The following is a 56915-nucleotide window of genomic DNA, read 5'->3' on the forward strand; positions in this document are numbered from 1 at the left end:
CCTCCATCACCATCCGTAACCCCCACCCACACATCCCGCCCCCACCCGCCTTTGCTCTGCTTACCTCGGGCCGAAGCACGCAAAAGCCGTGGTAGAGGCCGCGCGAGCCCGAGCGGCCGCACAGGTAAGCAGAGCAAAGGTGGGCGAGCGGAGGGGAGGCGAACCAGGAGAAGATGTGACCTTGAGTGACGAAAAGCGGCGTGATCGGTCACGGTAAATGGGTGCGCAATCGGTCACGCCGACGGGTGCGGATATGGGCTGGGCGGGGTCACCGCGGCCTTGGGGGCAGGGCGGTGAGTGCGGTGGGGCGGGAGCCGGGCCTCGACGGCGGCCTGATCGGTCGGCGCGTCGAAGGGCACAGCGCGGTGGAAAGCGGGTGGCAGACCGCGGAACTGGCGATGGGGTACGGCCAGGCGAGGGCGGGCGGCCAGGCGAGCGAGGCCGGCCGTGGAGCGAGGGGGCGCACGGAGCGGAAGGGCGCTCGTGGAACAGAGAGGTGCCCGTGGAGCGGAGGCGGCGCCGGGGAACGAGGGGTGTTCAGGGGGTGGTGAAGCCGAGGGCGAGGCCGGGGCGGCGGGTGCGGAGGCGGGCGGCGGCGGTGTCGGCGTTGCGGGTGAGGCGGGTGGTCTCGGTGGCGAGGGCGGTGGCGCCGTCGTCGGTGAGGCGGTAGTAGCGGCGGGGGCGTCCGTCGACGGTCTCCTCGCGGTCGATCTCGACCAGGCCCTCGGCGGCGAGGCGGTCCAGGGCGGCGTAGAGGGTGCCTGCCTGGAGCGTGACGGATGCGTCGGAGAGGGCGGTGACCTCGCGGATGATTCCGTAGCCGTGACGTGCCTGGTCGACCAGTGCGGTCAGGATCCAGAAGGTCGGTTCCCGCATTGCCTTCGCCATACGGCAAATATAAAGATTATCTGAGTATGGGGACAAGTCCTGGCGGGACTTGTCCCCATATCCGTGCTGCTCAGTAGCGCCGGCGCAGGAGGGCGGCGGCCTCGACGGCCCAGTAGGTCAGGATCATCTGGGCGCCGGCGCGGTGGATCGAGGTCAGCGTCTCCAGGATCGCGGCCTCGCGGTTGATCCAGCCCTGCGCGGCGGCGGCCTCGACCATCGAGTACTCACCGCTGATCTGGTACGCGACGACGGGCACGTCCACGGCGTCCGCGACCCGGGTGAGCACGTCGAGGTAGGGCAGCGCGGGCTTGACCATGACCATGTCGGCGCCCTCGGCCACGTCCAGCGAGACCTCGCGCAGCGATTCCCGCAGGTTCGCGGGGTTCTGCTGGTAGGTGCGGCGGTCGCCCTCCAGCGCGGACTCGACGGCCTCGCGGAACGGGCCGAAGAACGAGGACGCGTACTTCACGGCGTAGGCGAGGATCGCGCGGTCGGCGTAGCCTGCCGCGTCCAGCGCCTTGCGGATGACGCCGACCTGGCCGTCCATCATCCCGGACGGGCCGAGCACGCCCGCGCCGGCCGCGGCCTGGGCCACGGCCATCTGCGCGTACGCCTCCAGGGTGGCGTCGTTGTCGACGGTGCCGTCCGCGGCCAGCACGCCGCAGTGCCCGTGCGAGGTGAACTCGTCCAGGCAGACGTCGCTCATGATGACCGTGGCGTCGCCGACCTCGGCGTGGACGTCGCGCAGCGCCACGTTGAGGATGCCGTCCGGGTCGATGCCGCCGGAGCCGGTCTCGTCCTTGCGCTCCGGCACGCCGAAGAGCATCACGCCGCCGACGCCGGCCTGCACGGCCTCGACCACGGCCTTGCGCAGCGAGTCGCGGGAGTGCTGGACCACGCCGGGCATCGACGTGATCGGTCGCGGCGCGGTGAGGCCCTCCTTCACGAACATCGGCAGGATCAGCTGGGCCGGCGCCACCCGGGTCTCCTCGACCAGCCGGCGCAGGGCCGGGGTACGACGGAGACGCCGGGGGCGGACGTCGGGGTAGGACATGGTCAGCCTTCCGTGGCTACGAGCGGACTACCGGAACCGGAGCGCGGTCGGGCCCTGGACCTTCGAGCCGCGGCGCTGCTTGGCCGGCATGGCGGCCAGCTTCTCGCGCAGCTCGACGGCGTACCCGGCGAGCGCCTCCACCAGGTCGGGAACGGAGGCGTGCGGCGGCTGGACGTCGACGCGCAGGCCGAACTCGGTCGCGGTCTCCGCGGTCTTCGGGCCGATGACCGCGACGACGGTGCGCTGGTGCGGCTTGCCGGCGATGCCGACCAGGTTCCGGACGGTGGAGGACGAGGTGAAGAGCACCGCGTCGAAGCCGCCGGACTTGATCGCGTCGCGGATGTCGGCGGGCGGCGGGGCGGCCCGGACGGTCCGGTACGCGGTCACGTCGTCGACCTCCCAGCCGCGCTCGACCAGGCCGGCCGCGAGCGTCTCGGTGGCGATGTCGGCGCGCGGCAGCAGGACGCGGCCCACCGGGTCGAGGATCTCGTCGTGCGGCGAGAACTCGGCCAGCAGTCCCTCGGAGGACTGCTCGCCGGCCGGGATCAGCTCGGGCTGGATGCCGAACGCGCGCACCGCCTCCGCGGTGGCCTCGCCGATGCACGCGATCTTGACGCCGCCGAAGTGGCGCGCGTCCAGGCCGTGCTCGCCGAACTTCTCCCAGACCGCGCGGACCGCGTTGACCGAGGTGAAGACGACCCAGGCGTACCGGCCGTCGACGAGGCCCTTGATCGCGCGCTCCATCTGGGCGGGCGTGCGCGGCGGCTCGACCGCGATGGTCGGCACCTCGCACGGGATCGCGCCGTAGGCCCGCAGCCGCGCGCTCATCACGCCGGCCTGCTCCTTGGTGCGCGGGACGAGGACCTTCCAGCCGTACAGCGGGCGGTTCTCCCACCAGCTGAGCTTGTCGCGCTCGGAGACGCCCTCGCCGAGCGTGAGCACGACGCGGCCGGTGAAGCCGAGCGCGGCCGCGACGAACGAGTCGACGGACGAGGTGGTGGTGTGCTGGGTGTCGCCGGTGCCGTCGCCGGTCACGCCGACCGGTGTGGTGCCGTCGACGCCGCCGGCGAGCAGGCCGTCGCGGACCGCGGCGAGGTCGCCCGCGTCGACCGCGAGCGAGATCGAGCCGCGGCCGAGCGCGGCGGCGAGCGCCTCGAAGTCGAGCGTGGTGACGTCGTCGACGTCGCCGGCGGTGCGCACGCCGGGCAGCGGCACGCCGGCGTAGGTGGCGACGCCGGCCGCCTGGCCGATGCCGGGCACGACCTCGAAGTGCGCGGCGGTACGCGCGACCGCCTGCACCGCCTCGACCACGGTCTCGTGGCCGAACGGGTCGCCCGCGACCAGGTGCACCGCGTGCAGTCCGGAGCGGGCGGCGGAGAGCAGCACCTTCGCCACGTCCCCGGGGGCGCCCTCGGCGGGCGTGAACTGGGCGTCCTCGCCGGCCTGCGCCTTCAAAACCTCGATCAGCGTGTCCGGGAGACCCCGGTCGTAGATCACCTGGTCCGCGTCGACGACGGCGTCGTGCGCACGACGGGTCAGCAGGCCTGGGTCACCGGGGCCGGCCCCGACGAACGCGATGTGGCCTACGGCTTTACGGGTGCGGGTCATTCAGTGCTCCCAGTTACATGTGCTTCCGCGGTCCGCGGTGAGGCATTCGGAGTCGTGCCATTCGGGGGCTGGGCGGGGTTCCGGGGCGCGGCCCCGGCCGGGCTCAGCGTGGCGGCCGACCAGAGTCCGGCGGCGCCCGCGTCCAGCAGGTCGGCGGCGAGCGCCTTGCCGATCTCGACGGCGTCGGCGGGCCGGCCGGTGCGGGACAGGCGTACGTCGTGCGCGCCGTCCGTGGCGATCACGGCGCCGCGCAGGTAGATCTCGTCGCCGTCGTCGCCCTCGGCGAGCTCCGCGTACGCGCCGACGGGTGCGCTGCAGCCCGCCTCCAGCGTGGCGAGCAGTGACCGCTCGGCCGCGACCACGGCGCGGGTGGCCGGGTCGTCGAGCGTGGCGAGCAGGTCGACCATGTCGCTGTCGTCGGCCCGGCACTCGACGGCGAGCGCGCCCTGGGCGGGCGCGGGCAGCATCAGCATCGGGTCGAGTGTCTCGGCGATCTCGCCGGTGCGGCCGAGGCGGGCCAGGCCGGCGCGGGCGAGGATGACCGCGTCCAGGTCCGCGTGCGGGCCGACGACCCGGGAGATCCGGGTGTCGATGTTGCCGCGGATCGGGATGACCTCGAACTGGAGGCCGAGCGCGTTGAGCTGGGCGATGCGGCGCAGCGCGCCGGTGCCGATCCGGGCTCCGGGGGGAAGCTCGGTCAGCCGCAGCCCGCCGCGGGCGATGAGCGCGTCGCGCGGGTCCTCACGGCGGGGTACGGCCGCGATGTGCAGTCCGGGCGCGGGCGCGGTCGGCAGGTCCTTGTAGCTGTGCACCGCGAAGTCGATGTCCTTGGCGGACAGCGCGTCGCGCAGTGCGGAGACGAACACGCCGACGCCGAGCGTCTGCACGGGCGCGGCGGAGGTGTCGCCGCTGGTGACGATGCGGACGAGCTCGACCGGGCGGCCGGTGGCCTCGGTGAGCGCGGTCGCGACGCGCTGGGACTGGGCGAGCGCGAGCGCGCTGCCCCGGGTGCCCAGGCGTAGCGGGACTCCCGTCGTGCCCTGGCGCTGGGAGATGGTCACGCTTCCCCTCCGATCTCGGGTACGGCGTTGGCGTGGGTCGCCTGCGGGATGTCCAGGTCGAAGAGCTCGCGCAGCAGTGCCGCGTACTGGTCTCCGCCGGGGGTCTGGGCGAGCTGCCGGACGCGGACCGTCGGCGAGTGCAGCAGCTGCTGGACGACGCGGTGCAGGGTGCGGGCGACGTCCGCGCGCTGCTCGTCGGTGAATTCGGGGCGGCGCTGGTTGAGGCGGCGCAGTTCCGCGGTGAGCACGTCGTCGGCGCGGCCGCGCAGGGCGGCGACGGTCGGCGCCACGTCCTTGCCGCGCAGCCAGCCGAGGAAGCTCTCGACCTCGCCGGCGACGATGTTCTCGACCGCGATGGTGTCCGCGGAGGCGGGGTGGTCGCGGCGGGACTCGGCGAGCCGGTCGATGTCGAGCACGACCACGCCGGGAAGGCCGGCCGCGTCCGGTGCGACGTCGCGGGGCAGCGCGAGGTCGAGCACGACCAGCGGGTCCCGGCCGGCGCGCGCGGCGGTGGCGTCGGCGAGCAGCTCGCGGGTGAGGACGGGCGACTGGGAGGCGGTGGCGGTGACGACGAGGTCGGCCTCGCGGAGCGCGCCGGCGATGTCCCGGTAGTCGACCGGGTGGGCGCCGTACGCCTCGGCGAGCCGTGCGGCCCGCTCGGTGTTGCGGTTGGTGACGTGCAGCGGGCCGATGCCGGCGCGGCTGAGCGTGGCGACGGAGAGCGCGCCCATCGCGCCCGCGCCGATGACCAGCGCGGGGCGGCCGTCGAGCCCGCCGGGCAGGTGTTCGGCGGCGACCTCGAGCGCGGCGGTGACGACGCTCTGGCCGGCCCGGTCGATGCCGGTCTCCGCGTGGGCGCGCTTGCCGACGCGCAGGCCCTGCTGCATCAGCTCGTGCAGCAGCCGGCCGGCGGTGTCCGCCTCGGTGGCGGAGTGGTAGGCGTCGCGGAGCTGGCCGAGGATCTGCGGCTCGCCGATGACCATGGAGTCGAGCCCGGCCGCGACCTTGAACGTGTGCTCGACGGCGTCGCCGTCGAAGTGCACGTAGAGGTGACTCGCCAGTTCCGCGGGGACGTCGAAGCCGGCCTGCGCGGCGAGCACGGCGCAGATGTCGCCGAGGCCGCCGTGGAACCCGGAGACTGCCGCGTAGATCTCCACCCGGTTGCAGGTGGAGAGCACGACGGCCTCGCCCACGTACGGCTGGGCGATCAGCCGTTGCAGCATGCCGGGCAGGTCCGCGGGCGCTGTCGCGAGCCGCTCCAGCACCGGGACCGGGCTGGTGCGGTACGAAGCGCCGACGACGAGGAGTTTCACGATCCGACCGCCTCCGCAGCGTCGGTGGAATGGTGTGTTCCCGTCCCGGTCAGGCCGCCGGGCAGGGCGGTGAGCGCGGCCGCGCCGGCCGCGTTCGACTTGCGGTGCTGGTGGAAGGAGAGGATCTGGAGCTCGATGGCCAGGTCCACCTTCCGCACGTCGACGCCCCCGGGGACGCTGAGCACGCAGGGGGCGAAGTTGAGGATGCCCGTGACGCCGGCGGCCACCAGGAGGTCCGCTACGCTCTGGGCGCCGTCCGCGGGTGTGGCGATGACGCCGATCGCGATCGGGTCCTCCGCGGCGACCAGCGGGAGTTCGTCGAGGTGGCGCACGATCAGGCCGTGGATGCGCTGGCCGACGATCTCGTCGTCGACGTCGAAGAGCGCGGCGATGCGGAAGCCGCGGCTGGCGAACCCGGCATATCCGGCGAGTGCGTGGCCGAGGTTTCCCAGTCCGACGAGCACGACGGAGCGCCGCTGGTTGAGGCCGAGCACGTACTCGATCTGGTCGACGAGCAGCGCCACGTCGTAGCCGACGCCGCGGGTGCCGTACGACCCGAGGTGCGAGAGGTCCTTGCGGAGCTTGGCGGAGTTGACGCCGGCCGCGGTGGCGAGTTCTTCGCTGGAGACGGTCTCGTGCCCCGCTTCCGCCAGGTTGTGTAACGCGCGGAGGTATTCCGGCAGTCGGGCGACCGTGGCCTCGGGGAGGTCGGGTAGCACTGGGACGGCTCCGGTGTGGCCGGGCGTGCCTGGCGGTGGGTGCTGGCTCATGTGACTCCGTGCCGACGTCGCGATCCTCGACCGATCCCGCGGATCAGTCGTTGTGGAAGCCCCTCGACACCCGCCGTTACCGGCTGCCCTGACGGGGCGTGTAGAGCTAACAATGTAGGCGCTTGTGAAGGCGTGCACAAATCGCGATCTTGACCCAAGCAGTGGACAACCGGCCGCCGTCCATGCTAGCGAATTCACCGGGCTTCGTCGGTTCACCGAAGCCCTCCGTCTCCACCGGGGCGCGCCCTGAGATCGGCCCCTCGCGTTCCCGGACATCAGTATGCGCCAAATGGCTTTTATGCTGCAAATAACGCGTAAGCGCACCATGGGGCGGTAGGGAGAGCCCTACTACGAAGAGGCTGGCGGACGGGATCGGATACGTTCCCGGTGAAGGCATAGCGTTTTCGCCATGACCACGCTCCCCGCCGAATCGGAGACCGCGTCGCCGACCCCGATGCGGCAATTGTTGATCGATTCCGGATACGTCCTGATCGGTCTCCCCCTCGGGCTGATCGGCTTCGTCCTGACGCTCGTCACCGTCACGCTCGGTGCCGGGCTGTCGGTGACCGTGATCGGGCTGCCGATCCTGGCGGGCGGCCTGCTGATCGCCCGCGGGCTGGCCGATCTGGAACGGCTGCGCATCCCGAGCGTGCTGCGCGCGGAGTACATCCGGCCGTCGTACCGGCGGGCGAAGGAGAACGGCGGGCTCTGGAGCAAGGTGTTCGCGCCGATCCTGGACGCCCAGTCCTGGCTCGACTTCGCGCACGCGCTGCTGATGCTGCCCATCTCGATCATCTCGTTCATGTTCACGCTGGTCTGGTGGTGCGGCGCGCTCGCCGGCATCACGTACTGGATGTGGGACTGGACGCTGCCCTACGAACCGGACAACACCGACCTGCCGGAGCTGCTCGGCCTGCCGGACACCAGCGGCTCGCGGATCGCGGTCTACACCGCGCTCGGCATCTTCTTCGTGGTCACGCTGCCGCTGGTGGTCCGCGGGGCCGCGCTGCTCAGCGCCACCACCGGGCGGGCGCTGCTCAACAGCGTGGCGGTGATCCAGACCCGGATCACCACGCTGGAGGGGCAGCGGCGGGCCGCGGTCTCGGCGGAGGCGCACGCGCTGCGCCGGCTGGAGCGGGACATCCACGACGGCCCGCAGCAGCGCCTGGTCCGGCTGGCCATGGACCTGGGCCGCGCGCAGCAGCAGCTGGAGACGGACCCGGCGGCCGCGAAGGCCACGCTCGACGAGGCGCTGGTGCACACCGTGGACACGCTCAACGAGCTGCGCGCGCTGTCGCGGGGCATCGCGCCGCCGGTGCTCGCGGACCGGGGGCTGCCGAGCGCGCTCGCCGCGCTGGCCGGGCGCTCGTCCGTACCCGTGGAGCTGGCAGTTGATCCTGATCTTGGCACGCCGGGCGGGCGGCTGGACCCGGCCGTGGAGAACGCGGCCTACTTCGTGGCGGCCGAGGCGCTGACCAACGTGAACAAGCACAGCAACGCCACCGAGTGCTGGGTGACCGTGGCGCACGTGGAGGGCCGGGTCGGCATCTCGGTGCTGGACAACGGCGCCGGCGGCGCGCACACGGCGAAGGGACACGGCCTGGCCGGGCTGGCCGACCGGGTGCAGGCGGCCGGCGGGACGCTGCGCATCGACAGCCCGATGGGCGGGCCGACGGAGTTGCGGGTCGACCTGCCGTGCTAGACACGGGGCCATGCGTGTCGTGATCGCCGAAGATGCGGTGCTGTTGCGGGAAGGTCTCATCCGGCTGCTGACCGAGCACGGGCACGAGGTGGTCGCGGCCGTCGACTCCGGGCCCGCGCTGGTCGAGGCGGTCGGCGCGCACCGGCCGGACGTCTCGATCGTCGACGTGCGGATGCCGCCGTCGCACACGGACGAGGGGCTGCGCGCGTCCGTGCAGGCGCGGTCGCTGGTGCCGGGCACGCCGATCCTGGTCCTGTCCCAGTACGTCGAGGTGTCCTATGCGGACGATCTGCTGGCGGACCGGGTGGGCGCGATCGGCTACCTGCTCAAGGACCGGGTGGCCGCGGTCGCGGACTTCCTGGACGGCGTCACCCGGGTCGCGAACGGCGGCACCGTGCTGGACCCGGAGGTGGTCGCCCAGCTGTTCGCGCGGCGCCGCCGGGACGATCCGCTGCGTGAGCTGACGCCGCGCGAGCGGGAGGTGCTCGGGCTGATGGCCGAGGGCCGGTCGAACACCGCGATCGCCCGGAAGCTGGTGGTCAGCGACGGCGCGGTGGAGAAGCACGTGCGCAACATCTTCACCAAGCTGCAATTGCCGCCGGACGAGGAGCAGCACCGCCGGGTGCTGGCGGTGCTGACCTACCTGCGCGGCTAGAGCGTCTTCGCGATCCGCACGGCCTCGGACAGCGTGTCCGCGACCGGGAGACCGGAGGCGCGCAGCCGTTCCGGGTCGGTGAAGCCGCCGGTGTAGAGCACGGCGGCGCCGCCGACGGAGTGGGCCGCGTCCGCGTCGTCGAGCGAGTCGCCGATCAGCACGGTGTCCGCGCCGTCCACGCCGAGCTCGGCCAGGTGGCGGGCCAGGTAGCCGGCCTTGAGGTCGCCGCCGATCGTGCCGGGCAGGCCGGCGACGCGGCGGAAGTGCGAGGTCAGGCCGTACCGCGCGATGGTGGGCACGAGTTCGCTGTGGAACCACATGGACAGCAGCGACTGGTCCGTGCCCCACTCGCGCATCGCGTCGGCGGCGTCCGTGGCCAGCGCGACCGAGGTCAGGCCGTCCCGGTACGCGTCGTGGAAGATGCCGTCGAGCACGCCGAACTCGTCGGTGTCGACGGCCCGGCCGAGCACGGTCGCGTAGTACTCCGAAACCGGACGGCGGAAGTTGCGGCGGTGCTCGTCCGGCGTGACGGCGGGACCGGCGACGCTCGCGAACGCCGCGTTCGTCGCCGTGACGACAAGTTGCAGGTCGTTGAGGAGCGTGCCGTTCCAGTCCCAGACGAGGTGTGTGCGAGTGCCCATCCGAGGCACTCTAGCGCTCAGCGGGGCTGTGCCAGATCCGCCAGAAGGCGCTGTTCCTCCACCCGCCAGTAGCCGTGCTCCCGTCCGTCCAGCAGGATGACGGGGACGCGCTCACCGTACTCCCGCTCCAGCTCAAGGTCGCTTTCGACGTCGATCTCGCGGTACCGGTCGCCGGTCGCGGCGACCACCCGGTCGACCGCTTCCTTGGCCACCTGACACAGGTGGCACCCGGGCCGGGTGATGAGCGTGAGTCTGGGTTCCGTGTCCGCCTGCACGGTGAACGAGTCTGCCAGAACGCGGCGGCCGTGACCCCCGGTGGACACCGGTTACGGCGTGTCTGCCTGCAAGTGCATCCGGGCGTGTCGGGGAATCGCCCCAGGTAAGCGCCTAGTCACCACACGTATCGTTTGCCGTGACGCACACGGTGTGCGACACGGAAGTGCGGTTTCCGCGAAATACTCCTGCTCTATGTAACGGACTCCACACGTGTGGGTGAGGCAGGCCCTATCATCTCAAAGGGTCGACTCACCCCTTTTGTTATGAGTTGACACCCCTCACCCCGAGGAGGCCGTTGTGCCCGATCTTGCACCGCAACTGCACCTCACGGGTGCGTGTCCGCTCCTGGCTCACCGACCCCCCTTACCCGCCGGATGCGCCGATATGCCCTCAGTAAGAGGCTGCGCGGAGGAGGCCCAGTGACGTACGCCAACGGGTTTGTCTTTTCGGCGCGACACGCGCTCAATGACGGCCTCCACCAGCTCCGTGACTCAGTGAAGGAAATGACCGTCCTGATTCGCGCGGAAAGCACCGGCAGCGAGCGCACCCGGAACCGGCCGCCGAACCAGGCCCCCAATCAGACCCCGCCCCGCACCGGCACGCCCACCAACGGCGCCCGCGTCGGCGCGAAGGTCAAGCCGGCCCCGCCGGAGCAGCGCACCACGGACACGGCTCCGCTGCCGGTCACCGGCGCGCCCGCCCCGCCGGAGGCGCCGCAGCGCCCGTCGCGGCCGGACCCGTCGGACGCGGCCGCGGAGGTGTGGGGGCTGGTCGAACGCGCCCAGGCCGGCGAGTCCGAGGCGTTCGGGCTGATCTACGACCGCTATGTGGACACGGTCTTCCGTTTCATCTACTTCCGGGTCGGCAACCGGCAGCTCGCCGAGGACCTGACGTCGGACACGTTCCTGCGCGCGCTCAAGCGGATCGGCAGCTTCACCTGGCAGGGCCGCGACCTCGGCGCCTGGCTGGTCACGATCGCCCGCAACCTGGTCGCCGACCACTTCAAGTCCGGGCGGTACCGGCTCGAGGTCACCACCGGCGACGTGCTCGACGCCGACCGCGAGGACCGCGGGCCGGAGGGCAGCCCGGAGGCGGCCGTCGTCGACCACATCACCAACGTGGCGCTGCTCACCGCCGTGAAACAGCTCAACCCGGAGCAGCAGGAGTGCATCGTGCTCCGGTTCCTCCAGGGCTTCTCGGTCGCGGAGACCGCACAGGCGATGGGCAAGAACGAGGGCGCGATCAAGGCGCTGCAGTACCGGGCGGTGCGCACGCTGGCGCGGCTCCTGCCGGACGGGTTCCAGCCCTGACCTGTTCCCGCGAATCGTCCCGTAACCGGTCGTGCCCGTGGCCCGTTTGTCCCGGTGCGACCCATGGTGGTTCTGGCATCTTCCCGCATCGCGGTCGCCCTGGACGGCACCTTCGCCGTCCGGGTTCCCGCGACGACTGAAGGGAGGTGCCCCGGTGAGAAACGTCATCTTCGATCGTCGCCGTGCCGAACGCTTCGCCCAGCTCCTGGACGAAGCGGACGGGGGTCCCCGCCACCACGGCCGCTCACGCTCGGATGAACAGCTCGCCGAGCTGGTGGCGCTCGGCCACGGGCTCACCGGCGTCACGCCGGGCGCCGAGATCGATGCCGACTTCCGGACCGGGCTCCGGGCCATGCTGGTGGCGACCGCCGAACGCGAGGGCATCGGTCACGAGACCGGCGACGCGCGCACACCGGTCGCCCGCCTGCTCCAGGCCGGCACCGCGGCGGACGCCGCCGGACGCCGGCTGCGTGCCCGCGGCGCGGTCGTGGTCGGCGTCATCGCCGGCGCGGTCGCACTGTCCGGCATGTCCGCCGCCAGCTCGGACGCGAATCCGGGCGACGCGCTCTACACCGTGAAGCGGCAGACCGAACGGGCCCAGCTGGCGCTCGCCGGCTCGGACGAGGACAAGGGCCGGCTCGTCAACGGCCAGCGGCGCCAGATCGGCGGCTTCCTCGACACGCTCTCCGGGGCGACGGCGCGCCCGTGCACGGCAACAGCGGCCAGCGCGCGCAGGACCAGGTCGCCGACCGGCAGCCGGACGGCGGCACGCCCGCCACCGGCACACCGGCCGGCCCGGGTGCGACCGTGCCCGCGGCCACCGCCACCCCGGCCCCGCCGGCCGGCACCGCCACGCCCGGCAAGGTGTCCGAGCCGGTCACCGAGCTGCCGCAGCCGGTCGTGCCCGAGCCGGAGCCGAGCCCCACCCCGGAGAGCAACATGCTCCAGGACCTGCTCGGCGGCCTGCTCGGCGGCTGACCGCACCACCGGAAACACGCACGCGGGCCGCCCGACCACCTGGTCGGGCGGCCCGCGCGTAGTTCACCCCCGGGATCCGCGCACTCCGCTCGGCGCGACGGCTACGCTCGCGTGAGCGATCGCTCCGATGCCCAAGGGAAGGGAGATCCCGGTGCCCCGCATTCGCAAGGTGACCGTGAGCACGGACGCGCAAGGTCACACCGCGGGCTGGGTCTCGACCGACCTGGAAGCGGCGCTCATCGCGAAACCGGACCCGGGCGCGGCCGCGTTCTTCGACCTGGACAACACGCTGATGCAGGGCGCCTCGCTGTACTGGTTCGCGCGCGGCCTCGCCGCCCGCCGCTACTTCACGGCCCGCGACGTCGCCCGGTTCGCCTGGCAGCAGGCCCGTTTCCGGCTGGTCAGCGAGCACACCGGGCACATCTCCGGCGCGCGCGACATCGCGCTGGCGTTCTTCCGCGGCTGGAAGGTCGAGGAGGTCGAGCGCCTCGCCGAGGAGATCTTCGACGAGCTGATGGCGGTCCGGATCTGGCCCGGCACGCACGCGCTCGCCCAGACCCACCTGGACGACGGCCAGCGCGTCTGGCTGGTCACCGCCGCCCCGATCGAGATAGGGCGGGTCATCGCGCAGCGGCTCGGGCTGACCGGCGCGATCGGCACGGTCGCGGAGGTGTCCGACGGGGCGTACACCGGCAGACTGGTCGGCGACCTGATGCACGGCGCGGCGAAGGCGGTCGCGGTCCGGCAGCTGGCCGTGGTCGAGGGCCTGGACCTGCGGCGGTGCGCCGCCTACAGCGACTCGGCCAACGACCTGCCGATGCTGACCTGCGTGGGCAGCGCCGTCGCGATCAACCCGGACGCCGCGCTGCGCCGCATGGCCCGCGCGAAGGGCTGGCAGATCCGCGACTTCCGCACCGCGCGCAAGGCCGCCAGGATAGCGGTGCCGGTCGCGATCGCCACCGGCGTGGCCGCGGGCGCCGTGCTGACCATGGCCGTCCGCCGCCGGGCGGCCCGGTGACGGTGGGAGCACTACGGCACCGCCTCGGGCTGGCGGCGGCGCTGATCGCCACCGTCGTCCTGATCGTCCTGCCGAACGACGCGGACCAGGCAAAGAACACGGTGCAGACCGGCCCGGTCGGCCCGGCCGAGGCGTGGCCGGGCGTGCCGCTCGGCGAGTTCCCCGGCAACGTGCCGGACGGGCCCGCGTTCGCCCCGGCGTACTTCCTCGACCGGACCACCGCGATCGGCACCGCGCCCAGCCCGGACGGCGCCTCGGTCCGGCTGCTGCGCCGCACCGGCGACGGCACGCTGCGCGAGCTCCGCCGTCTCCCCTACTCCTCGTCGCCGCAGTTCGGCGGCTTCGCCACCGACGGCGCGGAGCTGGCCTGGGCGGAGTCGATGTCCGGCGACGACGGCGTCACCCGCACCGAGATGTGGGCGATGGCACTGCCGGACGGCGCACCCCGGCGGCTCACCGCCGACACCGGCGACGTGGTCTTCTTCAACTCCGAGTTCGACATGCTGATCGCGGACGGCGCGCTCTACTGGGCCGAGGTCGCGGCCACCACCGAGGCGGCCACGCTGATCCGGTCCGTGCCGCTGGCCGGCGGCACGGTCACCACCGGCAGCGAGGACGGCGCCTGGGCGATGTCCGCATTCCCGTGGCTGGTCAGCGCGGAGAGCGGCGCGGCCGCGCTGCCCCGGTTGCGGGACTGGAAGAACCACCGCGAGCTGACCGTCCCCGCCACCGGCACCGAGCTGGTCACCTGCGGCAGCACCTGGTGCCGGGTGCTGGTCGTCTCCGCGGACGGCCCGGCCCGGACCGACCTGATGCGCCCCGACGGCGCCGACCGCCGCCGGATGGCCGGTGGCGCCGCGATGGCCGCGGTCACCGACGTGGGCGTGCTCGACCGGTTCGAGGTGCTCACCGAGGCCGGCCCGGACACGATCCCGACCAGCAGCCAGATCCTCTACGTCTACGACATCACGAAGCAGCAGACCGTGCGCGTCGCGGACGGCGTCGGCATGATCCAGACCCGCAACGGCGTGCTCTGGTGGTCCACCGGCGCGGACACCGACATCGTCTGGCACACGCTGCCGCTGCGCGCGATCAGCTGAGCAGCGGCCGGACCTCCCGCGCCACGAACCGGACGAACCCCTCAGGATCCGGCTCGTCCGCGGTCGGCTGCAGCACGATCGTGTCCGCGCCCGCGTCCACCCACCGCCGCAGCCCCGCCGCGATCGTGGCCGCGTCGCCGCTCACCGAGATGTCCTCCACCGGGTCCGTCATCCCCCACGACGCGTGCCAGCGGGCCAGCCGCTCCGCGTGATCGTCGCCGGTCGCGGCCGGCACGTACACCGCCAGCCGGTGCGCCGGGTCCCGCCCCGCCGTCGCCCGCCCCTCCTCGACCAGTGCCTTCGCCCGCCGGGTCTCCTCCGGCGTGGTCCCGCCGGACAGAATCGTCACGTCCCCGACCTCGCCGCACAGCCGCAGCGACCGCGGCCCCGACGCGCCCACCAGCAGCGGCAACGGCCCCTTCGGCTTCCACTCCAGCTCCACGCCGTCCAGCTTCACGTACCGCCCGTCCGTGGTGACCCGCTCCCCGTCGAGCAGCGCGCGCAACGCCACCGTGTACTCCCGCATCAACGTCACCGGCGACTCCGCCCGCGCGCCCACCTGCCCCATCCAGTCCTGCACGCCGTGCCCGATGCCGAGCATCGACCGCCCCGGGAACATCCGCTCCAGATTCGCCGCCTCCATCGCGGTCAGCGCCACGTTCCGCAACGGCGCCGGCAGCAGCCCGACCACCACCCTCAACCGCTCCGTCCAGGCCAGCGCCGCCGCCGCACTCGTGGTCCCGCTCTCGAAGAAGCAGTCCTCCCACAACCACAGCTCCTCCAGCCCCGCCTCCTCCGCGGCCCGTGCCACACCTCTCAGCCGTTCCGGCTCCCACTGCGGCACGAAAACCGCCCCAAGCGTCGTCATCCCCTCATCCTGCCCAGCCCACCCCGAAGATCCAGCCTTTCCCACATCCCCCTCGGCCGCTCCCCGCAGCCCTTCACCCCTCACGACATCAACCCCAAAACCCAGATCTTCCCGCTCACGCCGTGGTCCGGCCCGCATGCTCCCGCGGGCAAACCTCCGACGTGCCGAAGACTCCGCTTGCGCTCCGCTTCGGCCCGCCGATCGGAGCCGGTCCCGCCGTGGCCGGCCAACCCCCGCGCCCGTTCCCCCACCACCGCCCCCGTCGGTGGCTCCCCTCCCTCTCCGCAAGATCAAGCCCCGGGTCTCCCACCCCACCCCCGCGCAGACTTTGCTCTGCTTACAAGGGGTCAAAGTTGCGACGCGCCCGAGTCGAGGCTCTGCTCACGGCCGTATTGGCACGAACTTCGCCGCGTCCTGCGGCACGGGCGCTTGGCGCCCGAAATTTCGCATTCAGCGCCCTGGAGCGGTGGCGGCACTCCGGGCGCAACAGATCTGGCCGAAACGGCTTCGCGCCCGTTGCCGGTCACCCTTGCCCGGCATGCCGAACCGTCTGCCCCGCCGGCTGTCATTCCGTGGCGCCGTGAACGCGTGCGGAAGCCGGAGCGCGCCACTACCGCCGCGAGCTGCACGTTTGGTACGGATATGCGCAACCTTGAGCCCCGGTAAGCAGAGCAAAGCGGGGCGGAGGGCAGGGGGTGGGAGCGCGGGAAGGCGATCTTGGGGCTAGAGGCCGAAGGGGTCGGGGCGGGACTTCAGCAGGGTGTGGAGCGTGTGCTGGATGGTCTCGCGGACCTGGTCGGCCAGGTTGTAGACGACCAAGGGGTCGTCGGCCTGATCCCGCAGGTGCTCGGTCGGGATCGGGGGGCAGAACTGGATCAGCCACTTGCTCGGCAGCGGGACCAGGCCCAGCGGGCCCAGCGCCGGGAACGTGGGGGTGACCGGGAAGAACGGGAGGCCGAGCAGGCGGGCGACCGGCTTCAGGTCGGCCAGCATCGGGTAGGCCTCCTCGGCGCCGACGATGGCGACCGGGACGATCGGCGCGCCGGTGCGCAGCGCGGCGGCGACGAAACCGCCGCGGCCGAAACGCTGGAGCTTGTAGCGCTGGGAGTAGCCCTTGCCGATGCCCTTGAAGCCCTCAGGAAAGACACCGACCACCTCTCCGGTACGCAGCAGGCGCTCCGCGTCCGGATTACAGGCGACCGTGGTGCCGGACTTGCGGGCCAGCTCGGAGACGACCGGCATGCGGAAGATCAGGTCGGCGCCGAGCAGGCGCAGGTGCCGGTCCTGCGGGTGCTGGTCGCGGAGCGCGACGGAGAGCATCAGCGCGTCCAGGGCGACCGTGCCGGAGTGGTTGCCGACCACCAGCGCGCCGCCCTCGGCGGGCACGTGGTCGACGTCCAGCACCTCGGTGCGGAACCACTCGCGGTAGAGCGGCTTCAGCAGGGGGTGGAAGACCTCGTCGGTGAGCTCGGCGTCGAACCCGAACTCGTCGACGTCGTACTGCCCGGAGAGCCGGCGGCGCAGGAAGGAGAGCGCGCCGGCCACCCGCTGGTCCCACACGTCTCCCACGATGCCGTCCGGGTCGCCGGTCGCGGGCGCTTCCGTGGCATAAGCATCATCGGTGGCGTAGGTCTCGCCGTCGGCAATCGAGTCGACGGCGGTCTCCCCGGCCGAGGTCGGGCCGACTGCGGCCTCACCGTCGGCGCTCGACCCGGTCCTGGCGTCGCCGGCGGCGGTCGGCTCAGCATCGGTCGAGTCGGCCAAGGGGGCGCCGGCGGCGGCCGGCTCACCAGCGGCCGGGCCGGCGGCGGCCTCACCAGCGGTCGGGCCGGCGGCGGCCGGGTCAACCGCGATCGGGCCGGCGGCGGCCTCACCAGTGGCGGCCGGGTCGACCGCGGCCGGGTCGGCGGTGGCCTCTCCCGCGGCGGGGGTGCCTGCGGCGGGGGTGCCGGCAGCTGTGCCCGGCGGGAAACCGTTCTGGGCGGGGACGGAAGGGTGGTGGCCGTTGCTGCGGCGGGGCATGGGGGCCGGGTCGTGCGGGCGGAACTCGGTGCCGGGCAGGAAGTCGCCGCGATCGCTCATGATGCGGCCTCCTGGCGGGCGGCGCGCACCCGGCGGATCGAGTCCAGGATCGAGTGCTCGGCGGTGGCCAGGCGCTCGGGCGAGACCAGTGCGCCGCCGAGGTGGGCCTGGATGAAGTCGTCGAACGCGGCCGCGGTGGAGCGGGGGGTGAAGCCGAACTCGCGGATCAGCCGGGTGGTGTCGACGACGCGGCCGTGCACGAACAGGTCGACCTGGTCCAGGCCGCTCTGGCCGAAGCCGGCGGCGCGGGCGGCCGAGAGCGCGCCGGCCAGGCCGGGCTCGGGCAGCGGTACGGCGACGCGGCCGGCCCGGCGGATCGCCTGGGAGAGCGCGAGCACGCCCTCGCCGGCCACGTTGAACGTGCCGGGGTGGTCCTCGACGACGGACCGGTGCAGCACCTCGAGCGCGTCGTCGACGTGCACGAACTGCAGCCGCGCGTCGCGGCCGAGCACGGTCGGGACGAACGGCTGGGAGAAGTAGCGGGTCAGCGACGTGTCCGCGCGGGAGCCGATGAACGGCGCGAAGCGGAGCACGGTGCCGATGACGTCGGGGCGACGGCGGCGGAATCCGCGCAGGTAGCCCTCGATGTCGAGGATGTCGCGGGCGAAGCCGCCGCGGGGGACCTCGCGCGGCTCGGTGTCCTCGGTGAAGACGGCCGGGTCGCGGAAGGACGCGCCGTACGCGGCGGTCGACGACCGGATGACGAGTTTGCGGAGTTTCGGTGCCTGCTGGCAGGCCGCGAGCAGCTGCATGGCGCCGATGACGTTGTGTTCCTTCATCGCGCCGCGCCCGCCCTGGATGGCGTACGGCGAGCTGGTGATCGCGAGGTGGACGACCGCTTCGACGTCGAGGTCGGCGAGGACCGACCCGGCGGACCGGAGGTCGACCCGCACCAGTTCGACGCCGTGCAGCGTGTCGGCCAGCGCGGCGGGCGGATCGGCCGGGTCGAGCCCGATGACCTGCCCGATGCGCGGGTCGGCCGCGAGGCGCGCGGCCACGTGCGCGCCCAGGAAACGGCTCACCCCGGTGACCACGACGGTCCCCGGCGAATCACTCACGAGCGCCTCCGTGGCCGCATGGTAAGACCCTGCTGGGCAAGTTATCCCTGCGCCGGACCCTGATCTGAGCGGCCCGGCGCGACGTGGGATTACTTGCCGAGACGGCGACGCTGGACGCGGGTCTTGCGCAGCAGCTTGCGGTGCTTCTTCTTGGCCATACGCTTGCGGCGCTTCTTGACCACCGAGCCCATACGACAGCCCCTTCAATCGTTGTTGTTGCGATCCTGTGGGCTCGGCAGGTCACGGGGCGTGACGCCGGGCACCGACGAGACAGTGGACCGGAACGCCCGCGAGCGCGTCAAGCACCGGGCTTCAGCGGCCGGGCACCGGCGCGAGCCAGCGAGAGTATGAGTCCGAGTCCGTTCCAGGGTACCCGTGCACGACTGGGCGACAAACGCGACCCTGCCGGTCAGGCCGATTCGGAGAACGCGCCGCGCAGATATTCGTGGACCGCGTGCTCCGGAACGCGGAACGATCGGCCCACCCGGACGGCGGTCAGCTCGTTGCTGTGCACGAGCCGGTAGACGGTCATCTTGGACACCCGCATCAGCGTGGCGACCTCGGCAACGGTGAGGAAACGGACCTCCGGCAGCCGGCCCTCTGCGTGTGATGCTCCGGCCATGCGCTCACAACCCATCGACCCCGAGCGCGCACCCCCTCCGGGCAACGCGCGTGTAATTAGTACGGTAACGGGGCGGCTGTTAACGGCGCGAGACCTTCTGAAAACTCACAGTGATCGCGTCAAGTCGACACGCCGGTTTTATGGCGTCATATGCGGTTAATGTCCGGCTCGGGTTATTCGCTCCGGAGCGCCACGACCGGGTCCAGCCGCCCGGCCCGCTGGGCCGGCGCCACGCCGAAGACGATGCCGACCGCGGCGGACACCCCGAACGCCAGCGCCAGCGACCACCAGGTGATCGAGGCCGGAACCGGGGACAACGCGCCGACCAGCAGCGACGAGCCCACGCCCAGCCCCATGCCGAGCACGCCGCCGACCGTGGTGAGCAGCACCGCCTCCAGCAGGAACTGCAGGCCGATGTCGCGCGGCCGGGCGCCGACGGCCTTGCGCAGGCCGATCTCCCGGGTCCGCTCCCGCACCGAGACCAGCATGATGTTGGAGACACCGACGCCGCCGACCAGCAGCGAGATCCCGGCGATCGCGGCCAGCACGCCGGTCAGCACGCCGAGGATGTCGCCGAGCACGCCCAGGATCTGCTCCTGGGTGACGGCGCTGAACTCGGTGTCCGGGTGCCGCTGCGAAAGCTCCGCGACGACTCGGGCGCGCAGGTCGTCGATGTGTTCCCGGTCCGGTGCCTTGATCGCCAGGCCGTCGACCCGGTCCACGCCGAGCAGCCGCTGCGCCGCGCTGATCGGGATGTGGATCTCGTCGTCCCGGTCCACGCCCAGGCTCTGGCCCAGCGGCGCGAACAGGCCGGACACCCGGAACCGGACGCCCGCGACCGTCACCTGCTGCCCTATCGGGTCCCGGTCCGGGAACAGCGCCCGCGCCACGGTCGCGCCCAGCACCGCCACCCGGCGGCCGGTCCGCACGTCCGACTCGGTGAAGTAGCGGCCCCGGCCGACCGGGCGGTCGAACACCTCCGGCGTGGTGGCCAGCACGCCCTGGACCGTGGTGAACCGCTCGCGCCCGCCAGCCCGGACCGTCTCGCCGGACGCGACCGTGGCGGTCACCCGGCGCGGGTCGCCGACCACCTCCGCCACCGCGTCCGCGTCCCGCAGCGACAGGCGGGAGGCCGAGGGCGCGGAGCCGAACTCGAGCCGGCCCGGGACCACCAGCATCAGGTTCGACCCGAGGCCCTCGACCTGCGCCTCCACCTCGTTCTTCGCACCGGTGCCGATCGCGACCAGGACCACCACCGCGCCGACGCCGATGATCACGCCGAGCATGGTCAGCGCGCTGCGCAACCGGTTCGCCCGCAGCGCGTCCAGCGCGACCCGCCACGCCTCGGCGAGCCTCACGGCGTACCCCCGGACGGCTCTTGATCTGTCTGTGCGCTGTCCGACGCGACCCGGCCGTCGCGCATGGCGATCTGGCGGCGGGCGCGGGCAGCCACGTCCCGATCGTGGGTGACCAGCACGACCGCCACGCCGGACTCCGCGTTCAGCGTCTCCAGCAGGTGCAGCACGGACTCGCCGGTGGCGCTGTCCAGGTTGCCGGTCGGCTCGTCCGCGAGCAGCACGGACGGGCCGGTGACCAGCGCGCGGGCGATCGCGACCCGCTGCTGCTCGCCGCCGGACATCTGGTTCGGCCGGTGGGTGAGGCGGTGGCCGAGACCGACGCGCTCCAGCATCTCCGCGGCCGCGGCCCGGCGTTTGCGGGCGCCGAGACCACGGTAGACCAGCGGGAGCGCCACGTTCTCCACCGCGGAGGTACGCGGCAGCAGGTGGAACGCCTGGAACACGAAGCCGATCACCTCGTTGCGCAGCCGGGCCAGCTCCGCCGGGGACAGGCCGGCCACGTCCCGGCCGTCGAGCCGCAGCCGCCCGCTGGTCGGCCGGTCCAGGCCGCCGAGCAGGTGCATCAGCGTGCTCTTGCCGGACCCGGACGGCCCGACGATCGCCACGTAGTCGCCGCGCTCCACGGTCAGGCTCACCTCGCGCAGCGCCCGCACGGAGAAACCCTCCAGCCGGTACGTCCGGGCCACGCGCTCGGCCTCGACCGCGGGCCCGGTCACGGCACCCGCTGGCCGTCGGTCACCCGGTCGGTGCCACGCACCACGATCGTCTGGCCGGCTCTCAGGCCGCGCACGATCTGCACCGCGTCCTGGCCCTGCACGCCGACGGACACGTCCACCCGTTCCGCGCGGCCGCCGTCGACGACCCAGACCGCCTCGCCGCCGGACTCGGTGGAGAAGACCGCGGCGGCCGGGACCGTCACCGTGTCCGCCGCCTCGCGGACCCGCAGGTGGGCGACCGCGCTCATGCCCGGCCGGGGCATCGGTGCGGCGCCGCCGTCGGCCAGCGTGCCGTCGGCCAGCGTGATCCGGACCCGGTACGACACGCCGCCCCGCGCCGACTCCGTGGGCAGCAGGTCGATCGACGCCACCGTGCCGGGGTAGCGGGCGCCGGCCGCGGCGTCCAGCTCCACGTCCGCGACCGCGCCCTCGGTGACCAGCAGCACGTCCGTCTCGTCGACCTCTGCGGTCACGGCCGGCGCGGACACGTCCACGACGGTCAGCACCGCGGTGCCGGCGCCGACGTAGCCGCCGACCGGGACGGCCGGGTCCACGCCCGCGGGCGGTCCCGCGCCGGTGGGCAGCTCGACAGCGCCGGCCGCGCCCTGCAGCAGGTCGGTGAGGCCGGGCGCGGACGGTGCGCTCGCGCCGCCGAGCTGGACCACGCCCGCGATCGGCGACCGCAGCGTGAGCGCGTCGACCGTGCCCTTGGCCAGGTCGTAGGCCTGATCGGCCTGCAGCCGCTGCGCGGTGGCCAGCGCGCCGACCGCGGACCCGAGGCCCGCCACCCCGTCCTGCACGGCCCGGGTCGCGGCCGCCACCGCGGCGGACGCGGCGTCGTACCGGTGCTTCGCGGCCTCGACCTCGTGCAGCAGCGTGGCCCGGACCTGCGCGTCCGCGACCTGTGCGGCGGCGGCGCGGGCAGCCCGGAACGACTCCGCCGCGGCCGCGTCCGTCTCCCGCTGCGCCGTGCCGAGCCCGCTGCCGGAGGACCCGCCGGAGTAGCCCGCCTGGGCGGCCGCGTCGCGCGTGCGCGCGGCCGCGTCCAGCCGGGCCGTGGCCTCCGGCGAGTCGATGACGGCGACGATCTGGCCGGGCCGGACCTGGTCACCGGCACTGACCAGCAGTTCCTTGAGCGTGCCGGCGGACGCGGCGGTCAGCGTGGCCGCGGACCGGGCGGTGACGGTTGCGGGCGCGTCCACGATCTCGGCGACCGCGCCGAGCCGCACCTCGCCGACGTCCACGCCGGACGGCTGCTCCTCGCAGGACGCCGCCGTCATCCCGGCCGTCACCAGGACGGCGGCCAGGAGGGCGAGGGGGCGGCTGCGCGCGGTCATCGAGTCAGGTGACCTTCTTCAGGTAGTCGAGGCAGTCCCGGTTCACGTCGTCCCAATCCTTGCCCAGCGTGGCCGGGGCCGCATCTTTCAGCGGCGTGCCGTTCCGGACGACCGCGTCGAAGAACGCCAGCATCGCGGGCTCGCCGAACCGCTCGGCGATCCGGCGGATCGCGTGGTAGCCGACCCCGTACCGGGCCGCGACCTGCCACTCCTCGGTGTTCGCGTCCGGTGGCGGGACGACCACGCCGGTCGTCATGTCCACCTCGTCAACGTAGCGGCCGACGAGGTCCGCCTCCTCGTAGTCGGAGATCGGCACGCCGGACTCGTCCACGTAGTCCGCGATGCCCTCGATCATCCACCAGAAGTCGTCGTCGTCGGAGTAGTCGGCCCCGCGCAGCGTCGCCACGTGCCCGAGCTCGTGCCGGAGCGTGTCGTCCACGTAGTCCTCCGGCATCTCGCTCAGGTTCAGCACCACCTCCAGGCGCGTCTCGCCGATCGGGACCGCGTAGCCGGCGGCCCACTCCAGGTCCTCGCCGCCGTACCAGCGCTGCCACTCCTTGCCGTCCGCCATGAAGATCCGGTAGCGGTCCACCGGGCCGGCGTCGCCGCGCACGTACCGATCCGCGACCAGCGCCGCGGCCTCGGCCTGTTTCTGCAGCTCGGGGAGGCGCTTGGCGTACTTCGGGCTGACCCCGACGATCGTGCGCGCGCCGACCGCCACGGTCAGGTCCGTGACCTCCCACGGGCGGGGGCCGTTCTCCTCCGACTTCGACGCGTCGAACGCGACCATCCGCAGGCCGTCGGCCGGCGTCTCGATCCAGCGGGTCTCCGCGCGCAGCCCGTCCGTGGCACAGCCGGCGACCGCGAAGCAGTGCTGCAGGTCGACCCGGGCCAGCCACTCCTCGCGCCCGCCCTGGCCGGTCACCGGCGTCGGCGAGCCGATCAGCTTCTCCGCCCAGCCGGTCACCTGCATCGCGCGCAGCGTCCCGAACCGGCGGCGCAGGTCGCGGGTCAGCTCCGTGCTCCCCTCCGCGACCGGGGTCAGGAAGCCGTTCTCGTCGCCGGCCAGCAGCGCGGCGGACTGGGCCTGCAGCGACGCGTCGATCTGCGACCGGATCCACGGGACGCGCTCGTAGGACATCGCGTTCGCGGCCGGGCTGGCCGGCGGCACCGACACGGCCGGTGCGGCCTCGGCGCCCGCGTCCAGGCCGGCAAGCGTGGGGTAGGAGGCGACGGCGGCGCCGGCCAGGATGGTGACGACCACGGCGGCGGACGCGATGAGGCTCCGGCGGGGTGTCCTCGGCGGTGGGGGCGCGGGCCAGGGCGGCGGGTAGGCGCCGTACGGCGGCGGGTAGTAGTAGCCCGGCGGCATGTTCTCCATCGCGGGCGGGCCGGCCTGCGACGGGATCCCCGGATAGGGGGACGGCACCGGGTTGTGCACCACGACGGCGTCGTACACCGGAACCGGCGGGGCCGGCACCTGCTTGTATGCTGACTCTGAGTCACCGTCCGGCGGGTTCACGAGCGCAGCCTAAAACCGGCTGTCACGCGCCGGGGATAGGCCTTTTGGCTCGAATCGCGCGGTTTACCGCCGATAGATCGGTTCCTGTCGAGATCACCGTCGGTTGGTGAGCGCCCGACCCAGGAACGCCGCGCTGGCCGGCCGCTCCGCCAGCCGCCGGGCCAGGTAGCCGTACCAGTTCGGCCCGTACGGGAGATAGACGCGCACCGTGTAGCCCTCGGCCGCCAGCCGGACCTGCTCGGCCGGCCGCACGCCGTGCAGCATCTGGAACTCGAAGTCGTCCGCACCCCGGTCGAACCAGCGCGCCCGGTCCTCCGCGATCGCGATCAGGCGCGCGTCGTGGGTGGCGATCATCGGGTAGGCCGGGCCGGACAGCAACGCGTTCAGGCAGCGGACGAAGGACTTGTCCACGTCCAGCGCGGTCTGCCAGGCCACGGACTCCGGCTCCGGGTAGGCGCCCTTGCACAGCCGCACCCGTGAGCCCGCGAACGACAGCTCCCGGCAGTCCGCCTCGGTGCGGCGCAGGTAGGCCTGCAGCGCCACGCCGGTGGACGGGAAGTCGCCGCGCAGCTTCTCCAGCGTGTCGATCACCGTGTCGGTGGCGGTGTGCTCCTCCATGTCCAGCGTGACGGTGGTGCCGGCGTCCGCCGCGGCCGCGCACACGTCGCGGGCCAGCTCGCGGGCGAGCTGCTCGTCGACGGACCGGCCCAGCGCGGACAGTTTCACGCTCACCTCGGCGGACTCGGCCAGCCCGGCGTCGGCGATGCGGCGCAGCAGCCGGGTGTACTCGTCGCGGACCGCCCTCGCCTGCTCCGTCGTGGTCGTCGCCGGCCCGAGGTGCTCGATCGTCGTGGTGAGACCGTCCGCGGCCAGCTCGGTCGCGACCCGGATCGCGTCCGCGCCGCCCTCACCGGCGATGAAGCGGCGGGCGATGTCCCGGCTGAACGGCGCCTTCGCGAGAAGGCTCTCCAATCGGGCGGAGCGGGAGGCGGCGAGAATGGCCGAACGGAGCATACGGGGAGCGTATACGCCCCGCCCTTACGGACGACCGACGTAGTCGAACGAATCGTCTACGGTTGTCGGGTGAACTTCGATGCGTACGCCCGCACCGCGGTCGACCTCGTCAACGCGCAGCTCGCGACCGTCGACGACCTCCGGGGTCTCTTCACGGACGAGAACGCGTACATGCGGGACGAGGTCGCCGAACGGGACCTCGCCGCCTTCCGCCGCGCGCAGAAGCGCCTGCGTGAGGTGTTCGAGTCCGGAGCGGACGGGCGCGACACCGAGACCGTGTCCGAGCTGAACGCGTTGCTGGAGGCGTTCCCGGTCCAGCCGCGCATCTCCGGGCACGACGCCGCCGACTGGCACATGCACGTGACCAGCCGCGGCGCGTCCGTCAGCGCGGAGTACCTGGCCGGCGCGGTCTGGGGCCTCGCGGTCTGGCTCTGTGAGTACGGCAGCTCCCGGTTCGGCCTCTGCGCGGACGAGCGCTGCGGCAACGTCTACCTGGACACGTCGTCCAACTGCTGCCGCCGCTTCTGCTCCGAGCGCTGCGCCACCCGCTCCCACGTGGCCGCCCACCGCGCCCGCAAGCGCGCCGCCTCCGCGGACCCGGCCTCGTCCGAGACCCCGCAGCTCACGCACGTCTGAAAAAGCAAACACCCAGATCACGATCTGGATTTTCCCGCTTTCGCGGTGGTCCGGTTCCGCGTGCTCCCGCGGGCCGGCGGATCCGTGGGTGGTTGCGGAAAGACCCGCACGGGGGTGTGACCGTCGGCCACGGATCCCGTGGCCCGCGGGAGCACGCGGAACCCGGGCCGCCGGGACGGGGTATATCCGGAATTTGATCTTGATCTTGTTCTCAGTGGCTGGTCAGCACCCCGAGGTGCTCGCGGGCGAAGCGCAGTGACTCGGCCAGGTCGGCCTCGCGCTCGGCGCGGCTGGAGGACTTGCGGGTGGCGACCTCCAGCGCGACCGAGCCGCGGAAGCCGCTCTTGGACAGGCCGGCCAGCACCTCCGCGCAGGGCATGTTGCCGCGGCCCGGCACCAGGTGCTCGTCGCGGCCCTCGCCGGAGCCGTCGCCCAGGTGCAGGTGGGCGAGCTTGTCGCCCATGGACGCGGCCATCGCGATCGGGTCGGTGCGGGCGGCGGCGCAGTGCGAGATGTCCAGCGTGTACGCGTCGTAGCCGGTCTCGACCGGGTTCCACCCCGGGACGTAGGGCACGAAGTCACGGCCGGCCATCTTCACCGGGTACATGTTCTCGACCGCGAACGTCAGGCCCGGGTGCTTGAGCGTCATCTTGTGCAGGCCCTCCTGGAAGCGCTTCGCGTAGTCGCGCTGCCAGGTGAAGGGCGGGTGAACCACCACGTTCGGCGCACCGAGCTTCTCGGCCAGGATCGCGGCGCGGCGCAGACGCTCCCACGGGTCCGGACTCCACACGCGCTGCGTCACCAGCAGGCAGGGCGCGTGGACGGACATCACCGGCACGCCGTAGTGCGCGGCCAGGCCCTGGAGCGCGCCCGCGTCCTGACTCACCACATCCGTCCACACCATCACCTCGACGCCGTCGAAGCCGAGGTGGGCGGCCATCTGAAACGCGGCGGCGGTCGGCTCCGGAAAGACGGAGGAGCTGGACAGAAGGACTGGCACTCGCTCGGTCACGCCTCTCAGCGTAACGCGCATCCCCGCGCCCGCCCGGCGAAGTGTCACCCCTCCCGGGGGCCGCCGCCCGCTTGTCGCGCGGCAGAAACGCAGGTCGGGGCGTACTGTGGTCGGGTGGCAAGCCGGACACAGCTTCACGTACTGGTCGAAGACCCCCGTTCCACCGAGACCGATCTCGACTTCCCGCGCGAGTGGGTCGAGTTCGCCGACCCGGCCGACCCGAAGCACGTGATCCGGGCGGACCTGACCTGGTTGCTGTCCCGCTGGACGTGCGTCTTCGGCAAGGCCTGCCACGGCATCGTGCCGGGCCGCGCGCAGGACGGCTGCTGTTCGCACGGCGCGTTCTTCACCGACAAGGACGACGAGGACCGGCTGAGGACCGCCGCGAAACGCCTCACGCCGCAGACCTGGCAGCACTACCGGCGCGGCTTCAAGAACTACACGGAGCTGGACACGCTCGACGGCGACGCGCCCGCCCGGCGCACCGCCACCCAGGGTGAGGGCGGCCCGTGCGTCTTCCTCAACGACCCGGACTTCGCGGCCGGCGGCGGCTGCGCGCTGCACGCCCAGGCGCTGCGCGACGGCGTGCACCCGCTGGAGTACAAGCCGGACGTCTGCTGGCAGCTGCCCGTCCGCCGCGCCCAGGACTGGGTCAAGCGCCCCGACGGCACCAAGGTCCTGGTCTCCACCGTCACCGAGTTCGACCGCCGCGGCTGGGGCGAGGGCGGCCACGACCTGCACTGGTGGTGCACCTCCTCCCCCGACGCCCACGTCGGCACGGACGCGATGTTCCGCTCCTACGAGCCCGAGCTGGTCGCCCTGATCGGCAAGGACGCCTACGCGAAGCTCGCCGAGCTGTGCGCGGCCCGCCTGCAGCAGGGCCTCATCGCGGTCCACCCGGCCACGGTCGCCGCGCAGGCCGCCTCGCCGGCCGGCGGCCGCGAGCCGGCCACGCCGCCGGACGAGGCGCGCTAGCGGGTGGCGAACGCGCGGCGGTAGTCGCGTGGGGGACGCCGCGGCGGCGGACGAACTGTTCGCGGAGGGCGGCGGCGGTGCGTGGCGCTCCGGACCGGCCGGCGGGAGACCGCCGGCCGGAACCTCGCCTAGGGCTCGAACTTGTAGCCGAGGCCGCGGACCGTGACGATGTAGCGCGGCGCGGACGGCTCCGGCTCGACCTTGGACCGGAGCCGCTTGACGTGCACGTCCAGCGTCTTGGTGTCGCCGACGTAGTCGGCGCCCCAGACGCGGTCGATCAGCTGGCCGCGGGTGAGCACCCGGCCGGCGTTGCGCAGCAGCAGCTCGAGCAGCTCGAACTCCTTCAGCGGCAGCTGCACGGCGGCACCGTCGACGGTGACCACGTGGCGCTCGACGTCCATCCGGACCGGGCCGGCGGCCAGCGTGGGCGTGCTGTCCTCGACCGCGTCGGCGGTGTTGCGGCGGAGCACGGCGCGGATGCGGGCGACGAGCTCACGGGGCGAGTACGGCTTCGTGACGTAGTCGTCGGCGCCGATCTCCAGGCCCACGACCTTGTCGATCTCGCTGTCCCGCGCGGTGACCATGATGATCGGCACGTGCGAGCGCTGACGCAGCTGGCGGCAGACCTCGGTGCCGGACATCTCGGGCAGGTTCAGGTCGAGGAGCACGATGTCCGCGCCGGTGCGGTCGAACTCGGTCAGCGCCGAGACGCCGGTCTCCGCGACCGACACCTCGAACCCCTCCTTGCGGAGCATGTAGGAGAGAGCGTCGGAGAACGATTCCTCGTCCTCGACGACCAGCACTCGGGCCACCAGTTACTTCCTTTCCTATGTCCGACGTGCTCGTGCGGGGCAGGTCAAGACTGCCCGAGCACGGCCGGACCGGACTCGATCTCAACCGACGTGGTTAGCGGCATGCCGTCCGCCAGCGGTCGGGCAGGCAGCCGCAGAGTGAACGTCGACCCCTGCCCCAGTGTGCTCGTGACGTCCACGCGACCGCCGTGGTTGGTCGCGATGTGCTTGACGATGGCCAGGCCGAGGCCCGTGCCGCCGGTGGACCGGGACCGCGCCTGGTCGGCCCGGTAGAAGCGCTCGAAGACGCGCTCGATGTCGCCGCCGCCGATGCCGATGCCCTGGTCGGTGACGACGATCTGCACGTTCTCCCCGTCGGAGCTGATCGCGACCGTGACCCGGGTGTCCTCCGGCGAGTACGCGATCGCGTTCTCCACCAGGTTCGTCACCGCGGTGGCCACCTGGCTGTCGTTGCCGTAGACCACCAGCCCGCCACCGCCCTCCACGGCCACCTCGATCGACTTCGCCGAGGCGGCGGTGCGGGTGCGGTCGATCGTCTCCGCGACCACCCAGTCCACCGAGACCGGTTCCAGCGTGGGCAGCGGTTCCGCGCCCTGCAACCGGCTCAGCTCCAGCAGCTCGCTGACCAGCCGGCCCATGCGCAGCGACTCGTGGTGGATCCGTTCCGCGAAGCGCCGCGCGGCCGCGACGTCCTCGGCCGGGTCCGGCGAGCTGCCGGCCGTGATCGGGTCGGTGGCGTCCAGCAGCGCCTCGGAGAGCAGCTGGAGCGCGCCGATCGGCGTCTTCAGCTCGTGGCTGACGTTCGCCACGAAGTCGCGCCGGACGCGGTCGACCCGGTGCGACTCGGTGACGTCCGCGGCCTCGACGGCCACGAACTCGCCGCCGAGCGCGACCGCGCGCAGGTGCACGCCGAGCGGCGCCTGCGGCCCGCCCTCGCGGCCCCGGCGCAGGTCGAGCTCGACCTCGCGGCGCACGCCGGTGCGGCGCACCTGGCCCGCGAGCGTGCGCAGGATCGGATGTGCCGCGATCGTGCCCGGCCCGGCGCCGGCGCGCAGCAGGCCCATGGCCCGTGCCGCCGGGTTGACCAGCACCGGGGTGTCGTCGGCGTCCAGCACGACCACGCCGACCCGCAGCGAGTCAAGGCTCTTCCGCCCCAGACCGGACATCGGGGCCTGATCCTTCTTGCCTATCGCCGGCCTCCCATCGATCTGGACTCCGGTGATGGTCTCGGTCGCCATCCCTCGGTCCCGGGCCCACCGTGCGCGCCCGAAGAGGATGCCGAAGAGCACGCCGAGCACCAGCCCGATCACCGTCGCGCCGGCCACGCCTGACTCCACCGCCCACCTCACGCCAGCGATGGTAGGGGGATTGTTTACCTGGCACCTTCGCCAAAAGGGGCAAATCTGGCACGAGTTTCGTAATGTTCAACTCTCGGCTCGGCGTCGTTCATCGCAGTTCACCGCCGGGCCGTCCCCGCGACCTACGGTAACCCCGCATACACAGCTAACGAGGACGTGATCATGCGCGTTGAATTTCAGGCAGACCTGAGGGAGGTCAGCCGGCTGCTGGTCGAGCTGGCCGAGGGCGCGCGCGTGGCGATGCGCCGCGCCACGACCGCGCTGCTCGCCGCCGACCGTGCCGCGGGCGAGGCGGTCATCGAGCAGGACGCCGACCTCGACGACCTCTACCGCCAGGTCGAGGAGAAGGTGGCGGACATCCTGGCCCGCCAGGCGCCGGTCGCCTCCGACCTGCGGCTGCTGATCACCGCGCTGCACATCGCGGCGGACCTGGAGCGGATGGGCGACCTGGCCGACCACGTGGCCAAGACCGCGCTGCGCCGGCACCCGTCCCCGGCGGTCCCGGCCGAGCTGCGTGGCGTCTTCAAGGAGATGGCCAACGTGGCCGACGCGATCGCCGGCAAGGTGGCGACCGTGCTCGCCGAGCCGGACGCGAAGCTCGCCGCCGAGCTCGAGACCGACGACGACGTGATGGACGACCTGCACCGCGAGCTGTTCAAGGTGCTGCTCGGCGACGACTGGCCGTACGGTGCGGAGACCGCGATCGACGGCGCGCTGCTGGGCCGCTTCTACGAGCGTTTCGCCGATCACGCGGTGAACTCCGGCCGCCGGGTCATCTACCTGCTCACCGGCGAGACCGTGACCGACGGGACGGTCGCCGGCAACTGAGGTCGCAGGCGACCAGAAGAGGTGGGGCCCGGCGCTGCCGGGCCCCACGACTCACTTGCCCTGGTTCGCGACCGCGGCGGCGGCCTCCTTGGCGGCCTCCGGGTCCAGGTAGGCGCCGCCGGCCACGGTCGGCCGCAGGTCGGCGCCGAGGTCGTACCGCAGCGGGATGCCGGTGGGGATGTTGAGCTTCGCGATCGCCTCGTCGGAGATGTTCTCCAGGTGCTTGACCAGCGCACGCAGCGAGTTGCCGTGCGCCGTGACCAGCACGGTGCGGCCGGCCAGCAGGTCCGGCACGATCGCGTCGTACCAGTACGGCAGCATGCGGTGCACGACGTCCTTGAGGCACTCGGTGCGCGGGGCCAGCTCCGGCGGGAGCGTGGCGTAACGCGGGTCGCCGACCTGCGACCACTCGTCGTTGTCCTCGATCGGCGGCGGGGGCGTGTCGTAGGAGCGGCGCCAGAGCATGAACTGCTCCTCGCCGTACGCGTCCAGCGTCTCCTTCTTGTTCTTGCCCTGCAGCGCGCCGTAGTGACGCTCGTTCAGCCGCCACGAGCGGCGCACCGCGATCCAGTGCCGGTCGGCCGCGTGCAGCGCCAGCTCCGACGTCCGGATCGCGCGGCGCAGCACGCTGGTGTGCACCACGTCCGGCAGCAGGCCGTGCTCCTTGAGCAGCTCGCCGCCGCGCCGCGCCTCCGCCTCACCCTTGGCGTTCAGGTCGACGTCGACCCAGCCGGTGAAGAGGTTCTTGGCGTTCCACTCGCTCTCGCCGTGCCGCAACAGCACCAGGGTCCCCACAGTCATGCGATCAGGATATTCCGCGTGACCGGGCCGGACCCGGGGGACTAGGTTGTAAGGCACAAAGTCAAGATCATTCATTACAGCGGGGGTACGGCGTGCGCGCGTGGTTGTCGGAGACGGCCGGAGGGCTTCCGAGAACGTTCTGGTACCTCTGGACCGGGAACCTGATCAACCGCATGGGCGGCTTCGTCGTCGTCTTCCTGGCGATCTACCTCACCACCGCGCGCGGCTTCTCGGAGAGCCAGGCCGGCCTGGTCCTCGGCCTCTACGGCGCGGGCGCCGCGGCCGGCACGATGATCGGCGGCGTCGCGGCCGACCGGTTCGGCCGCCGCCCCACGCTGCTGGTCGCGCACCTCGGCGCGGCCACCGTGATGGTCGGCCTGGCGTTCGCCCTCGACCTGCCGGTGATCGCGATCGGCGCGGCCGTGCTCGGCCTGTTCGCGGAGGCGGCCCGGCCCGCGTTCTCCGCGATGCTGGTCGACGTGGTGGCGCCGGAGGACCGGCTGCGCGCGTTCACGCTGAACTACTGGGCGATCAACCTCGGGTTCGCCTCGTCCGCGATCCTGGCCGGGTTCGCGGCCCAGGTGAACCCGGTGCTGCTGTTCCTGGTCGACGCCGCCACCATGCTGGTCACCGCCACGATCATCTTCCTGCGGGTGCCGGAGAGCCGGCCCGGTGCGCGCGTCGTCCAGGCGGGCACGGCCTCACCGCGCGCCGCCTCCGGCCTGGGCGTGCTGCTGCGCGACCGGGTGTTCCTGATCTACGTGGCGCTGAACCTGGGAATCGCGCTGATCTTCATGCAGCACCTGTCCACGCTGCCGATCGCGATGACCGCGGACGGGCTGGCACCGTCCACCTACGGCACCGTGATCGCGCTGAACGGCGTGCTCATCGTGTTCGGCCAGCTCTTCCTGCCGCGGCTGCTCCGGGGCCGGGACCACTCGCGGGTGATGGCGGTCGCCGCGATCGTGGTCGGCGTGGGGTTCGGCCTGACCGCGGCCGCGCACACCGCGCCGCTCTACGCGCTCACCGTGGTCATCTGGACGCTCGGCGAGATGCTCAACGCGCCGTCGAACTCCGCGCTGATGGCCGAGCTGTCCCCGGTCGCGCTGCGCGGCCGCTACCAGGGCGCGTCGTCGCTGTCCTGGGCCGGCGCGTCCGCGATCGCGCCGATAGCGGGCGGCTACGTGCAGGAGCACGCCGGCCACGTCACGCTCTGGCTGGCCACCGGCGTGATGGGCGTGCTGGTCGCGGCCGGTCACCTGCTCGCCCGCCCGTCCCGGATCCGGCGCATCGCCGAGGTGGCGGCCGCGGAATCAGCGGTGGAGACCGCGGCGGTACGGTAAGGATCCCTTACAGAAGGAGCGGCATGCGGCGGTGGCTGCACGGCAACCTCGGCGGCCTGCCCAGCACCTTCTGGTACCTGTGGACCGGCATGCTGATCACCCGGGCCGGCGGGTTCGTGGTGCTGTTCCTGAGCCTCTACCTGACCGAGGTGCGCGGTGCCGGGCCGGCCCTGGCCGGGCTGCTGCTCGGCGCGTACGGCGTCGGTGGCATGGCCGGCAGCCTGCTCAGCGGCGCGCTCACCGACTGGTGGGGCCGCCGCCGCACGCTGATCACCGCGTACCTGGCGATGGCCCTCACGCTGCTCGCGCTCGCGTTCACCACGCCGCTGCCCGCGATCGGCGCGCTGGTCGGCGTGCTCGGCCTGACCCAGTCCATGCCCGGCCCGGCGCTGATCTCCGCGATGGTCGACGTGGTGCGCGAGGAGGACCGGCCGCGCGCGTTCAACCTGGAGTACTGGGCGCTCAACCTCGGCACCGTGGTCGCCTCGTTCCTGGCCGGGCTGCTGGCCGAGGTCAGCTTCACCGCACTGTTCCTGGTGGACGCGGCCGCCACCGCGGTCGCACTGACGCTGATCGTGTGGAAGGTGCCGGAGACGTCCGGGCCACGGCGCGCGGACGCCCACGGTGGCGGCTTCGGCCGGGTTCTGGCCGACCGGCACTTCCTGGTCTTCGTCGGCCTGACCGTGCTGTTCGCGATGGTGGTCACGCAGGGGCCGACGATGATGCCGATCGCGATGAGCCGGGACGGGTTCAGCCCCTCCGCGTACGGGCAGGTGGTCGCGCTCGGCGGTCTGCTGATCATCGCGGGGCAGCTGTTCGTGCCGCGCCTGATCGCCGGCCACGCCAAGCACCGGGTGCTGGCGCTCGCCACCACGCTGGCCGGGCTCGGCTACGGCGCGCTGGCGTTCGCCGACCACCTGTGGGTCTACCTGCTGGCCTCGCTGCCCTGGACCGCGGCGCAGATGCTGGCCGCGCCGCCGAACGCGCAGATCAACGCGGAGCTGGCCCCGCTCGCGCTGCGCGGCCGCTACCAGTCGGTCTTCTACCTGACGTTCCCGGCCGCGGCGTTCCTGGCACCGGCCGCGGGCGGGTTCACGCTGGAGCACCTGGGCGACGCGCACTGGCTGATCGCGGGCGCGGCCGGCCTGGTCGCGGCCGGCCTGCACCTGTGGGCGGGCCCGAGCCGGGAGCGGCGCGTCGCGGCGATGCGGGCGCACGATCCGCGCGGCTGACCACCGCCGGCGAGTCGCGGCGGCAGCGGGAACGACTGGTACGCCAGGTATTCGGTCGGCGGGGCGCTGCCACCGGCCGGAACATGGTGCGCGCAGGACGTCGCGCCGTTCCCGGCGGGCGTGCAGACCGGCGGCGACGGGCGGGACCTGCCCCCACAGGGCCCGCCCGCCGATCGCCGCCGGCTCCCCCCACACCGCGAGCTCGCCTCGAACACTAGTTCTGCCGGCGATCTTGGCACAACGTACGCCCGGTCACATTCGGTGATGTTCTATGACGAAGGGAACATGTGCGTGAACGCCTGGAGGTTGGCCAGCGACTCACCGCGCTTGACCCGCCACTCCCACTCGCGCCGGATCGACGAGCCGAACCCGATCTCCAGCATGGTGTCGAACGACTCGTCCGCGTAGGTCAGCACGGAGCCGAGCAGCCGGTCCAGTTCGTCCTCGTCGATGCCGGCCAGCGCGACGCGACCGGTCAGGTAGACGTCGCCGGCGCCGTCGATGGAGAAGCCGACGCCGTACATCCGGGCGTTGCGGCGCAGCAGCCAGGCCCAGAGCGCCTCCGCGTTCTCGTCCGGGCGGCGCATCACGAACGCCTCGATCCGCAGCGCGTGCTCGCCGACGATCAGGTTGCAGACGGTCTTGAGCTTGTGCGTGCCGGGCAGCGTCACCGCGTACGACCGGTCGCCGGTGGGCTCGCAGGGCAGCTCCCGCTCCAGGCAGACCTGCTCGATCAGTCGCGCGACGTCCGTCATAGCGCTGCCCCTCCGTAGGCCCCGGCCAGCTCCGCGGTGATCCGCCGGCGGTGCGCGGCCACCGCCCCACGGTAGACGTCCAGCAGGCCGGCCGCGGTGCGCTGCCAGGAGAACTGGTGCGCGTGCTGGACCGCGCCCCGGGAGAGCAGCGACAGCCGGCCCGGCTCCGCCAGCAGCCGGCCGAGCACGCGCGCCCAGTCGGCCGGCACGTGGCCGTCGACCAGCACGCCGCTCACGCCGTCGCGGACCGCGCGGTTGAGGCCGCCCACGTTCGCGGCCACCACCGGCGTGCCGCAGGCCTGGGCCTCCAGCGCGACCAGGCCGAACGACTCGTTGTAGGACGGCACCGCGACCAGGTCCGCGGCCCGGTAGACGGCGGGCAGCCCGGCGCCGGCCTGCGGCGGCAGGAACCGTACCGAGTCCGCGATGCCGAGCCGGTGGGCCAGGTCGATCAGCGCGGTCGGCCGGTCCAGGCCGGTGCCGCTCGGGCCGCCGCAGATCACCACGGTCAGTCCGTCGCGCGACTCCAGCTCCGCGGCGGCGCGCAGCAGCACGTCCGGCGCCTTGAGCGGCTGGATCCGGCCGACGAACGTGACGATCCGGCCGCGCTCGGGCAGGCCCAGCAGGCGGCGGGCGGCGAGCCGGTCCGCGTCGGCGCGGCCGGGCGGCGCGGGACGGAACCGTTCCAGGTCCACGCCCGGCTCGACCACGGCCACCCGGGACGGCTCCGCGCCGTACAGCCGGATCAGGTCGTCGGCCTCGGCCGCGGTGTTCGCCACCAGCCGGTCGGACTCGGCCACCACCTGCTCCTCGCCGATCACGCGCGCCTTCGGCTCGGGCCGGTCACCGGCCGCCAGCTGCGCGTTCTTGACCTTGGCGAGCGTGTGCGCGGAGTGCACCAGCGGCACGCCCCAGCGGTCCTTGGCCAGCCAGCCGACCTGGCCGGAGAGCCAGTAGTGCGAGTGGATCAGGTCGTAGTAGCCGGGCGCGCGGGACGCCTCGGCGCGCTGCACGCCGTTCGTGAACGCGCAGAGCTGGGCCGGCAGCTCCTCCTTGGCCAGGCCCTCGAACGGGCCGGCGTTCACGTGCCGGACCAGCACGCCGGGGCTCATCTCGACGATCGGCGGCAGCCCGCCGCGGGTGGCCCGGGTGAAGATCTCCACCTCGACGCCCAGCTCGGCCAGGCGGCGGGCGACCTCCACGATATAGACGTTCATGCCCCCCGCGTCACCGCTGCCCGGTTGGTCGAGCGGCGAGGTGTGCACGGAGAGCGTCGCTATCCGCCGGGGTGTTGGCCAGGCCGTTCGATGCCGAGCCACTGCCACGATCGCCTCCAGCGGATCAATTGTTGCGATTTTTACGCCGTGGTTTCCAACCACGGCGCAACGACCCATCTTCCCCGCAGATTTTCGCCACGCAGGCATTGGAGGACCGTGCACGTGACCCAACTCATTCCCCCGTGGGACACGGGTGTCACGTCACCGCGCACGGATGCGGCAGGATCGGGGCGTGAGTGATACGTCTAACCCCATCGCGGTCGTCACCGGCGCCTCCAGCGGCATCGGCGCGGCCAGTGCCCGCCGCCTCGCGGCCGACGGATTCCACGTGATCGCGGCCGCCCGCCGTGCGGACCGGCTCGACGGCCTGGTCAAGGAGATCGCGGCGGCCGGCGGGTCCGCGGCAGCGGTCACGCTCGACGTCACCGACGACGCGTCCGTGGCCGCGCTGGCCGAGGCCGTGGGCGGCCCGGTCACGGTGCTGGTCAACAACGCCGGCGGCGCGCACGGGCTGGACCCGGTGGAGAGCGGCACGGTCGCGGACTGGCAGCTGATGTACGACGTGAACGTGCTCGGCACGCTCCGCGTCACCCAGGCGCTGCTCCCGGCACTGGAGGCTTCCGGGAAGGGCACGATCGTCGTGATCGGCTCGACCGCGGCCTTCACCGCGTACGAGGGCGGTGGCGGGTACGCCGCGGCCAAGCACGCCCAGACCGCGCTGACCGGCACGCTCCGCCTGGAGCTGAACGGGCGCCCGATCCGCGTCGTCGAGATCGACCCCGGCATGGTCAAGACGGAGGGGTTCTCGCTGACCCGCTTCGACGGCGACGCCGCCCGTGCCGAGGCCGTCTACAAGGGCGTGGACGAGCCGCTGCTGGCCGAGGACATCGCGGACTGCGTCTCCTGGGTCGCCACCCGCCCGCACCACGTCAACATCGACCGGCTCGTGGTCCGGCCGCTGGCCCAGGCCGCACAGCACAAGGTGCACCGGACCGGCTAGACCATGCAGCGTCCACAGGGGATCGTGACCCGCGGGACCACCAATCCCAACCGGTTGCGCCGGGTGGACCACTGGATCGCGGACCAGCTCGGTGACCTGCTGAGCGACGCCGCGGACCCGCTCGTGGCCGACCTCGGCTACGGCGCCACGCCGGTCACCGCGGTGGAGCTGCGCGCCCGCCTGGCCCGCCGGGTGCGCCCGGACGCGCGCGTCGTCGGCCTGGAGATCGACCCGGCCCGGGTGGCGGCCGCGCTCCCGTCCGCGGACCCGCCGTGGCTGGACTTCCGGCGCGGCGGGTTCGAGCTGGCCGGCCTGCGCCCGGTCGTGGTCCGCGCGTTCAACGTGCTGCGGCAGTACCCGGAGGCCGAGGTCGCGGCCGCCTGGGACCTGATCGTCTCCCGGCTCGCGCCCGGCGGCGTGCTGGTCGAGGGCACCTGCGACGAGCCCGGCCGGCTGGCGTCCTGGGTGGCGGTCGGCGCGGACGGCCCGCGCACGCTCACGCTCGCGGCCCGCCTGGCGAGCCTGGACACCCCCGCCACGCTCGCGGAACGGCTGCCGAAGGCACTCATCCACCACAACGTGCCGGGCAGCGGCGTGCACGCGCTGATCCGGGCGCTGGACGACGGCTGGCGGGACGCGGCGCCGCTGGCCGTGTTCGGCCCCCGGCAGCGCTGGGCGCACGCGGTCCGGGCCGTGAAGGACGCGGGCTGGCCGGTCCGCGACGGCCCCCGACGCTGGCGCCTCGGCGAGGTGACGGTCGGGTGGGAATCGGTTGCCGTCCGGTAGCAAAATCCTCAGGAACCCGGGGGTACGGCCGATCGGCCCATGGTGAGCGCGAACCTGAGGCTTGCCGCCGTCATCATCGTGCGCGACGAGGCCGAGCTGCTGGCCCGCTGCCTGACGTCGCTGCGGGACGTGGTGGACGAGATCCACGTGCACGACACCGGCTCCACGGACGGCAGCGCGGACGTGGCCGTGCGCGCGGGCGCGCACGTCACCACCGGCCTGTGGAACAACCACTTCGCCGAGGTCCGCAACGCGGCGCTGTCCGGGTGGACCGCGGACTGGGTGCTCTCCGTCGACGCGGACGACCAGGTGCACGCTGACCTGCCCCGGCTGCGTGAGCTGCTCGCGAGCATGCCGGAGGACGCGGCCAGCCTGGAGATCGACAACGAGCGGCAGGGCGACCCGTTCACGTACCGGACCGTGCGGCTGTTCCGGCCGGCCCGCACCAGGTGGGTCGGGCGGGTGCACGAGCACGTCACGGCGCGCGACGGCGTCCTGCGCGTCCACGACCTGCCGCGCGACATCATCCGCCTGGCGCACACCGGCTACGACACGGCGGAGCAGCGCACGGAGAAGGCGCTGCGCAACATGGTCCTGGGCCGGATGGAGCTGGACGACCTCGCCTCCGACCCGGCCGGCAACCGCGACCTGATCGCCCGCACGCTGCTCGACCTGGGCCGCAGCTGCATCGGCGCCGGGCACAAGCAGGACGCGGTGGACACGCTGGAGATGCTGCGCGACCTGTTCCCGCGGACCCGCGAGCGGCTGCAGGGCACCGACCACCTGGCCCAGCTGATGCTGGCCGAGGGCATGGACGAGGTCGCGCTGGTGCTGGTCGAGGACATGCGGGCGGGCGGCGCGGAGCCGACGTACTGCGACTGGCTGGCCTCGCAGGCGCTGGCGCAGCTCGGCGAGGTGGACGAGGCGGCACGGCTGCTCGGCAACGTGGGCCGGATCGTGGACACGGCCGGGCGCCGGCACAACGCGTCCGCGCTGGCCGAGATGAAGCAGCTGGTCGCCGCGCTGCAGGCCCGCCTCACCACCGTCTGAGACCGGTCACCCGCCGGGCAGGGTGAACCAGAACCGGCTGCCGCCGCCGTCGTTGGCGTCCACGCCGATCTCGCCGCCGTGCCGCTCCACGATCCGCTGGCAGATCGCCAGGCCGAGCCCGGTGCCGGGGCGGTCCGTGCCGTTCGCGGAGCGGTGGAACGCCTCGAACACCCGGGCCCGTTCCGTGTCCGGGACGCCGATCCCGTGGTCCGCGACCTCGATCCGGGTGCGCGCTCCGGCCGGGACGGACACGATCTCCACGTCCGGCGCGTGGCCGGGACAGCTGTACTTGACCGCGTTCCCGACCAGGTTCTCCAGCACGTGGCGCAGCATGCGGGGGTCGGCCATCACGGTCGGCAACGGCCCGATCCGTACCGTGGCATGCTCTGCGGCGATCTCCGCGGCCATCGCGCCGAGGTCGACCGGGCGGGGTTCCAGCGGCGCCGCGTCCGCGACCGCGTACGTGAGCAGGTCGTCGACCAGCCGGTTCATCCGGCCCAGGCCGCGCTCCACGGCGAGCCAGTCCGCCGGGTCCGGCGCGCCCGGCGTGCGCAGCAGTTCCACGTGCCCGGCCACCGAGGCCAGCGGCGACTTGAGGTCGTGCCCGGTCATCGCCAGGAACGCGCGCAGCTCAGTCTCGGTGCGGCGCAGCTGCCGCTCGGTCTCCTCCCGGCGCGCGATGTCCGCCTGCAGCGCGGCGGTGGCGGCCGCGACGCGGGCCAGCGCGTGCCCGCGGGACAGGCCGAGGATCAGGATCAGGCCCACGACCAGCGCGGTGATCAGCGTCCCGGCCAGCGCGGACGCCGGCACCAGGTAGGGCGCCTCGCCCTCGGCGAGCTTGCCGGTCGGTTTCACGGTCAACTGCCAGGTCCGCTGCGCGACACCCACCGCCACGGTACGGGTGAGGTCCGCGTCCGCCTCCGGCTCGCCGGACGGCCAGCGCGCCACCGGCGTGCGCAGCCCCTCCGCGGACGAGTCCAGCAGCTCCACCTCGATCATGCTCAGCGCGCCGCCGCGCATGGCCGCGTCCAGGAACGTGCCGCCGCGCAGCCCCATCACGGCCCAGCCGCTGATCCGGTCCGCGGTCGGCCGGTAGAACGGCACGGCCACCACGAACGACAGCTGGCGGCGGTCCGGCGGCATGTTCTCGTCCCGGGCCAGCACGTAGGTGCGGCTGACCGCGGCCGCGTTCGTGTTCGCCGAGTGCCGGAGCGCGTCCACCAGCTCGGTGCGTTTCGCCAGGTCCGGGCCGACCATCGGCGGCCGGCCGTCGTAGTCGCGGGCGAGCACGGAGAACACGTGCTCCGTCTCGCTCGGGTCGGGGCGCAGCGTCAGCCCGGTGGCGCCGTGCGCGCGCCAGTAGTCCTGGGCGGCCGGCACCTCCGCGGTCCCGGCCGCGACCAGCACCGCGACCGCGGTCACCGCGGGCAGCCGGTCGGTGGAGACGGCCGCGCTGATCCGGGCGAAGTCGTCCGCGGTCAGGTCCGTCTGCGCGCCGACCGCGGCCGCGATGTCGGTGATCGCGTCGACGTACCGGGCGGCCTCGGCGGCGACACCGGTCCGGACCAGGTCCACCCGGCGGTCGAGCGCCTGGCGCTGGTTGCGCTCGGCCAGGCCTTCCAGCGCGCCGCCGAGCGAGACGGTGGCGAGGATACCGAGCGCGGCCACACCCGCGGCGAGCGCGGGCACGCTGCGCTGCGATCTCGGCATTTCATCAGGTTATGCAACAGAACGGGCCGCCCGGATCAAATCCGGACGGCCCGTTCCTCGGGGGGATGGGGTGGAGCGCGTTGTTACCTGAGCGAGACGTTGAAGTACGGGTCGGCGGCGATCCGCTTGACCGCGGCCTTCGCCGAGTCGCTGCTGAAGATGCTGATGTTGCGGTTGCCCTGGTCGTCCCGCGGGGTGTCGAAGTAGACCAGCGCCTTCACCGCCGGACGGGCCTTCAGCTGCGGCAGCACCGTGTTGAACGCCGGTGCCTTGTCGACCGCCTCGTTCGCCTTCAGTCCGTGGTAGACGCCCCACTCCGCGACCATGACCGGCTTGCCCGGGTGCTTCGTGGTCGCCCAGTCGTAGAAGCCGAGGTTCGTGCCGAACACCGGGCCACGGTCCAGCAGGTTGTTGAAGTCGCCGTGGTGGTAGCCCTTGGCCGCGTTCAGGTACGAGTCCAGGCCGATCCAGTCGATGACGTCGTCGCCCGGGTACAGGTCCGGGAACCAGGACTTGCCCAGGTAGCTCTCGTTGCCCATGTACGCGAGGACGTTGACCGCGTTGGTGACGCCGTTCGCGCGCAGCCGCTGGATCACGTGCCGGTACATGGCGGCGTAGTCCTTGGCGGTCATGCCGGAGCCGGCCCTGTCGACCACGTCGTTCTCCGGCTCGTGGTGCAGCGCCAGGAAGAACCGCTGCTCGCTGAAGTTCGCCTTGACGTACGCGGACCAGTTGTCGATGCGCTGGTCCTGCCCGCCCGCGGCCACGGCGGCCCAGGTGGTGCCGTAGGCGACCTTCCAGTTCAGCAGCAGCGTGCGCGGGTGCGCCGCGTCCTGGGTCATCGCGATCTCGGCCTTGGTCGGGAACTTCTCGTTGCCCTTGTGGTACGTGTGGTAGATCGCGGCGGTACGGCCGGTCGCGGCCTCCCACTGCGTGAGCGCGACGTCCCGCGGGGTGTCGGTGAAGCCGCCGGCCGCCGCGCCCCACAGCACGCCACAGGTCGGGACCAGCTTCGGGCCGGCCTTGCAGCCGGTCGCGGGCGAGGCCGCGGTCGGCACGGTCAGGCGCAGTGCCGGGCGCAGCGCCGCGGTGGTGTGCTCGCTGGAGTAGAAGCGGTTGCTGGAGGCGGCGGCGCTGGAGGTGACCGCGAACGCGTACGTGCCGGCGGCCTTGACCTGCGCACCGAGGTCGAACACGACCTCCTTCTGACCGGCGGCCAGCTTCACGGTGGTCTTCGCGGTGCCGAGCGCGGGCGCGTTCGCCGCGGTCAGCGTGCTCTCGGCCCAGTTGGCCGGGACGCCTGCGACGGTCAGCGTGCTGCCGGCCACCACGTTCTCCAGCGCGAGCCGCAGCGTGGCGCCGGTGGCGGCGCGGCCGGTGGTGAACTTCAGGAACGCGACCTTGCGGTCCGTGCTGAGCGCGCCGGCGGCCAGCTTCGTCTCGGCGCCGGTGTTCAGGCCCTTACGGGCGTCGGACGTGTAGGCGTCATCAGAGGCGGAGACGGTGAGCTGCGTCGTGGTGGCCGAGGCCGCCTGCGCGGGCGTTCCCGCGTAGCCGCCGACCGCCAGAGAGCCCGCCAGCAGCGTTCCGAAGATGCCGTAAGTCCTGCGCAAAATATCCCCTTCCGTGTGGCCGCGCTCCTCGGTGAGGAGCGGCCGTACCGCCTGACAGGAATAAGATTCGGGCTCGCCCGTAGCAGGTACCGGACCCGGAGAGGTGCGTGCCGGTTGCGCATCCGGCCCGCCCGATTTATGGGAGAATTTGGGGATCAGGGGTTTTTCCACTGGATCCCGGAGTCGCCGTGCAGGACTGGTCCACCGATCACGCGCAGGGGCTGCTCGAAGCGGCGCCGGACGCGATCGTCGTGGTGACCGAGGACGGCCTGATCACGCTCATCAACGCGCAGGCGCAGCGCCTCTTCGGCTACCGGCGGCACGAGCTGATCGGCCGGAACATCGAGCTCCTGGTGCCTGAATCGGCCCGCGCCGACCACCCGCTGCACCGGCAGGAGTACATGCGCGCGGCCCGGCCCCGGCCGATGGGCGCCGGCACGGAGCTGGCCGCGCGGCGCAAGGACGGCTCCGAGTTCCCGGCCGAGATCTCGCTCTCCGCCATCCGTACCGCCGACGGGCTCTTGATCGCCGCGGCGATCCGGGACGCGACCGAGCGACGGCACGCCGCGGAGGCCCAGGCCCGGCTCGCCTCGATCGTGCTCTCCTCGCAGGACGCCATCGTCGGCCAGACCGCGGACGGCATCATCACCAGCTGGAACCCGTCCGCGGAACGGATCTACGGCTACGGCGCGGACGAGGCGATCGGCCGGTCGATCACCATGCTGATCCCGCCGGACCGGGTCGAGGAGACGCGCGACCTGATGTGCCGCGTGGCCGGCGGCGAGCGCGTCGACCGGTTCCGCACCCGCCGGGTCCGCAAGGACGGCACGGTCATCGCGATGGGCATCAGCTTCTCGCCGATCATCGACGGCGCGGGCACCATCGTCGGCATCGCCAGCATCTCCCGCGACCTCAGCGACGAGGAACTGGCCGAGGCCGAGCGGGAACGGCTGATCGCGCTGGCCGAACGGGAGCGGATCGAGGCCCGGCTGCAGCAGTCACAGCGCCTGGAGAGCCTCGGCCAGCTGGCCGGCGGCGTCGCGCACGACTTCAACAACCTGCTCGCCGTGGTGCTCAACTACATCGCGTTCATCGCGGAGGAGGTCTCCGACGCCGCCGGCGAGGACGCGGACCGCTGGGACCCGGTACTCAAGGACATCGACCAGATCCAGCGCGCCGCGGAACGCGCGATCTCGCTCACCCACCAGCTGCTCGCGTTCGGCCGCCGCGAGGTGGTCAAACCGCGCGTGCTCAACCTCAACGAGGTGGTACGCGAGGTGGAGGCGCTGCTGCAGCGCACGATCGGCGAGCACGTGCGCCTGGAGACCACGCTGCGCGAGGAGCTGTGGCCGATCCGGGCCGACCCCGGCCAGCTCACCCAGGTGCTGGTCAACCTCGCGGTCAACGCGCGCGACGCGATGCCCGGCGGCGGCAGCCTGACCATCGGCACGGACAACGTCACGGTCGACGAGAGCTACCTGGCCGGGCGGCCCGGACTCCAGCCCGGCTCCTACGTGCGCCTGCAGGTCAGTGACACCGGCGTCGGCATGACGAAGGACGTGGCGGACCGCGCGTTCGAGCCGTTCTTCACCACCAAGCCCAAGGGCGAGGCGACCGGTCTCGGGCTGTCCACCGTGTACGGCACCGTCACGCAGACCGGCGGGCAGATCAGCATCTACTCCGAGCTGGGCGTCGGCACCACGATCAGCGCGCTCGTCCCGGCCAGCTCGGAGTCCGTCCCGGTCGTGGAGCACCCGGCCGAGCCGGACGCGGGCGCGGGCGGCGGGGGCGAGACCGTGCTGGTCGTCGAGGACGAGGACGCGATGCGCGAGGTCACCGAGCGCATCCTGACCCGCAACGGATACCGCGTGATGACCGCGCCGGGCGGCGACCACGCGCTGGAGCTGGCCCGCAGCCACGACGGCGCGATCCACCTGCTGCTCAGCGACGTCATCATGCCGAAGATGCTGGGCAAGGAGGTGGCGGACCGGGTGACGGCGTTGCGTCCCGACACCCGCGTGCTCTTCATGTCCGGCTACGCGCGCCCGGTCCTGACCGAGAACGGCACGCTGAGTGACGACGTCACGCTGGTCTCGAAGCCCTTCTCCGAGCGCGGCCTCCTCCAGGCCGTCCGCTCCGTCCTAGATCAATAACCCTCCTCCCCCGCCCGCCTTTGCTCTGCTTACATGAGCAAAGCGGCCGAAATCGTACCCGCGAAATGCCCTGTTATGTACCGCTAGCGTCAGGTAAGCAGAGCAAAGCCGGGTGGAGAGAGGGCGGGCGGGCGACGGGCGGGTGATCTTCAGGCGGCCTCGATCGTCAGGATGAAGAGGGCGCCGTGCGGCTCGACGGGCTCGTAACGGACAGTGCCGCCGTTCGCCTCGGCCAGGTGCCGCACGATGAACAGGCCGAGGCCTGCGCCGCGCATGAAACGGTCGAAGAGCGTGGAGACCAGGTTGTCCGGCACGCCCGGACCGTGGTCGCTGATCTCGATGATCAGCTGATCCCCCGAACGGCGCGCGGCGAGCGCGATCGGCGCCCGGCCGTACTTCACCGCGTTACCCAGCATGTTGACCAGGATCTGCCAGAGGTGCCCGCGGTCCACGAGCGCGGACAGGCCCGGGTCCACGTCGACCTGCACCGGCGGCGCGGTCGGCGGCAGGTTGCTGATCGCGGACTCGGCCACGTCCAGCACCGGGACCGGGGTGCGGCGCGCGGTGACCTTGCCGGCGTCCAGGCGGAACAGCAGCGTGAGGTCGTTCATCATGCCGATCAGGCGCCGGGTGTTCTTGTCGATCTTTGTGCTGAGCTCGAGCCGGATGTCGTCCTCAAGGTCGTTCCAGTCGACCGTGAGCAGCTCGGCCAGGCTCGCGATCGAGCTCAGCGGCTGGGCCAGCTCATGCGACACCATCGACATCAGGTCGGACTTGAACTCGACCGCGCGCTCCAGCCGCTCGTTCGCCTCGACCAGCTCCACGTTGGCGGTCTCGGTCTCGGCGGCATGCGCGGCGACCGCGTCCTCCTCGCGCTTGCGGCCGGTGATGTCGACATAGGTGACCACATAGGCACGCGGGTTCCCGCCCGGACCGGGCAGCGGCGCCATCGACGCCAGGACCGGCACGTTCTCGCCGTTCACGCGGCGCAGCACGGTGTCACCGCCGGGGCGCTCGGCAACCTCCAGGGGCGGATCCCAGGGGTACGGCGGGAGCTGGCCGATCGCCTCGCCCGGTGTCCGGCCGGTCAGCTCGCACCAGTGGCGGTTCACGTCCAGCACGCGGTGCTCCCGGTCCAGCACCAGCACACCCTCGTTGATCGACTGCAGCAGCGTCTCGGTGAACTCGCGTCGCTCCTGCAACGCGTCCACCAGCTGCTGCTGCACCCGGTCGGAGACGTTCAGCTCGCGGACCAGCCGGGCCAGCACCACCAGCAGCGCGAGCGTGCCCAGGATCGCGGCGCCGGTGATCGCGGTCGCCGGCCGGTCCACGCCCGCGTAGACGGCCGCGGTCGCCAGCAGGCCCGCGACCACCGGGAACAGCACCAGCGCGAACGCCAGGCGACGGCCGACCGACGCGCCGCGGCTGGTGCCGGTCAGCGCCGCGAGCGGGCCGCGCTGCGGGCGGGCGAGGAGCAGGCCGACGCAGAGCGCGAGCACGGCGAGCGCGGTGATCGGTGACATGACCGTGCCAGGGCCGGAACCCTCCCGGTACGCCTGGCCGAAGATCTGGGCCACCAGCGCGACCACCGCGATCGTGGCGGCGCCGAGCCCGAACAGGTCGGCCGCGCCGGCCGCCTCCGCGCCGAGCCCGCGCCGGTCGACGGACCGCCGGTCGCCACCGCCGCGACGGTCGCCGCCACGACGGTCCCCGCCGGTCCGCCGGTTGGCGGTCATCGTGCCGCTGAGGATCGGGGGCGGTTCGTCGTCCGTCGTGGTCCGCGGCGTCTTCGGCTTCGGCCTGCGGTCGAGCGTGACGAGCGCGAGCCCGACCAGGATCAGCGCGAGCGCGGTGGTGGTCGAGGTGCGCCCGAGCGACTGGTCGTGGACGCCGAGGAAGTCGCGCGCGGTCCCCCCGATGCGGCCGGGCCCGGCCATGCGGGTGACCAGCCCGGTGAGGCCGGCCAGCACGGTGACCAGTCCTAGCGCGCGCCCGATCAGCCCGGCCTGTGCACGGGTGTCCCTCGGCGCCAGCGCGACCAGCCCGCACCCGGCCGCGGCCAGTGCGACGGCGACCAGCGGGGCGGGGGTGCCGGGCCCGAAGAGCGACCCGGTCGTGGGCCCGTCTCCCCAGGTCATCAGCGTGACCATGCCGAGGGAGGCGACGGCGACGCCGGCACCGATAGCGAACGCGCCGTGGAGCCGGCGCCCGTACTGCGGGATATCCACCGCCGAAAGCTCCTCATAAACGGACTAAAGGAGCCTATCAGGCAATTCGCATCCACCACCGAAAAACGCACCGGACCCGGGCGGGCTCGGTGCGTTCACGTTCGGGGTATCGGGTCCTCGGCGGCTTACGCGGTGCGGCTCGATCCGGTCCAGGCGAACCCGGCCTCGACGAGGACGCTGTTCGCGGTCTTGGCGATCTCGCCCGCGTGACGGTTGGCGTGGTGGCCACAGAACGAGAGCTCGCCGCCCCCGGAGAGGCGCACGCCCAGCTTCGCGGCCGCTCCGCAGCTGTCGCACAGCTCGGTGACGGAGTTGACGACTTCCACCTGAGTGGGGTTCAGCAGTGCGTTCATGGCGTTGGCCTCCTTGGTCGGTCGAACGATGCGTCGGCGCGGCCTTGTGGCCCGGACGAGGTCAACATCGGTCTCCGCTCCCCCCGTTTTAGCGCGGCACCCGCCTCCTAACCAACCCGCTACCCCCGGCAACCGTATCCGGGGGGCGAAATTGCGACGCACGCCACACCCTGTCCTTATACCCCCTGGTCAACGGCGCAAAAGACGTACCCGTGCGGGGTCTTGATTTTGTTCCTTTCCCGCGCTACCGGAGCGCAACCGCGAGGGTCCCGCACGGTGACCCCGGCCGCCGAATCTTATGGAGGTCGGCGGCCAGACGGGCTCCGGCAGAGGAAAGGGAGTTCATGACCGCAATCCACCGCACCGGCCGGCGTGCCGCCGGTCTCGCCATCGCCTCCGCCACCGCCGCCGCGTTCGTCGCTCTGACCGGCGTGGGCGTGGCCCACGCAGCCCCGGCCACCGGTGCCGTCCTCCAGGACGGCGCACCCGGCGCGATCAAGGACAGCTACATCGTGGTCCTGCGCGACTCGGCGGCGACCGGCCGCTCCGCGAACGCCGCGGGCGACCTGGCGAAGCGGTACGGCGGCAAGGTCCGCAACTCGTTCACCTCGGCCGTCCGCGGCTTCAGCACCGAGATGTCCCGGTCCGCGGCGCGACGCCTCGCGGCCGACCCCGCGGTCAAGTACGTCGAGCAGGACCGCCGGGTCACGATCTCCGCGACGCAGACGAACGCGACCTGGGGCCTGGACCGCATCGACCAGCGCGCCCTGCCGCTCTCCGGCACCTACGCCTCCCCGAGCGCGGCGAACGTGACCGCGTACGTGCTGGACACCGGCGTGCGGATCAGCCACAAGGACTTCGGCGGGCGGGCCCGGCACGGCTGGGACTTCGTCGACAACGACTCGGTCGCGGACGACTGCCAGGGCCACGGCACCCACGTCGCCGGTACGGTCGGCGGCGCCACCTACGGCGTGGCCAAGGACGTCAAGCTGGTCTCCGTGCGGGTCCTCGACTGCAACGGCAGCGGCAGCTACTCGCAGATCATCGCGGGCGTCGACTGGGTCACCCGCAACGCGGTCAAGCCGGCCGTGGCGAACATGAGCCTCGGCGGTTCGGCCTCGGCCGCGCTGGACGACGCGGTGCAGCGCTCGATCAACTCGGGCGTGACCTACGTGCTGGCCGCCGGCAACGAGAACAAGGACGCCTGCGCGTCCTCGCCGGCCCGGCTCCCGGCCGCCATCACGGTCGGCGCCTCGGACGGCAACGACGCCCGCGCGTCGTTCTCGAACTACGGCACCTGCCTGGACCTCTTCGCGCCCGGCGTGAAGATCCTGTCGGACGCCCGTTCCGGCGACACCAGCACCGCCACGATGAGCGGCACCTCGATGGCGTCGCCGCACACCGCCGGCGCGGCCGCGCTGGTCCTCGCCGCGAACCCGCAGGCCACACCGCAGCAGGTGCGGGACGCGCTGGTCGCGCAGTCCACCACCGGCCGGGTCACCGGCCTCAACGGCTCGCCGAACCGTCTGCTCTACACGGGCGCGGCCGGCACGGTGCTGGAGACGGCGCCGGCGCCCGCCACGCCCGTGACCGCGAACTGCGACCGGTTCGAGTCGCTGACCGACGTGGCGCTGCCCGCGACCTCGAAGCTCACGGTCGCGGACTGCGGCACCACCGGCACCACCGCGTCGAAGACCAGCTCCGTGCAGGTGACGGTGCGCCAGGCCAAGCGCGGCAACCTGCAGATCCAGCTCACGTCCCCGAACGGGAAGATCTGGAACCTGAAGGTGCCCGCCGGCAGCGGTGACCTGCTCGCCACCTGGAACCTGGACGCCTCGTCCGCGCTGAAGAACGGCGCCTGGACGCTGACCGTGAAGGACGCGACCGGCCGGGCCGGCGTGCTCGACTCCTGGACCCTGACCGCCTGACCCGTTCCACCCGTTGCTCGCCCCGTCGTCCCTCCCCGGGACGGCGGGGCTTTCACGTTCCCCAGATAAACCCAAAAAACGGATATAACATAATTATTCGTACGGTCGGAGGAGGGTGCGATGACGCTGTTGCAGGACGAGCAGCCGCAACCCACGGTGCTGGTCGTCGACGACGAGGTCGACCTCCGCGACATCATGCGCCGCATGCTGGAGCGCCGCGGTTTCACCGCGCTCACCGCCGGCGACGCCCGCGCCGCGATCGACCTCTGCCGCGATCACGACGGTCCCGTAGACCTGCTGGTGACCGACCTCAGCATGCCCGAGGCCACCGGCCGCGAGGTCGCGGAGCAGGCACTCGCGCTCCGCCCCGGCCTGCGCGTCATCTACGTGTCCGGGCTGCCCAAGGAGGTGGCCGTGGACAAGGGCATGGTCGGCGAGGACGCCCGCCTGCTCCAGAAACCGTTCACCACCAGCGCCCTCATCGACGCGGTCAAGGACGCCCTCCAGCACGACGCCCCCAGCTCCCCGCCCCCCAGCACATCCCCCTCCGGCGCACCCTCCGGCAGCACCCCGCCCGGCGCCGCTTCGCCCGACAGCCCGGCCCTCGCCGGCTCTCCGCCCGGCGGCTCTCCGCCCGGCGATTCCCTGCCCGGCGGAGCCCTGCCCGGCGGAGCCCTGCCCGGCGGAGCGCCGGCGCAGGATGCCGCCGGCACGGACCAGACCCGGATCGCGGGCGACGGCACCCCCTGAGACGGCCTCGCCGCTTCCCGTCAAGATCCTCATCGCTCCGGCGCCGGACACCCTCTCCGCGCGCCTTTGCTCTGCTTACATGGACAAAACGGCCCACCATAAGCGGTCGAACCGCCACATCTCCCGCCATCAGGCCGACCGCGGTCAACGCGACGACCAGCCGCGGTCGGTGGCGCGGAGCCGCCCACCTCGGTTCAGGTGAGCCCCGCCTCGGCCAGGTGAGAAGAGCGGGTCCGGCTAGGTAAGCAGTGCAAAGCAGCGGGCGATAGGTATCAAAAGGGTGCCAGGCGCGCATTACGGGAGCAGACGGTGTGAAACGGCCCGGCGCGGCCTAGGTAAGCAGAGCAAAGGTGTGCGGGAAACGCGGAAGCCCCGGCCCGAGGAGGGGCCGGGGCTTCCGCGTGTGGAGCGCGTCAGGACTTGCGGTTGCCGCGCTTGTCGTTCTTGGGCATGCGCTCGGTGTCGGTGTCCACGGCGGCCAGGTCGATGGTGGTGTCCGGGCCGGCGCCGCCGCCTCCGACGCCCTCGCCGGCGCGCCGGGTGCCGCCGGTGACCGCCGCGGTGGCGGTGGACGGGCCGGTGCTCGCGACGACCGAGGCCGTGGCGCCGAGGGTAGCGCCGGCTGTGGCGCCGGTGGTCTCGTCGATGGTCTCGGCGGGCTTGGCGGCGCTGATCCGGCCGGCCGGCTGGGTGATCGGCTCGGCGCGGCGGTTGCGCATTATGGCGGGGCTGGGTGAGACCGTCTTCTGGTTGCCGCGGGAGGCCTTGGCGCGCGTGCCGATGCCGGAGCCGGGGCCGAGCGTGGGCCTGGTGAGGCTCTCGGAGAGCGTGCCGGCGGTGGTGATGCCCGGTTCGTTGCCGCCGTAGGTCTTGTTCAGGCCCACGTTCATGCCGGCGTTGGTGCCGGCCCGGCCCATGGTGGTGGCCAGCGGGATCCCGGACGCCTGGTGCGGGCTGAACCCGCTGTTCTCCATGAGCCGCTTGAAGCTGGTGAGGTCGGCCTTGAGCCGGCGGCTCAGCGAGTCCTGGGCGTGCCGGTCGCTGGGCATCAGCGCGGCCACGTCCGCGTCCATCTGCGCGACGATCTGGGTGCGTTCCGCGGTCATCGGCTTGAGCGTGATGATCTCGGAGAACGCGGGCCCGTTCGTGGCGCGCCAGGAGACCAGCTCGTCCGTGCGGCACTCGGTGATCTGTGCGTCGAACTCGCGGCGTTCACCGTCCAGGTCCATGATCCAGTGGGTCTTCGTGCTGGACAGCTGCGTGACCTCCTGGACCCCGCTCATGAACTGCGGATAGTTCTCGAAGTGCGACAGCTGCTCGTAGACCGCATGCAGTGGCGCGCCCACCTCGATGGCCTGCTTCACCGTGCTCATCGATCCTCCAAAGACTAGGAGATCTCCCCGGCCCGGGCAGGGGGTCGGTTCACCCGAGCGTAGCCAGGAAAAGTGAGCAAAAGCCGCGAAAGCCGAAAAGCGCTTAGAGGCCGGCAACGTACTGCCAGCGGCCGACCTGGGCGGCGTAGCGGGCGTCGGAGGCTGCCGAGACCGTCACGCCGGACTCGAGCAGGCGGTGGACCAGGGCCGCGGATGGCGTACGCCAGGCCTCGCTGACCTCGACCGTGGCGTGCGTGACGCGGCAGCCCTCGACCAGGTGGGTCAGCAGGTGCGCGTCGATCTCCTCCTCGCCGATGCCGATCTGGTTGAGCAGGCTGAGCGGGCGGGAGAGGCGGGCCGGCGCGTACCGGCTGGCGCGCTCGACGCCGCGCACCGTCGCCTCGACCGCGCGCTCGATCACGTCCGCGCGGCGCACGGATCCGGCCGCGAGCAGGCCGCGGACCTGCTGCGGGGTGGCCGGGCCGGCGGCGAGCGGGAGGCGGCTGAGCGAGACCGTGATGGCGTCCAGGCCACCCAGGTCCGGCGGCCACGCCAGCCAGCCGTCGGCGCGGATGATCTCGATCTCGGCCGCGACCGAGAGCCGGATGTCCGTGCGCTGCTGGGCGCGGCGGACCGAGTCGCCGTACGCGGGCAGCCACGTGCTGTCCGGCCCGGCCTGGTCCGCGAACGTCAGCGACGTGAGGCCGGCACGGTCCGCGGCCATCACGACCACGCCGACGCTGTCGCGCCCCGCGGAGAAACCGGTGTGGACGTGCGCGTCGGCGCACAGGTCAAGCATCGGCGTCGCCTCGACGGCGGCGGTGCGCTCTGCGCTCACGGTGTGCTCCCTGCGTCTCTCGCCCGGGACGCCGTCTGTTTCGGCGCCTTGCGGTGGGGCGACTCCCGCCCGAGATGACAATCGGCCCGGCGCGTAGTGCCGGCGGGTACCCCGCAGGTGCAGTCCGGTTACTAACCCCGGTTTCGCAGAACCACAAAAGCATTCGGGGGTACGGCGCGCGTGCGCCGTACCCCCGATGAAGGTTGTGGTGGTTTCAGGAGATTCTGAAGCTGCCGACCAGGGCGCGCAGCTCCTCGGCGGTGCGGGCGACCTCCTGGCTGGCCTGGTTGGTCTGGTTGACGCCCTCCATCGACTGGCTGCCGGCCTGCGAGACCTCGGCGATGCTGCCCGCGATGCGGCTGGCGCCGGCGGCGACCTCGGCGATGCTGCGCGACATCTCCTGCGTGGTGGCGGTCTGTTCCTCGACCGCGCTGGCGATGGTGGTCTGGTAGTCGTTGATCTTCGCGATGACCTCGCTGATCCGGTTGATCACCTCGACCGCGCCGCCGGTGTCGGACTGGATCGCGGCGACCCGGGAGGAGATGTCCTCGGTGGCCCGCGCGGTCTCCTGGGCCAGGTCCTTGACCTCGGACGCGACGACCGCGAAGCCCTTGCCCGCGTCGCCGGCGCGCGCGGCCTCGATGGTGGCGTTCAGGGCCAGCAGGTTGGTCTGTTCCGCGATCGAGGTGATCAGCTTGATCACGTTGCCGATCTCGGCGCTGGACTCGCCCAGCCGCTCGATGCTCTGGGTGGCCAGCGCGGCCTCGCTGACGGCCTGGCCGGCGATCTGCGCGGCCTCGTTGGTGTTCTGCGAGATCTCGCGGATGGACAGTCCCATCTCCTCGCCGCCGGCCGCGACGGTCTGCACGTTGCGGGAGATCTCCTCGGCCTCGGCGGAGGCGGCGGACGTCTGCCCGTTCGTCTCCTGGGCCGCGTGGGCGATCTCGGCGCTGGTGGCGGACAGCTCGGTGGCGGCGCCGGCCAGCGTGTTCGCGTTCGCGGCCATCGCCTCCATCGCCTGCCGCATCCGGTCCACCGCATGGTCCAGGCCCTGTGCCATCCTGCCCAGCTCGTCCTGGGAGTCGATGCCGGTGCGGACGGTCAGGTCGCCGGTGGCCAGCGCGTCGACGACCTGGCCGACGCGGCGGACCGGCGCGAGGATCGACCGGACCAGCGGGATCGCGAAGCCGATCAGCGCGGCGACGCCGATCACGGCGACCAGCAGCATCCACAGCCGGGCCGAGGCGGTGGTCGCGGCCATGTCGGTCTGTTCCTGGGCGATCGCGGCGTCGAGCTTCTCGTGGATGGCGCCGATCGCGTCGTCGACCACGTGGTTCTGGTCCGCGATCGAGTCGTACTGGTCACGGACGCTGGACGGGTCCTTCACCGCCCGGTTCACGAAGTCCACGCTGAATTCGTTGAAGCCGGTGACGTTGGGCTCCAGCGCCAGGATGTCGTCGTCGATGTCCCCGGGCAGCGCGAAGACCTTCGCGGCGTCGTACGCCTCCAGCGCGGACAGCACGTCGTCGGCCACGTCCTGGGTGGTGTCGGCGCCGCCGAACGCGCGGTAGGCGTCCACCTTGAGCTCGCTCTCGCGGGTGTCCAGGTGGTTGAGCGCCGCCTTGGTCATCGCGAAGGCGTGGACCTCGTCGCCCTGATGGGCCAGGCGTTCCTGGGACCACATGCCGATGCCGGTGACGCACGCGGCGACCACGACCCCGGAGACGACGATGACGGAGAGCCGCTTCCCGACTCCCACATCTGCCAGACCAGCCACAGGGACCTCCTTGACGAGGGCGGCGCACCGAGGGGGGCGACTCCGCACACATGGGCCCGATCGGCGATGCGGCGTCCGTCATGAGCCAATCAAACGCCTTCGTTGGCTAATCCGAGGGTTTAGGCCGATTTCTCGGTGGCGGCGGCGATGCGTCACGGGTGCGGGCCGGGTGCGTCGCGGCCGCAACCGGCTCGCACTGCACGGGCACCGGCACGGCAGCCCGCGACCGGGAGTCTCCTTCCGTGCCCACGCCGACCGGTGCGGGCAGGAGGAGGGGTCTTGCCCGCGAAAACCGCGAAACACGCGAAGCACCAGCCCGCGAAGCGCCGTCACCGCCGGGTCTCCGCGGCCGTCGTCGCCGGGCTCGGCCTGATCGCCGGCGGTCTTGCCGGCGTGACCGCGAGCCCGGCCGAGGCCGCGGCCTCGGTGTCCGGCACGGTCAGCACCGGCGGGCTCGTGCTCAACGTGCGCAAGGAGGCCCGGACCGGGGCCGCGCGCGTCGGCACGCTCCTGGAGGGCGCCAAGGTCACGATCATGTGCCAGGTCAAGGGCAACCCCGTCAGCGGTACGGTCCGCAGCACCGACCTGTGGGACATGATCGCGAGCGGCATGTACGTCTCGGACGCCTACGTGAAGCGGCCCGCCACGCCGCTGCCGCTCTGTGCGCCGCCGACGCCGAAGTCCGGCCCGACGACCACGCCGGCCGTGGGGACGTCCGGGTGGGTGCTGCCGGTGCCGGCCGCGATGAACAGCGGCTTCCGGACCGTGGACCGCCCGTCCCACAACGGCATGGACCTGGCGATCGCGCGGGAGACCCCGATCAAGGCGGCGCACGCGGGCGTGGTGATGCGCGCGTTCTGCAACGTCTCGGCGGGTACCTGTGACACCGACGGCAGCCTGAGCATCGTCGGCTGCGGCTGGTCGCTGGAGATCCGGGACGACGAGGGCATCACCACCCGGTACTGCCACATGGTCCGGCGCCCGACCGTGGTCCCGGGGCAGCGGGTGGCCGCGGGCGACCTGGTCGGGTTCGTCGGCTCGTCCGGGCAGTCGACCGGCCCGCACCTGCACTTCGAGATCCACACGGCGTTCCCGGCGACGATCGAGAACGCGATCGACCCGTTCCCGTACCTGAAGGCGAAGGGGGTCCCGGTCCGCTGAGACGACGCCGGGCCGGCCGCCGTGTGGCGACCGGCCCGAGCGAGGCAGATGTTGCAGTGTCAGTCAGTCCGGCTTGCGCAGGGCCCCGGCGAGCGCCTCGACCGCGCTGTCCGCCGGGGATGCGGCCTCGCGGTTCGCGGCCTGCAGTTCCCGGTAGATCTCCTCGCGGTGCACCTGCACGGTGCGCGGCGCGCGGATCCCCAGCCGGATCACCTCGCCCCGCACCTCCAGCACGGTGATGACGATGTCGTCGCCGACCATCACGCTCTCTCCGGAGCGCCGAGTCAAAACGAGCATGCGACTTTCCCTCCATGGTGGGACGCATTGAGTTCTGGCCGGCTCACCCCGCGATGGCGAGCTCCGCCCGGACCGGCAGGCCGGATCCACTGAGGACGGTCTGCATGCCCTTGCGGTTGCCGCGGTCGATGACGATCGGGGCGAGCAGGTTCGCCGTGGCGTGGGCGGCGGTGTCGCCGGCCGTGACCACGAGCAGGACCAGCAGGTCTTCCGGCTTCGGGGAGCCGAGCAGTTCGGCGGCCTCGTCGTCGATCTCCGGAGCGTAGTCCGGGAAGAACGGCGCGGGAGGCATAACCAGGAAACGGAGGTCCGCGTTGTCCACGGCCCGGAGCGAGTAGAGCAGCCCGTTCTCGTCCAGCCGGACCAGGACGAACTGCCGGCTCTCCGGGAAGCCGGGCATCGGGGAGATCAGGTCGATGACTGGCAGATCCAGCAGGTCTGCTTGCATCTCTTGCTGCTCGATCGTTCGCGCGGTCATGGCTTCCCTCGACCTTCTCAGTGGGGTGTGAGCCTGCGGCTAGCGCAGGAAATCCATCAGCGAGGGCTGGATCACCTTGGCGGTCGCCTGGAGCGCCGCCTGGTAGGCCGTCTGCTGCAACTGCATCTGCATGATGGTGTTCGGCAGATCGATGTCCTCGATCTCCGAGAGCTGGCTCTTGACGTTGAGCAACCGGTCGTCGGCCGCGGTGCGGCTGGTCTCGATGCGGTTCGTCCGCGCGCCGACGTCGGCACGATTTGTCTTGATCGTACCAATCGTGACGTCGAGATTCTGGAGATCGGAGGTAAGGGCGCCGGTGCTGCCGGCGCGCAGGTTGGCCGAGATCGACTCGAGGACCGAGAAGAGCTGGGTGGGCGAGCCGTTGGCGCCGAAGATGTCCGTGCCGCTGGCGTCCACCCGCACCTTGGAGGCGTCGCCGACCGTGCGCATGACCGCGCCGTCGTCGCCGGTGTACTGGCCGTTCGCGTCGAACGCGCGCTCGCCCGTGGTGGTACCGCCGAAGATCGGCCGGTCCAGGTACTTGGTGTTCGCCAGGCCGATCAGCGACTTCCGCAGGTTGTCCACCTCGACCGCGATCGCCTCGCGCGCGTCGCCGGTGCTGGAGGTGCCGGCGGACATGCCCTGCAGCACCAGCTCGCGGACCCGCATGGTCTGGTTGCCCGCGCCCTCCAGCGCGCTGTCGATGACGCCGAGCCAGCCCAGCCCGTCCGAGGCATTGCGGGAGAACTGCTGCACGGCCCGGGACTCGCCGCGCAGCTGCAGCGCGGACACGGTGCCGGTCGGCGAGTCGGACGGCCGGCTGATCTGCTTGCCGCTGGAGAGCTGTTCCTGCAGGTTGCCGACCCGGGTCAGGTTTCCCTGAAGGTTCGCCAGCACCCGGTTCGTGATGGCGCCGTCGGTGACCCTCATCTGCATCGCCATGAGCTGCCGCCCTCCCCTACACGGCCATGCGGTTGATGAGCACGTCGAGCATCTCGTCCACCGCGTTCAGCACCCGGGACGCGGCCTCGTAGCCACGCTGGTACGTGATCAGCTGGGTCATCTCCTCGTCCAGGTTGACGCCGGCGAAGGACTCGCGTGCCGCGTCCGTGTCCTGGGTGACCACGGCCTGGATCGCGTGCCGGCGGTCGACCGACTGCGCCTCCACGCCGAGGTTCGCGATCAGCACGGCGTACGTGTCGTCCGGCCCGCCCGGCGTGGTGGCCAGGTCGGCCAGCGCGTCCGCGTTCGCGGCATCGTAGGTGCCGGCCGTGGCGGAGGCGGCCACGAACTCCGGGTCGTCGAACGCGACCTTGATCGACTCCGCGGTGGTGCCGGTGAAGAAGTCCCGGCCGGAGCCGCCGTCCAGGCCGTACCCGGCGGAGTGGATCGTGTTGACCGTGGTCGCGAGCTTGGCGGCGACGCCGTCGAGCTGGCCTG

At 72.4% G+C, this 56915-nt stretch carries 52 protein-coding genes and 2 pseudogenes (1 of these 54 running past the window's edge); 19 read left to right on the top strand and 35 right to left on the bottom strand.

The window, feature by feature from the left end; translation table 11 throughout:
* Positions 1-537 precede the first annotated feature (537 nt).
* The 6 genes and pseudogenes from OP04_RS43640 to OP04_RS43665 all read right to left on the bottom strand — a co-directional run bounded on the left by OP04_RS43640 (position 538) and on the right by OP04_RS43665 (position 6694).
* Positions 538-888: a PadR family transcriptional regulator gene (locus OP04_RS43640; RefSeq protein ID WP_051799976.1), complete on the bottom strand. Its 351-nt coding sequence runs from the start codon at positions 886-888 to the stop codon at positions 538-540.
* A gap of 70 nt (positions 889-958) precedes the next feature.
* Complete coding sequence (gene hemB, locus OP04_RS43645; RefSeq protein WP_033345935.1) at positions 959-1942, bottom strand: porphobilinogen synthase; 984 nt, start codon at positions 1940-1942, stop codon at positions 959-961.
* A gap of 27 nt (positions 1943-1969) precedes the next feature.
* The gene (locus OP04_RS43650; RefSeq protein ID WP_033345936.1) at positions 1970-3550 is read right to left on the bottom strand and encodes a bifunctional uroporphyrinogen-III C-methyltransferase/uroporphyrinogen-III synthase; all 1581 of its coding nucleotides are present in this window, start codon (positions 3548-3550) and stop codon (positions 1970-1972) included.
* 131 nt (positions 3551-3681) lie between these two features.
* Positions 3682-4605, bottom strand: a pseudogene (gene hemC / locus OP04_RS43655) (hydroxymethylbilane synthase); the annotation flags it as partial.
* A 2-nt stretch (positions 4606-4607) separates the two neighbouring features.
* On the bottom strand, positions 4608-5924 hold the full coding sequence (locus tag OP04_RS43660; protein ID WP_033345937.1) for a glutamyl-tRNA reductase: 1317 nt from the start codon (positions 5922-5924) through the stop codon (positions 4608-4610).
* Complete coding sequence (locus OP04_RS43665; protein WP_033345938.1) at positions 5921-6694, bottom strand: redox-sensing transcriptional repressor Rex; 774 nt, start codon at positions 6692-6694, stop codon at positions 5921-5923. The genes OP04_RS43660 and OP04_RS43665 overlap by 4 nt, the downstream gene beginning before the upstream one ends.
* 409 nt (positions 6695-7103) lie before the next feature.
* On the opposite strand from OP04_RS43665, the gene OP04_RS43670 reads away from it, so the two are divergent.
* Entirely contained in the window at positions 7104-8396 is a 1293-nt protein-coding gene (locus OP04_RS43670; protein ID WP_033345939.1) for a sensor histidine kinase, read from the top strand.
* 10 nt (positions 8397-8406) lie between these two features.
* Complete coding sequence (locus OP04_RS43675; protein WP_033345940.1) at positions 8407-9051, top strand: response regulator; 645 nt, start codon at positions 8407-8409, stop codon at positions 9049-9051.
* Here the strand turns inward: OP04_RS43675 and OP04_RS43680 are convergent.
* Positions 9048-9692 carry an HAD family hydrolase gene (locus OP04_RS43680; RefSeq protein WP_033345941.1) on the bottom strand — a complete coding sequence of 215 codons (645 nt, stop codon included), beginning with the start codon at positions 9690-9692 and terminating at the stop codon, positions 9048-9050. The genes OP04_RS43675 and OP04_RS43680 overlap by 4 nt on opposite strands.
* A 17-nt stretch (positions 9693-9709) precedes the next feature.
* A complete protein-coding gene (locus tag OP04_RS43685; RefSeq protein ID WP_033345996.1) occupies positions 9710-9967 on the bottom strand; it encodes a glutaredoxin family protein in 258 nt (85 codons plus the stop codon).
* Positions 9968-10471: 504 nt separating this feature from the next.
* Between OP04_RS43685 and OP04_RS43690 the strand changes: the two genes are divergently transcribed.
* From OP04_RS43690 to OP04_RS43705, 5 genes and pseudogenes are all read left to right on the top strand, one after another.
* Complete coding sequence (locus tag OP04_RS43690) at positions 10472-11278, top strand: ECF subfamily RNA polymerase sigma factor, BldN family (protein ID WP_232323962.1); 807 nt, start codon at positions 10472-10474, stop codon at positions 11276-11278.
* 154 nt (positions 11279-11432) lie between these two features.
* Positions 11433-11918 (top strand): annotated as a pseudogene (locus OP04_RS56170) (DUF5667 domain-containing protein); the annotation flags it as partial.
* Positions 11919-11983: 65 nt separating this feature from the next.
* Entirely contained in the window at positions 11984-12256 is a 273-nt protein-coding gene (locus tag OP04_RS43695) for a hypothetical protein (protein WP_033345943.1), read from the top strand.
* Between the two features lie 151 nt (positions 12257-12407).
* Entirely contained in the window at positions 12408-13274 is an 867-nt protein-coding gene (locus OP04_RS43700; protein ID WP_033345997.1) for an HAD family hydrolase, read from the top strand.
* Positions 13271-14374, top strand: coding sequence for a hypothetical protein (locus tag OP04_RS43705; RefSeq protein ID WP_033345944.1), 1104 nt, complete (start codon positions 13271-13273; stop codon positions 14372-14374). The genes OP04_RS43700 and OP04_RS43705 overlap by 4 nt, the downstream gene beginning before the upstream one ends.
* Here the strand turns inward: OP04_RS43705 and OP04_RS43710 are convergent.
* From OP04_RS43710 to OP04_RS43750, 10 genes are all read right to left on the bottom strand, one after another.
* A complete protein-coding gene (locus OP04_RS43710) occupies positions 14367-15242 on the bottom strand; it encodes an LLM class flavin-dependent oxidoreductase (protein ID WP_033345945.1) in 876 nt (291 codons plus the stop codon). The two genes, OP04_RS43705 and OP04_RS43710, sit on opposite strands and share 8 nt — an antisense overlap.
* Before the next feature lie 723 nt (positions 15243-15965).
* On the bottom strand, positions 15966-16814 hold the full coding sequence (locus tag OP04_RS43715) for a lysophospholipid acyltransferase family protein (RefSeq protein WP_033345998.1): 849 nt from the start codon (positions 16812-16814) through the stop codon (positions 15966-15968).
* A gap of 506 nt (positions 16815-17320) precedes the next feature.
* Entirely contained in the window at positions 17321-18382 is a 1062-nt protein-coding gene (locus tag OP04_RS43720) for an NAD-dependent epimerase/dehydratase family protein (RefSeq protein ID WP_033345946.1), read from the bottom strand.
* Positions 18383-18471: 89 nt separating this feature from the next.
* Positions 18472-18573, bottom strand: coding sequence for a 30S ribosomal protein bS22 (locus OP04_RS52620; RefSeq protein ID WP_007465623.1), 102 nt, complete (start codon positions 18571-18573; stop codon positions 18472-18474).
* Positions 18574-18791: 218 nt separating this feature from the next.
* A complete protein-coding gene (locus OP04_RS43725; protein WP_033345947.1) occupies positions 18792-19004 on the bottom strand; it encodes a helix-turn-helix domain-containing protein in 213 nt (70 codons plus the stop codon).
* 173 nt (positions 19005-19177) lie between these two features.
* Positions 19178-20362 carry an ABC transporter permease gene (locus OP04_RS43730; protein ID WP_033345948.1) on the bottom strand — a complete coding sequence of 395 codons (1185 nt, stop codon included), beginning with the start codon at positions 20360-20362 and terminating at the stop codon, positions 19178-19180.
* A complete protein-coding gene (locus tag OP04_RS43735; protein WP_033345949.1) occupies positions 20359-21078 on the bottom strand; it encodes an ABC transporter ATP-binding protein in 720 nt (239 codons plus the stop codon). Before OP04_RS43735 ends, OP04_RS43730 begins: the two co-directional genes overlap by 4 nt.
* Entirely contained in the window at positions 21075-22415 is a 1341-nt protein-coding gene (locus OP04_RS43740) for an efflux RND transporter periplasmic adaptor subunit (protein WP_033345950.1), read from the bottom strand. The genes OP04_RS43735 and OP04_RS43740 overlap by 4 nt, the downstream gene beginning before the upstream one ends.
* Before the next feature lie 4 nt (positions 22416-22419).
* On the bottom strand, positions 22420-23895 hold the full coding sequence (locus OP04_RS43745) for a hypothetical protein (RefSeq protein ID WP_157241149.1): 1476 nt from the start codon (positions 23893-23895) through the stop codon (positions 22420-22422).
* A gap of 135 nt (positions 23896-24030) precedes the next feature.
* Complete coding sequence (locus tag OP04_RS43750; RefSeq protein WP_033345951.1) at positions 24031-24951, bottom strand: proline dehydrogenase family protein; 921 nt, start codon at positions 24949-24951, stop codon at positions 24031-24033.
* A gap of 69 nt (positions 24952-25020) precedes the next feature.
* Between OP04_RS43750 and OP04_RS43755 the strand changes: the two genes are divergently transcribed.
* The gene (locus tag OP04_RS43755; protein ID WP_033345952.1) at positions 25021-25587 is read left to right on the top strand and encodes a CGNR zinc finger domain-containing protein; all 567 of its coding nucleotides are present in this window, start codon (positions 25021-25023) and stop codon (positions 25585-25587) included.
* Positions 25588-25798: 211 nt separating this feature from the next.
* On the opposite strand, the gene OP04_RS43760 is transcribed toward OP04_RS43755, so the two are convergent.
* Complete coding sequence (locus OP04_RS43760) at positions 25799-26599, bottom strand: sugar phosphate isomerase/epimerase family protein (protein ID WP_232323963.1); 801 nt, start codon at positions 26597-26599, stop codon at positions 25799-25801.
* 114 nt (positions 26600-26713) lie between these two features.
* Between OP04_RS43760 and OP04_RS43765 the strand changes: the two genes are divergently transcribed.
* A complete protein-coding gene (locus OP04_RS43765; RefSeq protein WP_033345954.1) occupies positions 26714-27574 on the top strand; it encodes a hypothetical protein in 861 nt (286 codons plus the stop codon).
* A gap of 128 nt (positions 27575-27702) precedes the next feature.
* Here the strand turns inward: OP04_RS43765 and OP04_RS43770 are convergent, their stop codons facing one another.
* Both OP04_RS43770 and OP04_RS43775 read right to left on the bottom strand, forming a co-directional pair.
* Positions 27703-28386 (bottom strand): response regulator transcription factor, encoded by a 684-nt coding sequence (locus tag OP04_RS43770; protein WP_033345955.1) that lies wholly within the window; start codon positions 28384-28386, stop codon positions 27703-27705.
* Positions 28387-28430: 44 nt separating this feature from the next.
* On the bottom strand, positions 28431-29735 hold the full coding sequence (locus OP04_RS43775) for a sensor histidine kinase (RefSeq protein WP_408606854.1): 1305 nt from the start codon (positions 29733-29735) through the stop codon (positions 28431-28433).
* Positions 29736-29906: 171 nt separating this feature from the next.
* On the opposite strand from OP04_RS43775, the gene phoU reads away from it, so the two are divergent.
* Positions 29907-30572, top strand: coding sequence for a phosphate signaling complex protein PhoU (gene phoU / locus OP04_RS43780; protein ID WP_033346000.1), 666 nt, complete (start codon positions 29907-29909; stop codon positions 30570-30572).
* 51 nt (positions 30573-30623) lie between these two features.
* On the opposite strand, the gene OP04_RS43785 is transcribed toward phoU, so the two are convergent.
* Positions 30624-31373 carry a phosphoglyceromutase gene (locus tag OP04_RS43785; protein WP_033345957.1) on the bottom strand — a complete coding sequence of 250 codons (750 nt, stop codon included), beginning with the start codon at positions 31371-31373 and terminating at the stop codon, positions 30624-30626.
* A 92-nt stretch (positions 31374-31465) separates the two neighbouring features.
* Here OP04_RS43785 and OP04_RS43790 point away from each other — a divergent pair, with 92 nt between their 5' ends.
* Positions 31466-32716, top strand: coding sequence for an MDR family MFS transporter (locus tag OP04_RS43790; RefSeq protein WP_033345958.1), 1251 nt, complete (start codon positions 31466-31468; stop codon positions 32714-32716).
* A 23-nt stretch (positions 32717-32739) separates the two neighbouring features.
* Positions 32740-33948 (top strand): MFS transporter, encoded by a 1209-nt coding sequence (locus OP04_RS43795; protein WP_033345959.1) that lies wholly within the window; start codon positions 32740-32742, stop codon positions 33946-33948.
* 269 nt (positions 33949-34217) lie between these two features.
* On the opposite strand, the gene OP04_RS43800 is transcribed toward OP04_RS43795, so the two are convergent.
* Both OP04_RS43800 and mshA read right to left on the bottom strand, forming a co-directional pair.
* Complete coding sequence (locus tag OP04_RS43800) at positions 34218-34703, bottom strand: type III secretion system chaperone family protein (protein ID WP_033345960.1); 486 nt, start codon at positions 34701-34703, stop codon at positions 34218-34220.
* Positions 34700-36040 (bottom strand): D-inositol-3-phosphate glycosyltransferase, encoded by a 1341-nt coding sequence (gene mshA / locus OP04_RS43805; RefSeq protein ID WP_033346001.1) that lies wholly within the window; start codon positions 36038-36040, stop codon positions 34700-34702. Before mshA ends, OP04_RS43800 begins: the two co-directional genes overlap by 4 nt.
* Positions 36041-36212: 172 nt before the next feature.
* On the opposite strand from mshA, the gene OP04_RS43810 reads away from it, so the two are divergent.
* The 3 genes from OP04_RS43810 to OP04_RS43820 are packed head-to-tail and all read left to right on the top strand — an operon-like array spanning position 36213 to position 38816.
* The gene (locus tag OP04_RS43810) at positions 36213-36980 is read left to right on the top strand and encodes an SDR family oxidoreductase (protein ID WP_232323964.1); all 768 of its coding nucleotides are present in this window, start codon (positions 36213-36215) and stop codon (positions 36978-36980) included.
* A gap of 3 nt (positions 36981-36983) precedes the next feature.
* Positions 36984-37766, top strand: a complete 783-nt coding sequence (locus tag OP04_RS43815) for an O-methyltransferase (protein WP_033345961.1) — start codon at positions 36984-36986, stop codon at positions 37764-37766.
* Between the two features lie 39 nt (positions 37767-37805).
* Complete coding sequence (locus OP04_RS43820) at positions 37806-38816, top strand: glycosyltransferase family 2 protein (protein WP_033345962.1); 1011 nt, start codon at positions 37806-37808, stop codon at positions 38814-38816.
* A gap of 6 nt (positions 38817-38822) precedes the next feature.
* Here the strand turns inward: OP04_RS43820 and OP04_RS50785 are convergent, their stop codons facing one another.
* A complete protein-coding gene (locus OP04_RS50785) occupies positions 38823-40526 on the bottom strand; it encodes an ATP-binding protein (RefSeq protein ID WP_085067257.1) in 1704 nt (567 codons plus the stop codon).
* 83 nt (positions 40527-40609) lie between these two features.
* Positions 40610-42139 carry a CBM96 family carbohydrate-binding protein gene (locus tag OP04_RS43830; protein ID WP_232323965.1) on the bottom strand — a complete coding sequence of 510 codons (1530 nt, stop codon included), beginning with the start codon at positions 42137-42139 and terminating at the stop codon, positions 40610-40612.
* Between the two features lie 188 nt (positions 42140-42327).
* Here OP04_RS43830 and OP04_RS43835 point away from each other — a divergent pair, with 188 nt between their 5' ends.
* Positions 42328-44292 (top strand): hybrid sensor histidine kinase/response regulator, encoded by a 1965-nt coding sequence (locus tag OP04_RS43835; protein WP_033345963.1) that lies wholly within the window; start codon positions 42328-42330, stop codon positions 44290-44292.
* A gap of 149 nt (positions 44293-44441) precedes the next feature.
* Here OP04_RS43835 and OP04_RS48850 read toward each other — a convergent pair whose 3' ends face one another.
* Both OP04_RS48850 and OP04_RS43845 read right to left on the bottom strand, forming a co-directional pair.
* Positions 44442-46520 (bottom strand): PAS domain-containing sensor histidine kinase, encoded by a 2079-nt coding sequence (locus tag OP04_RS48850; protein ID WP_035087264.1) that lies wholly within the window; start codon positions 46518-46520, stop codon positions 44442-44444.
* 125 nt (positions 46521-46645) lie between these two features.
* The gene (locus tag OP04_RS43845; protein WP_033345964.1) at positions 46646-46873 is read right to left on the bottom strand and encodes a DUF7455 domain-containing protein; all 228 of its coding nucleotides are present in this window, start codon (positions 46871-46873) and stop codon (positions 46646-46648) included.
* Positions 46874-47217: 344 nt separating this feature from the next.
* Here OP04_RS43845 and OP04_RS43850 point away from each other — a divergent pair, with 344 nt between their 5' ends.
* Together OP04_RS43850 and OP04_RS56175 are read left to right on the top strand one after the other, a co-directional pair.
* Positions 47218-48801: a S8 family peptidase gene (locus OP04_RS43850; protein ID WP_033345965.1), complete on the top strand. Its 1584-nt coding sequence runs from the start codon at positions 47218-47220 to the stop codon at positions 48799-48801.
* A gap of 120 nt (positions 48802-48921) precedes the next feature.
* On the top strand, positions 48922-49551 hold the full coding sequence (locus OP04_RS56175) for a response regulator (protein ID WP_063746880.1): 630 nt from the start codon (positions 48922-48924) through the stop codon (positions 49549-49551).
* 413 nt (positions 49552-49964) lie between these two features.
* Here OP04_RS56175 and OP04_RS56630 read toward each other — a convergent pair whose 3' ends face one another.
* The 3 genes from OP04_RS56630 to OP04_RS43870 all read right to left on the bottom strand — a co-directional run bounded on the left by OP04_RS56630 (position 49965) and on the right by OP04_RS43870 (position 53539).
* Positions 49965-50924, bottom strand: a complete 960-nt coding sequence (locus OP04_RS56630; RefSeq protein WP_051799982.1) for an SRPBCC family protein — start codon at positions 50922-50924, stop codon at positions 49965-49967.
* A gap of 103 nt (positions 50925-51027) precedes the next feature.
* The gene (locus tag OP04_RS43865) at positions 51028-51762 is read right to left on the bottom strand and encodes a hydrolase (protein WP_033345966.1); all 735 of its coding nucleotides are present in this window, start codon (positions 51760-51762) and stop codon (positions 51028-51030) included.
* 214 nt (positions 51763-51976) lie between these two features.
* Positions 51977-53539, bottom strand: coding sequence for a methyl-accepting chemotaxis protein (locus tag OP04_RS43870; RefSeq protein WP_033345967.1), 1563 nt, complete (start codon positions 53537-53539; stop codon positions 51977-51979).
* Between the two features lie 279 nt (positions 53540-53818).
* On the opposite strand from OP04_RS43870, the gene OP04_RS50795 reads away from it, so the two are divergent.
* Positions 53819-54700 carry a peptidoglycan DD-metalloendopeptidase family protein gene (locus tag OP04_RS50795; RefSeq protein ID WP_051799983.1) on the top strand — a complete coding sequence of 294 codons (882 nt, stop codon included), beginning with the start codon at positions 53819-53821 and terminating at the stop codon, positions 54698-54700.
* A 63-nt stretch (positions 54701-54763) separates the two neighbouring features.
* On the opposite strand, the gene csrA is transcribed toward OP04_RS50795, so the two are convergent.
* The 4 genes in view from csrA to flgK are tightly spaced (at most 43 nt apart) and all read right to left on the bottom strand, a layout consistent with a single transcriptional unit that may run on beyond the window.
* Positions 54764-54997: a carbon storage regulator CsrA gene (gene csrA, locus OP04_RS43880; protein ID WP_033345968.1), complete on the bottom strand. Its 234-nt coding sequence runs from the start codon at positions 54995-54997 to the stop codon at positions 54764-54766.
* Positions 54998-55040: 43 nt separating this feature from the next.
* Positions 55041-55475, bottom strand: coding sequence for a flagellar assembly protein FliW (gene fliW / locus OP04_RS43885; protein ID WP_033345969.1), 435 nt, complete (start codon positions 55473-55475; stop codon positions 55041-55043).
* 39 nt (positions 55476-55514) lie between these two features.
* Positions 55515-56405, bottom strand: coding sequence for a flagellar hook-associated protein FlgL (gene flgL, locus OP04_RS43890; protein ID WP_232323966.1), 891 nt, complete (start codon positions 56403-56405; stop codon positions 55515-55517).
* A 28-nt stretch (positions 56406-56433) separates the two neighbouring features.
* Positions 56434-56915: the 3' end of a flagellar hook-associated protein FlgK gene (gene flgK, locus OP04_RS43895; RefSeq protein ID WP_033345970.1), read on the bottom strand. The gene runs 904 nt beyond the window's last position; only the last 482 of its 1386 coding nucleotides appear in the window; its start codon lies off the right edge, out of view; its stop codon occupies positions 56434-56436.

Origin of the sequence: Catenuloplanes japonicus (genome assembly GCF_000717135.1) — a bacterium.
Taxonomy (GTDB): Bacteria; Actinomycetota; Actinomycetes; order Mycobacteriales; family Micromonosporaceae; genus Catenuloplanes; species Catenuloplanes japonicus.

Coding starts and splice junctions, on each gene's coding strand:
- OP04_RS43640 (WP_051799976.1), bottom strand. CDS start 888: ATGGCGAAGGCAATGCGGGAACCGACCTTCTGGATCCTGACCGCACTG.
- hemB (WP_033345935.1), bottom strand. CDS start 1,942: ATGTCCTACCCCGACGTCCGCCCCCGGCGTCTCCGTCGTACCCCGGCC.
- OP04_RS43650 (WP_033345936.1), bottom strand. CDS start 3,550: ATGACCCGCACCCGTAAAGCCGTAGGCCACATCGCGTTCGTCGGGGCC.
- OP04_RS43665 (WP_033345938.1), bottom strand. CDS start 6,694: ATGAGCCAGCACCCACCGCCAGGCACGCCCGGCCACACCGGAGCCGTC.
- OP04_RS43670 (WP_033345939.1), top strand. CDS start 7,104: ATGACCACGCTCCCCGCCGAATCGGAGACCGCGTCGCCGACCCCGATG.
- OP04_RS43675 (WP_033345940.1), top strand. CDS start 8,407: ATGCGTGTCGTGATCGCCGAAGATGCGGTGCTGTTGCGGGAAGGTCTC.
- OP04_RS43680 (WP_033345941.1), bottom strand. CDS start 9,692: ATGGGCACTCGCACACACCTCGTCTGGGACTGGAACGGCACGCTCCTC.
- OP04_RS43690 (WP_232323962.1), top strand. CDS start 10,472: ATGACCGTCCTGATTCGCGCGGAAAGCACCGGCAGCGAGCGCACCCGG.
- OP04_RS43710 (WP_033345945.1), bottom strand. CDS start 15,242: ATGACGACGCTTGGGGCGGTTTTCGTGCCGCAGTGGGAGCCGGAACGG.
- OP04_RS52620 (WP_007465623.1), bottom strand. CDS start 18,573: ATGGGCTCGGTGGTCAAGAAGCGCCGCAAGCGTATGGCCAAGAAGAAG.
- OP04_RS43725 (WP_033345947.1), bottom strand. CDS start 19,004: ATGGCCGGAGCATCACACGCAGAGGGCCGGCTGCCGGAGGTCCGTTTC.
- OP04_RS43740 (WP_033345950.1), bottom strand. CDS start 22,415: ATGACCGCGCGCAGCCGCCCCCTCGCCCTCCTGGCCGCCGTCCTGGTG.
- OP04_RS43750 (WP_033345951.1), bottom strand. CDS start 24,951: ATGCTCCGTTCGGCCATTCTCGCCGCCTCCCGCTCCGCCCGATTGGAG.
- phoU (WP_033346000.1), top strand. CDS start 29,907: ATGCGCGTTGAATTTCAGGCAGACCTGAGGGAGGTCAGCCGGCTGCTG.
- OP04_RS43785 (WP_033345957.1), bottom strand. CDS start 31,373: ATGACTGTGGGGACCCTGGTGCTGTTGCGGCACGGCGAGAGCGAGTGG.
- OP04_RS43795 (WP_033345959.1), top strand. CDS start 32,740: ATGCGGCGGTGGCTGCACGGCAACCTCGGCGGCCTGCCCAGCACCTTC.
- OP04_RS43800 (WP_033345960.1), bottom strand. CDS start 34,703: ATGACGGACGTCGCGCGACTGATCGAGCAGGTCTGCCTGGAGCGGGAG.
- OP04_RS43815 (WP_033345961.1), top strand. CDS start 36,984: ATGCAGCGTCCACAGGGGATCGTGACCCGCGGGACCACCAATCCCAAC.
- OP04_RS43820 (WP_033345962.1), top strand. CDS start 37,806: ATGGTGAGCGCGAACCTGAGGCTTGCCGCCGTCATCATCGTGCGCGAC.
- OP04_RS50785 (WP_085067257.1), bottom strand. CDS start 40,526: ATGCCGAGATCGCAGCGCAGCGTGCCCGCGCTCGCCGCGGGTGTGGCC.
- OP04_RS43845 (WP_033345964.1), bottom strand. CDS start 46,873: ATGAACGCACTGCTGAACCCCACTCAGGTGGAAGTCGTCAACTCCGTC.
- OP04_RS43850 (WP_033345965.1), top strand. CDS start 47,218: ATGACCGCAATCCACCGCACCGGCCGGCGTGCCGCCGGTCTCGCCATC.
- OP04_RS56175 (WP_063746880.1), top strand. CDS start 48,922: ATGACGCTGTTGCAGGACGAGCAGCCGCAACCCACGGTGCTGGTCGTC.
- OP04_RS56630 (WP_051799982.1), bottom strand. CDS start 50,924: ATGAGCACGGTGAAGCAGGCCATCGAGGTGGGCGCGCCACTGCATGCG.
- csrA (WP_033345968.1), bottom strand. CDS start 54,997: ATGCTCGTTTTGACTCGGCGCTCCGGAGAGAGCGTGATGGTCGGCGAC.
- fliW (WP_033345969.1), bottom strand. CDS start 55,475: ATGACCGCGCGAACGATCGAGCAGCAAGAGATGCAAGCAGACCTGCTG.
- flgL (WP_232323966.1), bottom strand. CDS start 56,405: ATGAGGGTCACCGACGGCGCCATCACGAACCGGGTGCTGGCGAACCTT.